Origin of the sequence: Marinobacter sp. C7 (assembly GCF_022343555.1) — a bacterium.
GTDB lineage: Bacteria > Pseudomonadota > Gammaproteobacteria > Pseudomonadales > Oleiphilaceae > Marinobacter.
Genome location: NZ_JAKQZH010000002.1, coordinates 345,186 through 402,856, shown reverse-complemented (window position 1 = coordinate 402,856; position 57,671 = coordinate 345,186). Strand labels below are relative to the sequence as shown.

Sequence of the window (57,671 nt, the reverse complement as noted above, 5' to 3'; positions counted from 1 at the left end):
GACCCAGATCTGCCGGCCATCCTTCCGGATCAGCGGGTATTCGATGGAGAACGGCTCACGGTTCCCGACCGCGGTACGGACCTCCTCCATCACCTTCTGGCCACTTTGGGGGTCGGCAATCAGTTCGGCAAAACTGATCCGGGCATTGCGGACCAGATCTCCCGGCAGATAACCGGTCAGTCGCTCGCAACCCTGGGATACGAACAGCATGGTCCAGTGCTCATCGAACCGGCATCGATAGGCCATGCCGGGCAGGTTGTCCATCAGCACCGACAGCTGGCGTTCACGCCTGCGCAGTGCCTGACGCTGGTTATACTGAAGGTCGAGTAGCTTGCGATCCTTGTGAAACTGCCGGAGTGTGGCTAAAAACAGAACGGCACCGGTGACCACCACGAACAGCAGGCCTTTCCAGGTCTGCAGCCGGGACAGCGTTCCGGGGTCGGCAAACCAGGCCTCCACCAATCGGTCCGAGAAGACGATCCAAACCAGCCCGACCGCGATATAGATCGCAGCTGCCCAAAGGGCCCGGCGGGCGGGCCCCCGGTGATCGGACAATCGCCTGTTCCGCTGCTTGTCGACACCGGATGAAGCCATGGATACCCTGTTATCAGATAATGATGCTGGATGTTTACGAAAATAGCCGTACCACACCCGGAAGTCGAGCATAATGCCAGGCCCGTGCCAAGCCGATCAGGAGAAACCATGACCCCCGGAATCAACGTGGCCAGAAAGGCCAGGGTCCCACACCGGATTCACGAATACGACCATGATCCCGCCAGTGAGAGCTACGGCACCGAGGCCGCGGAGAAGACCGGCGCTGATCCGGCCCGGGTATTCAAGACCCTGGTGGCGTCCGTGGACAACCGCGAACTGGTCGTCGGTGTCCTCCCGGTCACGGCCATGCTCAGTATGAAACTGATTGCCAGGGCTGCCGGGGGCAAGAAGGCTACCATGGCTGACAAACAGGCGGTCCAACGGGCCACCGGCTATGTCCTGGGTGGTGTCAGCCCCCTGGGCCAGAAGCGGCGGCTGACGACCTTTATTGACCAGTCCGCCCGCAACTTCGATACCATCTATGTCAGTGCCGGTCGCCGGGGCCTGGAGATTGAACTGGCACCAGAGGACCTCGCCAGGTTGACCGGAGCAGATTTCACCCCGTTGCAGCAGGAGTAACACGTGTCCCACGCAATGGACCTGCTCTTCATCGGCGGTATCATGCTGCTGGCACTGGGGGCGCATACCATCGGTCAAAGACTGCATGTGCCCCGGGTCACACTGCTTCTGATGCTGGGGGCGCTGGCGGGCCCACAGTTGCTGGACATCGTGCCTGCGCGAGCCAGCGAGAATTTCGGCCTGGTTACCGAGCTGACCCTGGCGATTGTCGGTTTTCTGCTCGGCGAACGCATGTCTTTCCGTGACCTGCGCCAGGGGCGTCAGGCCATCATTATCAGCCTGTCGGTGACGCTGGTCACCGCATTGGTGATCTTCCTCGCAACCTGGGCGGTCACCCACAACCTCCCGGCGTCCCTGCTTCTGGCCGCCATCGCCACCGCCACCGATCCGGCAGCGACACTGGACGTTATCAAGGAAACCGAAGCCCGGGGGCCACTGACCCGGGTGGTCGCCCAGGTGGTTGCTATCGACGATGCCTGGGGCGCCATCCTGTTCAGTATCCTGCTGGTATTTGCCGAGCTGTTGGCCGGTAATGGCGCCACGGTAGCAGAAACCATGGTTCACGGCGTTACCGAGGTCGCCGGTGCTCTTATCCTGGGGGTGCTACTGGGCATGCCCATGGCCTGGATGACCGGCCGTCTCAAACCCGGTGAACCCATGCTGCTGGAGTCGGCGGGCTTCGTTTTCCTGGCTGCAGGGATCGCCGGAGCGCTGGAAGTCTCCTATCTGCTGACCTGTATGGCCCTTGGCGTGACAGTTGCCAATGCCGCCCGACATCATATCCGGCCTTTCCGGTCCATCGAGGGTATTGCCGAGCCGTTTCTGGCCATGTTCTTCTTCCTCGCGGGTTTTGGTCTGGATTGGTCGGTATTACCGACACTCGGTCTGCTGGGTGCGGTCTACATCGGCGCCCGGATTGCCGGGCGGATACTGGGAGGATATACCGGGGGCCTGCTGGCCGGTTCCGAACCCGAAATCCGGTTGCGTAATGGTGCCTGCCTGCTGCCCCAGGCGGGCGTTGCGATGGGTCTGGCGCTGGTAGCAACGGATCGGATGCCGGAACTGACTTACCTGTTGCCACTGGTGATTGGAACGACTGTCCTGTTCGAAGTGCTGGGCCCACCGGTCACGATGCACAACCTGCGACGCGCAGGTGAAACCGGCAAGGGCTACCAGGAGGAACCGGACGCGGACTGACGGAAGGCAATAAAAAACCCGGAACAGCCCAAGGCTGCCCGGGTTTGATCTCAGTTGGCCGGAGCAGGGCTCCGGCCAGGTTCCAGAGGGATCACTTCACCGATGCACGGGCATCCTCGAGGATCTTGTTGAGGGTTGCGCTCGGCTGCATCACCTCGCAGACCTTCTCCATCGGCGGGTGGTAGTAACCACCGATATCCGCCGGGTGGCCCTGAACCACGGTCATCTCTTCCAGGATCTTGTCCTTGTTCTCTTCCAGCTGGCTGGAGAGCTTGGCAAAGAACTCTTTCAGTTCCTTGTCCTCATCCTGTTTGGACAGTTCTTCCGCCCAGTAGCGGGCCAGGTGGAAGTGGGAACCGCGGTTATCCAGCTCGCCAGTCACGCGGGACGGGGACTGGTTGTTCTCCAGCAGGCGCTCGGTGGCTTTGTCCAGCGTCTGACCCAGCAGACGGGCACGCTCGTTGTGCTGCTTTTCACCCAGCTCATCGAGGGACACGGCCGTTGCCAGGAACTCACCCAGGGAATCCCAGCGCAGGTGGTTTTCCTGGATCAGCTGCTGTACGTGCTTCGGCGCGGAACCGCCGGCACCGGTCTCGTACAGGCCACCGCCGTTGAGCAGCGGTACGATGGACAGCATCTTGGCACTGGTGCCCAGCTCCAGGATCGGGAACAGGTCGGTGAGGTAGTCACGCAGGACGTTACCGGTCACGGAGATGGTATCCAGACCGCGGATCAGGCGCTCCATGGTCCAGCGGATGGCGCGGACCGGAGACATGATGCGGATGTCCAGACCTTCGGTATCGTGTTCCTTCAGGTAGGTCTCAACCTTCTTGATCAGCTGGGCGTCGTGGGCACGCTCATCGTCCAGCCAGAACACCGCCGGCATGCCGGTGGCACGGGCACGGCTGACCGCCAGCTTGACCCAGTCACGGATCGGCAGGTCCTTGGTCTGGCAGGCGCGCCAGATGTCACCCTGCTCGACGTTGTGCTCGGTCAGAACGGTACCATCTTCCGCCACAACACGAACGATGCCGTCTTCCTTGATTTCGAAGGTCTTGTCGTGGGAGCCATACTCCTCGGCCTTCTGGGCCATCAGACCGACGTTGGGGACAGTACCCATGGTGGTCGGATCGAAGGCACCGTGGGTCTTACAGAAGTTGATCACTTCCTGGTAGATGGTGGCGTAGGTGGACTCCGGCATGACTGCCTTGGTGTCCTTGAGCTTGTTGTCGCGCGCCCACATCTTGCCGGAGTTGCGGATCATCGCCGGCATGGAGGCGTCAACGATCACGTCACTTGGAACGTGCAGGTTGGTGATGCCTTTCACCGAGTCCACCATGGCGATTTCCGGACGGTGCTCGTAGCACGCATGCAGGTCTTCCTGGATTTCTTCCTGCTTGGATTCCGGCAGCTGCTTGATCTTCTCGACCACGCTGGAGAGACCGTTGTTCGGGTTCACGCCGATCTCGTCGAACAGCTCACCGTACTTGTCGAACAGGTCCTTGTAGAAAACCTTCACCGCGTGACCGAACACGATCGGGTGGGAGATTTTCATCATGGTGGCTTTCACGTGCAGGGAGAACATGACGCCGGTCTTCTCGCAGTCTTCGATGGCATCCTCGAAGAACTTGACCAGGGCCTTCTTGCTCATGAACATGCCGTCGAGCACTTCGCCTTCCTGCAGCGGCAGGTCGGACTTCAGCACGGTCTGCTCGCCCTTCTTGTTCTCGAACACGATGCGGGCGTTGGTGGCCTTGTCCAGGGTCACGGACTGCTCGCTGGAGTAGAAATCACCACCGCGCATGTGCGCCACGTGAGTCCGGGAAGCAGCGCTCCACTCACCCATGGAGTGCGGATGCTTGCGGGCGAAGGCCTTGACGGCGGTCGGGGCACGACGGTCGGAGTTGCCTTCACGCAGTACCGGGTTTACCGCGCTGCCCAGCACCTTGCTGTAACGGGCGTGGATTTCCTTCTCTTCGTCGGTTTCCGGATGTTCCTTGTACTCGGGCACCTTGTAGCCCTGCTCGTTCAGCTCCTTGATCGCTGCACGCAGCTGGGGGATGGACGCCGAGATGTTCGGCAGCTTGATGATGTTGGCGTCCGGATCCTTGGTGTACTCACCCAATTCAGCCAGGGCATCCGGAACCCGCTGGTCTTCCTCGAGGTAATCCGGGAATGCCGCCAGAATACGCGCCGCAAGAGAAATATCGCTGGTCTCGAAGTCGATACCAGCCGGCTTGGCGAAGGTTTCCAGGATGGGAAGCAGTGACCGGGTTGCGAGGGCGGGGGCCTCGTCGGTCAGTGTGTAGACAATCTTGGCTTTGGATGATGTCATTTTCGTCCTCAGGCTATTGGGTGGGTTCAGGACGGTCATTGCAGGGTCAGGCGTCTTTTGGACGTCCGGCCTGTGCCATGACTGATTTCGGAACTTTTGATAGACCTACTAAGATATCATTTTTTCGTAATTTTTGGTTACGATCTTAGTATAAGAACGGACTAAAATTGCCTGATCTTCGGTTACAGGACGATGAAATGGCGGGAATTTACGAAATTTTCTAACATTATGATTTTTCTGGTTTGGGAGTATCGCGGTGGTGTGACCGCCTCCCAAAACCCGCTCAAGCCCGTCCATGGGGCGCTTGGGCTCCGCCCCTCAGCGCTAATTGCTCCTGCGTCGCGCTGAGGGTCCTGGGCAGGCCGTCCTTGGCCTGCCCGTGAAGCGCTAGCGCGCTCCACCCAAGGCTCCGCACAGTTTTGGGAGGCGGCCACACCACCGCTCTTCAGACTACTCAGTTATCACCGCAAACCAAGGCCTGACACAGCGTATTCCAGACCAATATTGTCAACAATACGTCAGGCCAGACCATTGCGGGGTCCTAACCTTCCGGCAATAGGTTTGCTTGCTGGAGCCGCTCCCGGATCTGGTCCAAGGCTTCCGGATTGCCCAGGGCGTCCCGGTTATCTGCCTTCTTCGATCCATTGATCAGTCGCGCCACCGCCAGCTCCACTTTCTTGCCGCTACGGGTGTAGGGGATGTCCGGCACCTGGACGATGTGCCTGGGCACGTGCCGGGGGCTGGCGCCTTCGCGGATGCGGGTTTTGAGCTGTTTTTTCAGGTCATCAGTGACTTCCTGGCCTTCGGCAGGGACGACCAGCAGCACGACTTCCACGTCGCCTTCGATCTGGCGACCGACCACGAGGCTGTCCTTGACCTCGGGAATGGTCTCCACCTGACGGTAGATTTCCGCGGTGCCGATGCGCACGCCTCCCGGGTTGAGGGTGGCATCGGAGCGGCCGTAGATGATGGCGCCACCGTGTTCGGTGAATTCGATGAAGTCGCCGTGGGCCCAGACGCCGGGGAAGGTGTTGAAGTAGGCATCGCGGTAGCGTTCGCCCTCGGGGTCATCCCAGAAGCACACGGGCATGGACGGCAGAGGTTGGCGGCACACCAGTTCGCCACGGCCTTCGCTCACCGGTCTGCCGTCATCGCCGTAGGCAACGGCATCGACACCGAGGAAGCGGCACTGGATTTCACCCCGGCGTACCGGGAGCAACGGGGTGGAGCCGACGAAGCAGCCGCAGATGTCGGTACCACCGGCGATGGAGCCGAGCAGCGCGTTCGGGGCGCCGTCGGTGTACATCCAGTCGTAGTCCTCCGGCAACAGCGGAGAACCGGTGGAGAACACCACGCGCAGTGCGTTCTGGTCCAGGGTTTTCGCGGGCTGGAGTTCGGCCTTGCGGCAGCCGGCGATAAAGCGGGCGCTGGTACCGAAGTGGGTGACCTTTTCTTCTGCCACGGTATCCCACAGGAAATTGAGGCTGGGGTAACCGGGGGAGCCATCCACGGTAATCACCGCAGCACCGGTCAGCAGGGCGGAGGCCTGCCAGTTCCACATCATCCAGCCGCAGGTGGTGAAGTACAGGAAGCGGTCGTCGGGGCCAACGTCGCCATGCAGCATCAGCTCCTTGGCGTGGTTCACCAACAGGCCGGCAGTGCCGTGGACGATGCACTTGGGTTTGCCGGTGGTGCCGGAGGAGTAGAGGATGTAGACCGGGTGGTCCGGGTCCATCGGGGTGAAGGACGGGGCCTGCCCCGTGCCGACAGCGAGGGCGTCGTCCCAGGTGGTGACCAGCTCGCCAGGAATGGGGGCTTCGCCCGGCAGCTGCGGGATACTGACGACGGTCTTGAGGGACGGCAGGCCGGCGATCAACTCGGCGAAATCATCCTGGCGGGCGAATACCTTGCCGCCGTAGCCGTAACCGTTCACCACAATCAGCGCCGAGGGTTCGATCTGCCCGAATCGGTCGTTGATGGCACCGATGCCGAAGTCCGGTGACGCGGAGCTCCAGATGGCACCCATGCTGGTGGCTGCGAGCATCCCTACCATGGCTTCGTAGCCATTGGTAACGACGCCCGCGACGCGATCACCCTGACCGATCCCCTTGCTGCGCAGGAAAGCCTCGAGGGCCCCGGCATCAGCTTTCAGTTCGGCGTAGGTCTTGCGCAACACCGGGCGGGTTTCGCAGTAGGCGACCACAGCCTCTCTGTCGGCGTGGTCGCCGTCCGCCAGCCGCAGCAGGTTGGCGGCAAAGTTCAGCTTCATGCCCGGGAACCACTCTGCGCCGGGCATTTCCCGGTTGCCCAGCACCTTGTCCGCGGGGGTATCACAGACCAGACCGCAGTAATCCCACACCTTCTGCCAGAAGGTATCGAGGTCACTGATAGACCATTGGTGCAGGGCATGGTAGTCGGCAAACGGGCCGAAGCCCTGCTCCTCCAGCCAGGCCTTGAATTGGCCCATGCGGGATTGAGTCAGGGTGGCTTCCGTGGGAGACCAGACTACCGGTGATTGTTCTTGATTGCTCATCCGTCTCTCCTGAGTCTTACTGCATATGCCAGCCGTGACTGACCACGATGGACTGGCCGGTCAGAGCAGCGGACGGGAAGGCAGCCAGGTGAACGGCCAGTTCTGCCACGTCTTCCAGGGTGGTGAATTCCCCGTCCACAGTGTTTTTCAACATGACTTTGCTGATCACTTCCTCTTCGGAAATGCCCAGCTCTTTGGCCTGTTCCGGAATCTGTTTGTCCACCAGGGGCGTGCGTACAAACCCGGGGCAGATGATGTTGCTTCGCACCCCGTGCTCGGCACCCTCCTTCGCCACCGCCCGGCACAGCCCCAGCATCCCGTGCTTGGCCGCCACATAGGGCGCCTTCAGAGGGGAGGCTTCCAGCGAGTGCACCGATCCCATGTACAGCATGGTGCCACCGCCGCTTTCATACATGTGCTTGAGTGCCGCTCGGGTCACCAGGAACGCGCCATCGAGATGCACATTCATGACTTTGCTCCAATCGGAATAAGCAAGCTTGTGCACCGGGTCGATGTGCTGGATGCCGGCGTTCGCAATAGCGATATCCAGACCACCCCACTGTTTAACCACATAATTGACGTTTACGTCAACTGCATCCTCGTTGGTTACATCCATCTCAAGCGCGATGGCCGTGCCTCCGGCCTGCTCAATGGCGGTTACCGTTTCCTGCGCAGTTTCCAGTGTCAGGTCTGCCACGGCGACTTTGGCACCTTCTCGACCATAAGCTTCCGCGATAGCTCGGCCGATACCCCGGCCGGCACCGGTAATCAGGGCAATCCGGTTTTCCAGACGCATTGTTGTTTTCTCCTTAGTCGTAAGCCACGCTCGGCAACCAGGTCGCAATCTCCGGGACCAGGAACACGATCGCCAGGGCTGCCAGCTGAATAATGATGAACGGCACAACGCCACGATAAATGTCGGTTACCTTGATCTCCGGCGGCGCCACCCCCTTGATGTAGAACAGGGCGAATCCGACCGGCGGCGTCAGGAACGACGTCTGCAAACACATGGCAAACAAAATGGTGAACCACACCAGATCAAAGCCAAGGCTCTGCACAACCGGGGCCACCAGGGGCAGGATGATCAGGGTGATCTCCACCCAGTCCAGGAAGAAGCCGAGCAGGAAAACTGCAAACAGGATGGTGAGAACCACACCGTAGGGTCCGAAAGGCAGCCCCAACAGGGCGTCTTCGATCACCTGGTCGCCCCCCAGACCCCGCAGTACCACCGAGAACGCGGTTGCGCCGAGGAAGATGGCAAAGATAAATGCAGCCGTTCGGGTGGTCTGCTGCATGGAGGAATTGAGCACGTTCAGGTTCAGTCGACCGGACATCAGGGCCAGCAGCAGAGCACCCAGTGCGCCAACACCGGACGCTTCCGTTGGCGTTGCGATGCCGGCGAAGATGGAGCCCAGCACACCCAGAATCAGCGCGGCCGTCGGTACAACGGCCTTCGCCACTTCCCAGACGATGCCCCAGGTCACTTTCTCGACACCTTCCGGAACGGGCGCAATCTTTGGCTGGAGCATGGGACGGATCATGGCGTAAGCCACGTACAGGGCGCCCAGCATCAACCCCGGAAAGAACGCCCCCATAAACAGGTCGCCCACCGAGGCTTCAGGGACTGCCAGCCGGTCGGCCATCAGCACCAGCATAATGGACGGGGGAATCAGAATGCCGAGGGTTCCGGTGGCACAGGCAGTACCCACGGCAAACCCCTTGTCGTACTTGTTCTCCATCATCACGGGCAGGGACAGCATGCCCAGGAGCACAACGGATGCGCCGATAATACCGGTGGTTGCGGCCAGCAGCACGCCGATGACGATCACTGTGACTGCGTAACCGCCGCGAACGGCGCCAAACAGTTTGACCATGCTGTTCATGAGGCGCTCGGCCACACCGGACTGGTCAAGCATGATGCCCATGAAGATAAACATGGGCAGGGCAACAAGGGTCTCGCTGCTTACCACCTTCCATATCCGCTCGGGTACAAGCCCCATGGAGGAGGAGTAGTCGAACCACAGGTTGGCACCAAAGTTTTCAACAGCGACTACGCCAATGACGGTCCAGATAACCGCGGTGCCACCCAACACCCACGCGACCGGATAACCGGTCATCAACAGCGCCCCGAACGTGAGGAACATGCCGATTACAAAAAGGGTTTCAAGCTCCATCAGGACACATCCTCTTTCTTGTTATCCCCGGATTCGATCCGGATTGGCTTCGGAAAGCCGAAAAGCAGGGCGGTGACTTTCAGCAGACGGGACAGGGCAGCGATAATCAGAAGCACAAAAGACAGTGCCAGGACGCCCTTGAGAATCCAGCGATACGGAAGCCCGGCGGGGGCCTGGCTGGTCTCACCCTGTTCCCAGGAACTGATGGCGTAGGGGATCATTTCGTAGACCGCCAGCACAAGAAACGGCAACAACAGGAGCACCAGGCCGAACAGTTCAATCCAGGCCTGGCCTTTCAGCGACAGGCGTTCATGGATGACATCGACCCGGACATGATCATCGGTTACCAGGGTATAGCCCAGCCCCAGCAACCAGCCTGCGCCGGCCAGATGCCACTGGACTTCTTCAAGAGTTACCGAACCTTGGCCAAAGGCGTAGCGACCCACCACTGCATAGATGATCACGCCGGTGACCACAAACCAGAGCCAGGAAGCACTCTTGCCTATCGCAGAAATCACACCGTCCAAGACCTCGCTCAGCCGGGTGGTCGGGAACTCGGTGTGATGATGAATAAATTGACCGGCGTCCGACGCCGATGGGTGTACATCGGGCGGTGAGCCTTTATCAGACACTGCCATACAACAGTTCCTCGTTCAGAAAGCCTGCCGTGAAACAAGGATGGCCCCGCAGGGCCATCCAGACTCGATCAGAGAGCACCGGAAGCACTCCCGGTGCTCAGGGTCAGCCCCGAACCTTACAGGTCCGCCGGAACATAGGCGCGGGTATCCCAGACCTTGTAGGTTTCCATGAACTCCTGCTGGCTTTCATAGACGCGCTTGAAGTCGGCATCCTTGGCTGCTTCTTCCTCAAGTACCTGCTGGGTCACGTCCTTCAGCTTGAGCAGGACGTCGCGAGGAATCTGGTCGGCCTGAACGCCCTTGTCCTGGAACTCGGCCAGAACCTTGCCGTTCTTGTACTCGCCCTCAGCCAGGCCGCGAGTAGTTGCCGCGGTGCAGGACGCCTCAACCAGAGCCTTCTGCGCTTCAGTGGCACGATCCCACTCATCCTGGTTGATCAACATGTACTGCGCCGTGAACTGCTGGTGCCAGCCCGGGAACAGGTTGTACTTGACCACCTGATTGAAGCCCAGGATCTGGTCGATGGCAGGCATGGAGAATTCAGTGGCATCAATGGTGCCTTTCTCCAGCGCCTGGTACAGCTCGCCGCCGGGCATCATGGTGACGGAAGCGCCCAGCTTCTCGAGCACCTTGCCACCCAGACCGGCAAAGCGAATCTTCAGGCCTTTATAGTCTTCCAGGGATTCGATCGGCTCGGCATACCAACCCGCTGTTTCAGGCCCGATGATGCCGCACAGCTGTGCATGAACGTTGAAGCCCTTGTTGGCATAGGTTTCCTGCAGCATTTCATGACCGCCGCCGTAGTAGTACCAGCCAATGTAGGCCCAGGGCTTCATACCGAAGGGCACAGCGGCAAACAGGGGAATCGCAGGTACTTTGCCCTGGTCGTAACCGATCCAGGTGTAACCGGCAGACACTTTGCCGTCGGAAACGGACTGAAGGATATCGAAGGGCGGAACCAGCTTGCCCGGCTCGTAGACACGAACCTGGATACTGCCATCGGAAGCGGTGGTCAGATTATCGGCGACCCAGGCAGCTGGTGACCCCAGGCCAGGAAGGTTGGTGGCGAAAGCAACGGGCATCTTCCAACGCAGATCGTCGGCGACAGCGGTTCCGGTGGTAAGCGCGATCGCACCGGCAATACCGGTGAGGGCCTTGAAAAGTTTCATCGATGAGTCTCCTAGAGCATTGTTCTTGTATAGGACCGCCGCACAATCGCGGGCGGGTACATCTGAGTGTAGGTCAGACAACGCAGAAAGCAGGAAAAACGGGGGGTTTGGGTCCAACAGGTTTACGCCAATCTTGTTTTCTGCGTTGTTCTGACGTCCTGCACGGTCAGTAGAAGCAGACATCGTGCCACTGAATTTTTTTCTAGTTATTTCAAAAGGATAATGGAGAAAAGCATGTTGGTCGGACACTGTGTTTGTCCGGGAATCAGGACACACCTAGACTCTGGTCGTACGTACTTGTACGGTGTTCGGGACACTTGTCCTGAAATCAGGACATCTTGGCGAGCTTTTCGTACAGCACGGACCGGGAAATACCCAGCAGCTTGGCCGCCCGGCTCCTGTTGCCTCGGGTTGCTACCAGCGCCTCCTCGATGGCCTGAGCCTCGGCGTTGGCAATCGTCTGCGCCAGGGGCCGCACCGATCTCGGCGCCTGAATGGCCAGCGGGCGGGACCCGTTACGCGGCAGCACCCTGAAAATGGCGTCGGCATCCAGCACACCGCCTTCCTCGCTCATGGTCAGGGCCCGCTCCAGCACGTTCCGGAGTTCACGGATGTTACCCGGCCAGTCATAGCTGCCCAGGGCTGAAACACCCGCGTCATTGATCTCGCCCCGCAATTCCAACCCCAGGCAGATTTCTTCCAGCAAGGCCTCGCACAGAACACCAAGATCAGCCATCCGTTCGCGCAGGGGAGGAATGGGGATTTCGAGGACATTCAGGCGGTAGTAGAGGTCGGACCGGAAACTACCCTCGGCAATCATCGCCTCCAGGTTACGACTGGTGGCGGCAATAACCCGAACATCCACCGGTGTGACCTTGTTGGACCCCAGCGGCTCGATCTCGCCCTCCTGGAGCGCACGCAGGAGCTTGGCCTGCAACGACAGCGGCATATCGCCGACTTCATCCAGGAACAGCGTTCCGCCGTTGGCCAGCTGGAACTTGCCCTCGCGGGTGCGCCGGTCGGCGCCGGTGTAGGCACCGGGCGCGACGCCGAAGAACTCGGCTTCGAGCAGATTATCCGGAATGGCCGCGACGTTGACACCAACAAAAGGCTTGTCGGCCCGCCCGGACACCGAGTGAATCGCCTGGGCCAGGACCTCCTTGCCGGTTCCGGTCTCGCCCAGCAGCAGCACCGGCATTTCACGTCCGGCGGCCAGGCGTGCACGGCGCTTGACCTCGAGCGCTGCCGGGCTGGCACCGACAAAGTCACCCAGGCTGTAGCGGGTACCCCGGACCTTTTTCGCCAGGGCCTTGCGGGCTGCCGCCAGATCCTGGTGCAGACGGCGGTATTTGCTGACCAGAGGCGTCAGGGGCTGAAGATCGTCATACAGCACAAAGGCGATCGCACCGACAATATCGCCGTTATCGTCGTAATAGGGAAGCCGGGTCACCACCAGCTGTTGCTGCTGATGTTCCATGATATCCAGGAGCAATGGCTTACCGGTTTCAACAACTTCCGGCATGCGGGTGTGGGGTATGACCTTCTTGACCGGATGACCGATGGCATCCGACGGATCGTTGAGACCGAGCAACTGCGAGTAACTGTGGTTGATCCAGGTGATCCGGGCATCCCGATCCACGGCAATAGCACCGGCGCTGGCCTCCTCGAACATCGGAAACAGCGCTTCAATCAGATCACGCGTCAGTCCGTTCCGATTCTTTTCGCCAAATAACTGCGTCATATAACCTGCGCCGTCGCTCCGGAGATCGTGCATGGAATCAACCCCTGTATCCGGAAATCCGGACACTGTGACGAGAGTATATGGCCCCTCTGACGAGGGGGCAAACGAGGAAGCCCCGGCACCGGGCCGGGGCAGTTACCCGATCAGTCATTCCGGTATCCACAACTGGTCGTCCGTGAACAGGATCCGGTTTTCCGGGTCCGGTTCGGGGCTGATCGGCGGCAGGTTGGAGGCACTCAGGGGCGTGGTAATGCTGCCCCGGGGCTGGGTCCTCACCACCTGATTCGGAGGCAGAGGCTGGTGGTGCACCAGGCGGTCCCAGACCAGGTCGAGTGCCTGGAAGTAATAGTGGTGCAGCGGCACATAGCGGTCCGCAATACCCGGGAAGCCATTGAGCACATCCAGGTGATGGGCATTCAGGATTTCATAGTACCGAAGATTGCTGTGCGCACCTTCGACCCGATGGTTCAGACCGAGGTAGGGCCGTGACGTATGATTGATCGGCAGAATGGCATCGGCCCGGCCAGTCACGAACACCGTCGGCTTGCGCCGCAGATCACCACTGGCCCGAACGTTCGCTATGCCTTCGGCAATGCGCGCTGACCACTCTGCCTGAGCACCCTCCAGCGGCAGGCCGGTACCGGGATCTGCGCCGGAGGCCAGACCGCGCAGACACAACAGGGCATCAAGCCCGTGATCCGGCTGGCTTGAGCTGGGCGAAGTGCTGGCCGCAAGGAGGGTAGGCTGGCCCGCCGCCCCGTCGAACACCAGGTTCACCCCTCCGGTGGGGGGAATGCCATTGCTGGTAGCGAACAGGGCCGCCTCACTGGCCGGACTCAGGGGCATGACCGCACCGGCACTGTCCGTTGCCGCCAGGCTGATATCGCACAACCGGTCCTCTACCCCGGCGCGGCCATAGGCATTGGCGTAGGTCACGGCGATACTCTGGGCCACCGACAGGCCGAAATGCACCGGTGCCAGCAGGTTCTGCTCGGGCTGGATACCGAATTCCTCATTCAGGATACGCAGGGCGTCGGTCGCCCGGTCTTCGGTGGTTGCGCCCGTGACCAGCCCCCGATTGGCGAGTGAGCTGCAGATATTCCCGCCGATCTCCGGTGGATTGAACAGCGCGTTGAGCGGGGCGGCATCGCGGATGGCCGGCGCCTGGTTGGCGCACCCCTGATAGACCGCAAGTGCCGTGGTGTAATCGAGCAGGCTGCGACTGTGCTCCCGAATCACCGGGCCACTGCCCTGGCGGATGGTAAAGCTGTGGTCCACCACCGGGTTCACGTTGGGCTCGGACACCGCCACTCCGTCGATCAGCCCCTGGTCATCCAGCTCGGCGGCCCGAACCGAGGCACCGCCACCGTTGGACACGCTGGAGGCAATCACCACGGTATTGTCGGGGCGGATGGTGGCCAGAATTTCCCCGTTACCCAGCACCCGGCCATACTGCTCGTTGAGCACATAAAAGCCGAACTCGATGGACTGCAGCACATGCCGCCCCCAGTCTGCCTCAGGGTTGACCCCGGAGTGCGCATGTTTCCAGGCAAACCGATCCGGCCAGACTGAATCAAACTGCTGACGCAGCCCATCGGCGAGATCAGCCCGGAACTGCACCGGTTCATCGGCCCCGGTCAGGGTGCCATCAATGCGTTGCGCCGTGTTGGTTGACAGATTATGGGCACCGGTGCCCGTCCCCTTATCGGTGTAGACCACTGCACATCCCTTCTTCAGGCCCCACTCGCCGGCGGTACCGATGGCGCCGTATACCCCCCGTGAGCCCGATGAAGGTGCGGTCACCAGACAGGGCCGGTGGGGATCGAAGCTATCCGGAACCTGAGCCATGACCGTCACAGGCACGTCGCTACCCGACACCGTCATGTAGGCAAGGTATTCATGGCCGGCTATCAGGCCCTCGTTGTCCTCACCGACCTGAGGCCCGAAAAAGACGCCATAACCACCCCCTGGCACGGTATCCACCAGGGCCCGGTAGTTGTTGTAGATGGCCAGTCGTCGTAGCTCGACCGGTGTGGGATTGAGAGCATCATCGAAAGCGGGAGGCGGAGGATTCTGGAGCCCGGAGGCACCCAGGCCTGCCGTAAGGAGATCGTTGGTGACCCCGTCGTACCAGGCACTTTGGACGGTTCCCTGAATGAACTCCGGGCGTTCGTTGAACGGTGGCGCAGCCACGGCCATCCCCGAAACGCCGATCAGGGCGCAGAGCGTGAGTCGTTTCATAGTCGTTCCCTGTTTGTTGTTGTTGGTGAACCAGAGGCCGGCGGTTGCGCCGCCCCTGCCGCTGCCATGCGGGTCCCGTGCCAAGAAGGCAACTTATTGAATTTAAAGGGGTTAAAGAGACACAGGAAGCTCAGCTACAGAAGGATTTCCGGATTTCCGGACAATCTTGAGCGCGCACGGGGCGGCAATGCCGATAACAGTGCCTCCCCCTGGCTTTGTCTCCGGTTCCGGACACTGTCAGGAGATCCGGACAGCCATCACGCTGCGGCAGACCGGTCTGGCGCGCATCCGTAGCCCGGAGTTTCGCGTAACATTGTGGTGACCGGTGCCAAAACAGGAGCCCTGAGGGTGAAACAACGCTGGAAAGCAAACCTTGCTGCCCTGGCCCTGGGCGGCCTTCTGTTGCCCGGGTGCGCCAGCCACAACAACGCGCACCAAGAGCCGGTGGCGCTGCCAGACACCGACTTCGAGGTACGCACCTCTGTGCGATTCTCGCCGGAGGACTGGCCTGAGGCACTGTCTGCCGACCTCTATCTGCCAGAGCTGCCGGGCCCGACACCCGCCGTCCTGCTGGTCCACGGGGGCGGCTGGGAGCGACGCTCCCGGGAGGACATGACCTGGATTGCGGAGGAGCTGGCCGGGCACGGCTTCGCGGTGATGAACATCGATTACCGCTTCGCCCCGGACTACCTGTTTCCGGCCCAGCTGCACGATCTTCAGGTGGCCATGCGCTGGCTGCGTCAGCAGGCAGTCAGCTACCGGATTGATCCGGATGCCATCAGCGCCTTCGGGTTTTCGTCCGGCGCCCACCTGGTGAGCCTGCTGGCCGTGACCAGCGATCCCGGGCACCCTTTGAGCGCGCCCCATGACGGGCCCGCAACCCGACCGATCGCGGTGGTCGCCGGCGGCCTCCCCAGCGATTTGCGCCGGTTCGATTCGGGGCGGCTGATCCGCCAGTTCCTGGGTGGCACCGAGCAGGAGAAACCGGAAACCTACCGGCTTGCCTCACCCATTGCCCATGTCAGCGCCGAAGCTCCCCCGTTCTTCCTGTTCCACGGCAACCTCGACATGCTGGTGCCGGCCGAACAGGCCGAGGACTTCCATAAAGCCTTGCTGGAATACGGAGTACACTCCGAGCTCTACATGATGCATCTGCGGGGCCATATCACCAGCTTCCTGACCGCCGGCAATGCCGTCGAGCAGGCAATCGACTTTCTGGCCCGCTTTGGCCGCGGACAGCAACGTTGAGCTAGCCGAGGCGAGCGAACGGGGCGAGCGTGAATGCCAGAATCACCAGGATGGCGACACAGGCCGCAATGATCGTTACCGGTTTCCGACGGAAACTGTGCCAGAAGCCAACCTCACCCCGGGCCTGGCGCGCCTGGAATTCTTCGCGCTGCCGGTCCTGGCGCTGCCGCTGATACTCCTCCAGCAACACCCGGGCCCGTTCTGCTTCGTCATCATCATGGACCCAGAAGCCCCCCATGCTGATACCCCAGCGACTCGGCGGCGTCTCGTAGTAACGAACCCCATGTTCCTCGAACAGGGCCCGTATCTCGTCGGCCTCGTCGTCGGGTACATAGCGAAGATTCATCAGGTGGTGGGGCATGGTCGTCCATTGGCTGGTATCAGGATCGGGATTGCCTATATGCTAACACCAATGCACCAATGACCGAATTCACGACCAGGACACTGCATGAGCCAGAACCCCCTTCGTCTGCTGCTGGATTTCGATGACCGTATCCAGCGGGACAGGGACCAGCCTTCCGCCTTTCTGCACCGCCGTGACCGCCGCTTTGCACTGGACTGTGAACAGCAGGGTATCCGCCCGGATGCTGCCCGCTGGCTGGCACACATGGATCGGCTCTCCGGCCCGGGCGCCACAGCAACAGCCGGCGGCCTCGAGCTGCGCTTCTGGCGAAGGGTAATGAGCGGTTTTGTCGCCGTCGGCACTCTGACCGGTGCCCTCAGCATGCTGGGGCTGCTGTTCTACGAGGGCGGCCAGCGAATCAACATCACCGTCATCCTGGCGTTTGTCCTGTTACAGCTGATTCTGGCCCTGGCGACCACGGCGCAATCAATGATCGGCTGGCAGCCCTGGCGCTGGTTATTGCGGCGGCTTCACAGGGACCATGCCAGTCCGACCCGGGCCCGGCTCCAACCCCTGTTCATGGCGCGCGCCGCCCATGCCGGGGGCACCGCCTTCGCCCTCGCCGGACTGGCCACCCTGCTGGTGATGGTGGTGGTCCAGGATCTCGCCTTCGGCTGGAGCACCACCCTGAACACCGCATCCGCCGGCTATCACAGCCTGGTCACCACCGTGGCGATGCCCTGGGCCTGGTTCTGGCCGGGGGCGGTGCCATCCCTGGAGCTGGTGGAAGCGACCCGTTTCTTTCGGGCGGCGCCGGGCACGTCGGGTGCCGATCCTGCCCGCTGGGGCCAGTGGTGGCCCTTTGTCGTAATGCTCTGGATCACCTGGACGCTGCTGCCACGGGTTTTCCTGCTGGCGCTCAGCCAGGTGCTGCTGCGCCATCGGGCAGGCAGGCTCCTGGCCCGACACCCCGGCATGCAGGCACTGCTCTATCGCATGGAAACCGCCACCCTGGATACCGGCAGCGGGCATAACGATGCCGGCGATCTGCCCGACACCCGGACCTGGGTTCGCCCGGACACGCTACCCGATACAGCCCTCATGATCTGCTGGGCGGGGGCCGGGGAACCGGAACTACCCCAGCGCCTGCAGGGACCGGATACCCGAACCTTCCGGGCCGGTGGCCGCGCATCCCTGGCCCGGGACGACGAGGTCATTGCCCAGGTGGCCGGCGAACTGGCCGGCTACAAGAACCCTGCGGTCATTGTTGTCACCCGCAGCTGGGAACCTCCCACCGGCGAGCTTCATGACTTTCTGGAATCGGCCCGTGAATGCTGGCCCTCGGGTACCCGGGTGGCCCTGCTGCCACTGGCCCACGACCCGAACCGATTACCCCAACCACACCTCGTCCAACCCTGGCTGCGTTTCACCGAACGCCTGCCGGATGGCTTCGCCTCGGTGGCCTTGCCACCCACCGACCAGCCGGGTCCGTACCTCGCAGGGAGCGTCCAGCAATGACCACACCACCGGTGTTCGCCGTCGTCGGCCACCCGAACAAGGGCAAATCCAGTGTCGTGGCCACCCTGTCCCAGAACGACGCCATCGCCATTGCGCTGGAACCAGGCACCACCCGGGCCCGGCAGGATTATCCACTGACTGTCGACGGCCAGGTTCTCTACACCCTGGTGGACACCCCCGGCTTCCAGCGGCCCCGGAGGGTGCTGCAGTGGCTGGAGGCGCACAGTATTTCCGCATCGGACCACCCGGAAACGGTCAGGGCCTTCGTGCTCCAGCACCGGGACGACAAACGATTTGTCGACGAATGCGAATTGCTGGCGCCAATCGTGGAGGGGGCGGGAATTATTTATGTGGTGGACGGCTCGGTGCCTTACAGTGCCGAACACGAGGCGGAAATGACCATCCTGCGCTGGACCGGTCGCCCCAGCCTGGCCCTGATCAACAGCATCGGCGAGGACGACCACAGTGATACCTGGCAGTCAGCACTTGGCCAGTTTTTCCAGGTAGTGCGGAAATTCGACGCCGTTCGGGCCCCGTTTGAACAACATCTCAGCCTGTTACGGGCATTCGGTCAGCTGGAGCCGGACTGGGAAGAACCGCTGGAAAAGGCCACCCGGTTCCTGTCCGAACAGCGCAGCCAGCGACGGCAGCAGGCCGCCGGCCTGATTGCCCGCGCCCTGGAGGATCTGATGTCCTGGCAGGAAAAACGCACCCTGACCCTCAACCAGGTGGCGGAGATCAGCGATGCCAGCCTGGCCGATACCCTGAGGGAGCGATGGTACCGGCATCAGCGCCAGCGCGAACAGACCCTGCGAATGGAGATTGAGCACCTGTACCAGCACCAGCGCATCCAGCGCCAGGAAGCCGAACTGCAATGGCACAGCCAGCACGATCTGTTCTCTGAGGATACCCGAAAACACTGGGCGGTCAGCAAACGTTACCTGGCGACCGCCGGCTTTGGCGCCGGTGCCGTGGGCGGCGCCGGCATTGATGCCATAACCCTGGGTTCGTCGCTGGGGACCGGGGCGTTGGTCGGCGGTCTGATCGGTGCCGCCGGCAGTTATTTCTACGGCGACCGGCTGATTCTTCCGGCACTGAACATCGGGCCTCTGAAAGACGGCCTGAAAACCGCCAGCTTCGGCCCTGTACAGGACAGCCAGTTCGGCTATGTTGTACTGGGACGTGCCGTGGATCACTGGTGGCACATCAGCCACCGGAACCATGCCGGCCGCGATCTGCTGGAACTGGAACCGGCTGATCACCACTGGCTGGAAGAGCTGGACAAGACCAGCCGGCGGGAGATCCAGCGGGCCTTGGACCGCTGCCGGAAACAGCGCCCGCTGAACGACCAGCAGCGCCAAAAACTCGCTGCCGCCGTCGAACAGGCCATGGCGGTTTATGACGACTGGCGGTTGAACCGGGCCTGAAGCGCGTGTTTATACTGTATGGCTATTCCATCACAAAATGAGGAATGCGAATGAAAATTGTACGAGTGCAAGACATCATCGGTACCGAGCGCGAAGTCACCGGCCCGGGCTGGACCAGCCGCCGCATGCTCCTGAAAAAGGACGGCATGGGCTTCTCGTTCCACGAGACCATCATTCCGGCAGGCGCCGAACTGAACCTCTGGTACAAGCACCACCTCGAAGCCGTTTATTGTGTAGGCGGTAACGGCAAAATTTTGGACAAGGCCACCGGTGAGGTGCATGAAATCACCGACGGCACCCTCTATGCACTCGACAAGCACGACCAGCATACCCTGTACGGCGGCACTGAAGACATGCGCCTGATCTGCGCCTTCAACCCGCCGGTTACCGGCCGCGAAGTGCATGACGAAGACGGCGCTTACCTGCCGGACACCAGCGAAGACTGATCCGGCATACCGTGGCTGAACACCAGGCCGCGACCACACCGCCACCGCCAGCCCGACTGCTGCCGGTGGCGGTGTTGCTTTGGCTATCCGGCGTTTACCTGCGGATCCCCGTCCTTGTGGCGCCGCCCCTGGCGCCCTTTATCGGCGAAGAGCTCGCCCTCTCCAAGGCACTGACCGGCGCCCTGACCACCCTGCCCATCCTGATGCTCGCCATCGGCGCCATGCCCGGCTCCCTGGCCATCTCCCGCATCGGACCAAGGAACACCCTGGCGCTGGCCATGGTCATCATGGTGATCGGCTCCGCCAGCCGTGGCCTCGCACCGGAAACCATGACGCTGATGCTTGCCAGTGCCGTCATGGGCCTCGGCGTTGCCATGATGCAACCGGCCCTGCCCGCCCTGTTGCCACGTTGGCTGCAACCACACCATCTGGCCCTGGGCTCCGCGATCTACATGAACGGCATGCTCATGGGCGAGTTCATCGGCGCCGGCATTACCTTGCCGGTGCTGATGCCCCTGCTGGACAACAGCTGGCGCGCCACCCTGATGGCCTGGTCGCTACCGGCCCTACTGGTCGCCGCAGCCCTGTTCCTGCCCGGACGGGACCTGGCCCGCCCCGTCCGCAAAGCCGCCTGGCTGCCGGACTGGAGCAACCCGCTGACCCTGAAAATCGGCCTGCTGCTGGGCCTGTCAGGATCCATGTTCTTTGGCCTTAACGCCTACATGGGCAACCTGCTCGAGCAGCAGGGCCAGTTCGACAAGCTCTCCGAGGCCCTGTTCTGGTACAACATCGCCCAGGTCTTCGCCTCCCTGGCCATGCTCAAATTCGCCCGTGCCTGGGTCGGTCGGCGGATGCTGATCGTGGCCATGGCTACCCTGAGCATCCTTGGCACCGCCGGCGCCATTGTCCTGGACGGCTGGTGGTCCATTGCCAGCGCCACCCTGATGAGTTTCGTCGCCGGTATCCTCCTGATCCTGCTGGTTGCCCTGCCGCCACTGCTGGTCAGCTCCGAAGAAACCGGCCGCCTGTCCGCCGGCACCTTCCTGGTGGGCTACACCCTGGCATTCTCGGTACCCATGCTGGGTGGTTTGCTGGCCGACTGGACCGGTGACGTACGTCATGCGGTGATGGTGATGATCGGATACAGCGTGGCGGTGCTGCCGCTGGCGTTTACGCTGGACCTCAGGCGCAGGGAGGGGCGTGAAGATGGGGTCAGAAGAACGCCTTCTTCTGACCCCGGAGCATGACGAAGAGACCGGGGAAGGGTCATGAAATTGGGGTCAGAAGAACGCCTTCTTCTGACCCCGGGAGTGTTTGTGCCCGAAGAACAAGCACCCCTTGCCTCGGCCACCCCCCAGGTCACCCCGCCACTCAGATGTAGTAGTCCTTGAGCGGAGGAAACCCATTAAACTCGACGGCACTGTAGGTCGTCGTATAGGCCCCGGTTGAAAGCCAATACATCCGATCCCCGATCGCCAGATTCAGCGGCAAAGGATACTTGTGATGCTCATACATGATATCGGCGCTGTCACAGGTCGGCCCCGCGATCACACAGTCCTCGCCCTCACCAGCCTTCTCCGTCCAGATCGGAAACTTGATGGCTTCATCAAGTGTCTCGATCAGCCCCGAGAACTTGCCCACATCGGTGAACACCCAACGGTGCAGGGCGGTGCGGGACTTCCGGGAAATCAGCACCACCTCACTGACCAGCACACCGGCGTTGGAAATCAGTGAGCGTCCCGGTTCGATGATGATCTCCGGCAGCGCGTCGCCAAAATCCTCACGCAGGAATCGGGTAATTTCTTCGGCATACACCCCCAGCTCATTGGTGCGGGTAATGTAGTTCGCGGGGAAGCCACCGCCCATGTTGATCATCTTCAGCTCGATGCCGTCCTCTTCCTTCAGGCGCTCGAAGATCACCTTCACCTTGTTCAGGGCCGCATCCCATGCACCGATTTCCCGCTGCTGGGAACCGACGTGGAAAGACACGCCATAAGGCACGAGACCGAGATCACGGGCGAGGATCAGCAGGTCCATGGCCATGTCGGTCTGACAGCCGAACTTTCGGGACAGCGGCCAGTCCGCCGTCAGGGTGCCCTCGGTCAGGATGCGTACGTACACCCTCGACCCCGGCGCGGCCCTGGCAATGTTGCGCAGGTCGGCCTCGGAATCGGTGGCGAACAGGCGAACACCCTGCTCGTAGAACGTGCGGATGTCCTTCGCCTTCTTGATGGTGTTGCCATAGCTGATGCGGTCGCCGGTCACACCCAGGGCCAGCACTTTCTCCAGCTCATAGACCGAGGCGATGTCGAAGTTGGCACCCTTGTCCCGCAGCATGGTCAGGATCTGCGGGGCCGGGTTCGCCTTCACCGCGTAGTAAACCTTGGCATAGGGAAAGCCTTCCACCAGCTCGTTGTACTGGCGGTCAATGGTTTTGGTATCGATCACCACAAACGGCGTTTCTCGGGTGTCGGCAAAATCCTTGATGCGCTTGAAGGTCTCGGTGTCGTAGTAATCGGCGATGTTGGCGTTAACGGCTTCGGTCATGGGTGGTGTTTCCCTCCACAGGGCAAACAGGCATAAAAAAAGGCGCTACAGCAACGCTGCAGCACCCGTAAGATGGCGCGATCATCGGGCTTTTCCCCGATCACCGCAAATGCGCATATCTACCCATAGGTAAAACAAACAGGGTGGGAGGGTTATGGCATGGAAATTGTCACCAGAGCACAGGCTCAGACCGCCACCGGCCACCGCGGCGGTCCGGTAGGACCGTCCGGATCCCGGGGTTCGCTCTGTTGTTTCAGATACCCGAGAATGGCCTGCTGCAGGTCGGTGCCCTTGTCCAGGCCCTTGTTGCCAAACAGCCGGTTGAACTCCAGCACGTAGGGGTAACCTTCCACCAGCGCGATATCGAACCCGGCATGATCTACCCCGAGCTCCCGGGCAAGCCTCAGCGCCAGGTCGATCGCCGCCTGCGGCACCGGGCTGTTGTCGATCCGGCCACCCCGGGCCACGTTGTTGTAGAAGCCCTGGTCCGCCTGGGTGCGCCAGTAGGCCGTCAGTACCTCATCCCCGATCACCACCACCCGGACATCACGATCGATGGGCAGGTATTCCTGGGCGTAGAGTACCTCGGTGCGTTCGCAGTAGCGGCGCCAGTCCTCCCGGGTCTCGATCAGCCATACACCGTCGCCCATGCTGGCCTTAGGAAGCTTGGCCACGAAGGGCAGGCCCATGGCGTCCCAGACCATCTCGCGCTCCCGGGGGCCGTTGGCCTCGATCATGGTCCACGGCGTGTGTTCCGGTGCCACGGTCTGAAACGCGCGGGTCATCTCGACCTTGTCATGGCCGATCCGGTAGCTGGCAACACTGGGGAACACCCGGCACTTGAGGCCGTGGACCAGGGCGTTCAGTTGCCAGTATTCCGGGAACAGCACCCAGTCTGCCTCCCTCAGCAGCGCCTTGTGCTGCAGGTAGTGCTCGGGCTTGAGCACGGTGGTGTCGGGAAAACCGAGGGTACGGAACGCATTGAAGGAAACAAGGTGCATGGTGACTGCCGCACTGATGGGAAACTGCACGCATTTTATTCAGCTTCGGGCATCTGGCAAGCGGTATTATCCGTCGACCCCGACAAAATCGAGCTGAGAGAAACCCTGCTACGCTCTGATAGACCGGACATCCAAAGAAAACCGGAGAAATCACCATGGATACAAAGGCTCGCGCCATCCTCGAAACCACCCGAGAGGATCAACAGTCCGGAGCAACACAGCTGGCACGAAAAACGATTCAGGGGATTCACCAGTGGCTGCTCTCGGAAACCGTGCCCGCCACTGCCCTGGATGAACTCTTCGAGAGCCTGAGCGCAGCCCGACCGAGCATGGTCCCCCTGGCCAACGCCATAGCTCGCTGCCGGGAGCTGTTTGGCGCCTGGCGAGACCACAGCAATGTGTCCGAGCAGGCCGCCCCGGTGGTCAGTTCGGTACTGGAACAGCTGACCCGGGCCAACGAGCGGGTTGCCCTCAGCGCCGCCGAGCTGGTGCCCGAACAGGCGACCATCCTTACCCACAGCCGCAGCTCCCAGGTGGTGGCCCTGTTACGGTTGCTGGCTGAACGCCAGCACCCCTTTTCTGTCATCTGCACCCAGAGCAGTCCCGGCAACGAGGGGTTTACCCTGGCCCGGGAGCTGGATGAGCTGGGGATCCCGGTAACCCTGATCACCGATGCCCAGCTGGGACTGTTCGTCCCCGCAGCGGATATTGCGTTCAGTGGCTGCGACACCTGGCTTTCAGACCAGCACTTCGTGAACAAGAGTGGCAGCTATCTGCTCGCCCTTGCTGCCCGGGACCGGGGCAAACCTCTCTGGGTGCTGGCAGACAGCTTCAAGGACAGTTCCGCTACGACCGGGTCGGTGCATCTTGAGGAAATGGCGCCGGAAGAACTCTGTGGCCCCACCGGCGCCCATATCCGGACCCGCAATATCTACTTCGAAACCGTGCCGGTGCGGCTGGTCACCGGACGGGTCAGCGATCAGGGCGTTTTTTCGTTCCCTGCTGGGCCTCGGCGGTAAACGGATCCTCCGGCCAGGGGTGCTTGGGGTAGCGACCACGCATGTCCTTACGCACGTCCGGATAGGCATTGCGCCAGAAACTGCTCAGGTCGGCGGTGACCGCCAGAGGCCTCTGCGCCGGGGACAACAGGTGGATGACCACCGGGACCTCGCCGCCGGCCACTCTGGGGGTTTCAGTCCAGCCAAAGAGGGCCTGAAGCTTGGCTGCAAGCACCGGACCGTTGTCCGGGGTGTAATCAAGCGTGACTGTCTGCCCGGCGGGAATGGTCAGGGTTCGGGGCGCCAGGGTTTCCAGCTGTTGCTGCTGTTGGTAATCCAGCAGCGAGCCCAGGGCCTGGTGAAGATCAAGCCTGGCGAGATCGGACCAGCGCTGCAGACCGGCAAGGAACGGGCCCAGCCAGGTGTCCAGGCTTGCCAGCAGGGCATCATCCCCGGTATCCGGCCAGTCCCCCGGAAATGTTTCCGCCAGCAATCGGACCCGGGCACACCACTGCCGCGCTTCGGGCGTCCAGGGCAGACTGTCCAGCCCTTTCCTGCGCACCGCATCCAGCAGACCCTGCTGAAGCAGCGCGGGATCCACCTGGGGCAATGCCTGCTCGGCCAGCACCAGCTCCCCGAGCTTCCGCACCTTGCGGGCAACCACGGTGCCCCGCCGGTCATCCCACAGGGCCTCGTCCTGCTCCGTGATGTGGTCGGCCAGATCCTGTTCCAGGTCCGGTAGATCCACCGGTGCAGCCAGGTAAATGGCCGCCTCCCGGGCCTTGCCATCCAGATCGGCAGCCACCAGCCAGTCGTGGCGGGCGAGGGGATCCTCCTCTCGCAACACCGCCCCCTTGCCATTGCTCAGTTGATAGCGCGGTGCCGATCCGCTGCGCCGGCGAGCGATCCGGTCAGGATAGGCCTGGGCCAGCAATCGGCCCACAAGGGCCTCACCCGGTTCCGGGCCCTGGAGGGCACCGGTATCCAGACGTTTTGCCGCCTGCCGCACGGCTTTCAGCCGGGCCGGATCGACGCGCCGACCGCCCAACTCGCCGCGCAGCTGGCGGACCCTTTGGTGCAGGTCCGCCCCTTCACCCGGCCCCAGCAGATCCCTCTCCCCGAGCAGAGCGGCCAACTCCGCTGCCAGCCCGCCGAATCCCAGCTTCCGTCCGCGAAGGACCATATGAGCCAGACGGGGGTGAATACCGAGGTCCCGCGCCGCCTTGCCATGGTCGGTGATGGCTCCCTGGTCATCAAGCAGGTCAAGCCATTGCAGCAGGGCCACCGCCTGTTGCCAGTGGGGCCGGGGAGGAGGGTCAATCCAGGCCACCTGGTCTGGCGAGCGAGCGCCCCATTGGGCCAGCTCCAGCACCAGTGGCGCCAGATCCGCCTCCCGAATTTCCGGGGGCGTGAACTCCGCCAGACCAAACTGCTCCGATTCACTCCAGAGCCGGTAACAGACACCCGGTTCCACCCGGCCAGCCCGGCCCTTTCGTTGTTCCGCCGACGCCTTCGATACCCGGCCGGTTACCAATCGGGTCATGCCACTGTTGGCATCGAACACCGCCCGACGCTGCTGACCGGCGTCGATGACCACCCGCACACCCTCGATTGTCAGACTGGTCTCGGCTATGGCGGTCGCCAGCACCACCTTTCGGGTACCATCCGGGGCAGGCGCAATGGCCCGGTCCTGAGCTTCGCCACTGAGGTTGCCATACAGGGGCGCCAGAACGACGTGATCCGGCACCTGGCCCTGCAGCTGCTGCGCCACCCGGCGGATCTCGCCAGCACCGGGCAGGAAGACCAACAGGGAACCGGTCTGGTCACGAAGGGCTTCCTGCACCACCGCCACCACCTGATCCACAAGCCGTGCGTTCCGGGGCGCTGGCCGGTAAGCCACTTCCACCGGATACGCCCGCCCTTCGCTACTGATCACCGGCACATCACCAAGAAACCGGGCGATGGACGCTGTTTCCAGCGTGGCCGACATCACCAGCAAACGCAGGTCTTCCCGCAGTGCTTGCTGGGACTCACGCACCAGGGCCAGTCCCAGGTCTGCCTGCAGGGAACGCTCGTGGAATTCGTCGAATAGAACGGCGGCGTAGTCTTCCAGCATGGGGTCGTTCTGGATCAGGCGCGTCAGGATGCCCTCTGTGACGACCTCAATCCGGGTGGTACCGGAAACCCGGGTATCCAGCCGGGTTCGGTAACCCACTGTCTGGCCCGGCGACTCACCCAGCTGTCTGGCCATGAATCGCGCAGCCGAGCGCGCCGCCAGCCGCCTCGGCTCCAGCATCAGAATCTTGCGATCCTCCCGCCAGGGGGCATCCAGCAGAACCAGAGGTACACGGGTGGTCTTCCCCGCGCCCGGAGGAGCCTGTAACAGGACGGTCGTATTGGTCACCAGAGTCGTTTTCAGCTCCGGCAGGATTCGGTCTATGGGCAGCATAGTGTTGCCGTCGTTGTCAGGGTTCACGCGCATGCCAGATTTCCGGCCGGGGCACGAAGAACGCGAACACCAGCCCGAACGCCAGTGCCCCCACCCCAATACCGAACGCCGACACCAGCGTGCCGCCGCCATCGAGCCACTGCTTGGTCAGCCAGGGCCCCACCATTTGGGTGAACCCATAGAGCGCCACCATGGCCGCTGACAGCCGCGGGCCCTGATGCGGATGCAGGGCGCGACCGATACGCTGGGTCAACAGGACGGTACCGAGGAAGGTGCTACCGACCAGAGCCGCGCACAGGATCAGTCCAAGCCCCTCAGGCAGGATGACGGCAGCCAGGACGCCCAGTAGCTGAATCAGAAAGTTCAGCTTGAGAGCCGGGAGATCGCCGATTTTGCCGCCCAGCTTGTTCCAGAGCCAGGGCGCGGGAATGGTAAACAGAGCCACGATGACCCAGGTGCCGTCCAGCAGCCAGTGGCCCGGGGACAGCTCCAGCTTCGCTAGCAGGGGCAGGAAGGTCATCGGCAGAATGTAGCCGAGACCGGCACCGGCGTAGGACAGGAACAGGGGAATACTGGCCCGGTCCAGCAATGGAGTGGTGACCGGCTTGCCGGTATGGTTCAGCTCGCCGACGGGCACCTCGAGCCGCATCAGCCTGGCCGCGCCCCACCACGCCAATGGAATGGACAGCAGCGCCGCCGGCCACCAGCGCTCACCGCCCTCTAGCCAGTTGGCACTGCCGGTTACCAGGCCACTGGACACCAGTAACCCGAGGCCGACACCGATGTAGACGAGCCCGCTTCTGGAGGCCCGGTTACGCAAGACCAGCCACTCGAGAATCAGCGCCGGCGCATGGACAAACACCATGCCGTTGGCCACACCGTTCAGCCAGCGACTGGCCGAAATGAAGGTCAGGTTATCGGTCTGGGTGATCACCAGGGTCGTGATCACATGGACGGCGAGGGATACCGGCAGCAGCGTGCGAATCTGGTCAATCCGGTGCCAGCGGATCGCCAGCATGGCGCCCATCAGGTAGCCCAGGTAGTTCCAGGTGGCCACCGCCGCGCCGTTAGCCGCACTGAACTGACCATCGTCGACCAGGTAGGGCAGCAGAGGGGTGTAAATGAACCGGCCAAGACCGTGAACCACCAGCAACACCAGCGCACCGGCGGCAAGGACGGAAAACAGCTCTTTGGGTGGGGTGGAACTCTGGGTTGGCATCGGCGAACAATCCGGCGGTCGGTTAATCAGCCCAACAGTCTAAGCCACCCCTGACCGGATGTCTTTTGGACCATGGCCAAAAATACCCGTCGATCAGGAGCTTGTCCGTTCCCGATTGGCCTTGGCCCACTGATAGATCCGCTCAAAGGCCTGGGCCAGTTCCTCCGGCCGGTGCGGTGGCTGAATCAGCGCCTGCAGCTGTCCGTCCGGGTTCAGCAACGCAAAATGACCGCTGTGATCCACCAGCAACTCCCCGTCCACCTCCCGGTGGACGAACACCGCGCTCAGGCTCTTCGCCAGGGCCCGGGTGGTTTCGAGATCCCCGGTCAGGCCGTGGAAGTGCTCCCCGAAGAAGGCAGTGTAATCCTTCAGCTTCTGCGGCGTGTCGTGTTCCGGATCGGCACTGATTAGCAGGTAGTCCGGCTGCGGCAACTCCGCCGGCAGGCGCTGGTCCAGCTGGCGCAGATTCGCCATCGCCGCCGGACAGATATCCGGGCAGTTGGTGTAGCCGACAAAGGCGAAGGTCCAGCGCCCCTTCAGATCTTCCCGGGTCACTGTCTCGCCGTTCTCGTTGGTCAGTGTGAACGGCACCAAGGGCTTGGCCTGGTCATACACATAGGTATTGAATTCGGCGAGATCCGGCGCCGGCTGCGGATCTCCGCCCACCAGATAAACCTGGCGGGCAACCACAAGACCAAAAATCAGCAGAACAATTAACAGCAGCGCAACCAGCGTTATCCGCACGGACCGATTCATCAGTACTCCAATACCAAACTCCGGGACTAGGAGCGGGCGGGGGTACCTTTTCTTCTGGGAACAAACAACTCGCTACGCTCAGACAATTGTTCCCGCCAGAAAAGGTACCCCCACCCACTCCTCCAGACTGTGTGCCTCGGGTTAGAAGAAAACGAAATGATCCACAAGGAGTACCACAAACAGCGCCATGAGATAAGTGATGGAATACTTGAAGGTATTCAGGGCGACGCGGCGATCATCACCCTTCAGCAGCCGGATGGCGTACTGCAGGAAGCGCAGGCCAAGGGCCAGGGCACCGATGAGATAGATACCGCCGGACATGCCTGTGACAAACGGTAGCAGGCTGACCGCCAGCAACATCAGGGTGTACAGCAGGATATGCAGCTCGGTGTACTTGTTGCCGTGGGTAACCGGCAACATCGGGATTCCTGCCTTGGCGTACTCCTCCTTGCGGTGGATGGCCAGAGCCCAGAAGTGCGGCGGTGTCCACGCGAAGATGATCAGGACCAACAGCAGGGCGTGACCTTCCACCTGCCCAGTGACCGCGGTCCAGCCCAGCAAGGGTGGCATCGCACCGGCGAGGCCGCCGATGGTGATGTTCTGGGGTGTCGCCCGTTTCAGGAACAGGGTATAGACGCCCGCGTAACCCACCAGAGAGGCCAGGGTCAGCCAGGCCGTCAGGTGATTGACCATCAGCATCAGGATGGCCATGCCAAGGCAGGCCAGCAGGGTGGCAAACACGATGGCATCGGTCGGGGCAATCTTGCCCGTGGCGACCGGGCGCTTGCGGGTGCGGGCCATAACGGTGTCGATCTTCTGATCCACGACGTGGTTCACGACCGCAGCAGCACCCGCCAGCAGGGCGATGCCCAGGTTACCAAACAGCAGTACGCTCCAGCCGGGCACCCCCGGAGCCGCCAGCAGCATGCCGATCACGGAGGTCAGGATCATCAACGCAACCACCCGGGGCTTGGTCAGCTCCAGGTAATCCCGCCAGGAAATGGTCTTTCCGGAAACACTCGCGTTATTCCGGGCCGGCAGCGCCTTCACTTGCTCGCTCATGCCGTTACCTCCCGATTTATGGTTGTCGTTTGGGTTGCGTTTGTAGTCTGGGTCCCGGGTAGCAGATGGTGGCGCCAGACGAGATGAATCACGGCCAGCAGCAGTCCCGCACCCATCGCGTTATGAGCCACCGCGATTGAAAGAGGAATGTGAAGAAGCACGTTGGCCAGTCCCAGCGCAATCTGCGCGGCCAGTACCGCCGCCACCAGGATAATGGACCGGTCCAGACCGCTGGCACCGCGCCGCTGCCACATCAGGGCCAACAGGACCGTAAACCAGGCCAACACGACCATCGCGCCAAGGCGATGGGTGACATGAATGGCGACCCGACCATCCGCCGTCAGCTGCCCGCCCAGGTAGTTCGGACCCACGTGCTGGGCGACGTCAAAGCCATGGCGAAAATCCATGCCTTCCGGCCACCACTGGCCCTGGCAGGTGGGCAGATCGGTACACGCCACCGCCGCATAGTTCGCCGCAGTCCAGGCGCCCAGGGCGATCTGCAGCACGACCAGCAGTAATCCGCCGTAGAGCCAGGGCCGGAACCGGGCCAGGCCGGGCGCCGTCACGGGTCTGGGTAGGGCTCTTGCCTTCCTCCACAGGCGCAGGCTCAACAAGGTAAGCAGGCTCAGGGTGGTGAAGCCGCCCAGCAGGTGCAGGGCGACTACCTGGGGCCAGAGTTTCAGGGTGACCGTCCACATGCCGAACGCGCCCTGGAGAACGATGAACCCGGCGATGAACAGAGGTAGCCTGACCGGTACGCCGGTCTTGCGATGCCGCACGGCGAGCGCCGCGAGGCCGAAAACCACCAGCCCAAGCGTCCCGGCGGCATAACGGTGGATCATTTCCGGCCAGCCCTTCTCCACATCCACCGGGGTTTCCGGGAAGCGGGCGTTGGCGATAGCAATACTGGACTCACTCTGGGGCACGGTCAGGAAGCCGTAGCAGCCCGGCCAGTCCGGGCAGCCCAGGCCGGCATGCACCAGCCGGGTCCAGGCGCCCAGCATGATGACCACCACCGCCAGGCAGGCTGCGAAGGTCGCCCAACGGGCCATGGTTCGGTGGATTCCGGAATTCGAGCAATCGGAACGGGCAGACTGATTCACTGCAACAACCTCCGGCCTCAGCCAATCTGGGACAGCTTGAGAAGATGCTTGAGGTCCTCGAGCATGTCCTTGCCACTGTGTTCCGATCCGTAGTGCATCATCACATTGCCGAACGGATCCACCAGCAGGATCCTGGGTTCAGTGTCGGGATCGACGCCGGTCGGCCAGGCCGGCGTGGCGCCCTCGGCGGGCACCAGACGTTCCATCAGGCTGTATTCCCGCGACCATTTGGAGGAAAGACCCGGCGGGACCGCCCCCAATGCCGCCGCCCGGGAGACCCGGTTGGCGTTCTTGCCCAGGGCAATGTTGACCTGTCGGGCAAGGTACAGCAGTTCCTGGCAGTCGCTGCCACAAGTACCTGCGACCACCATAAGCAGCCACTGGGGGTCGACCTTGTCGGGCCCGAACCTTGCCTCAACCGGTTCACCGGATGTGGTCTGGAGGTGGAGCGCCTGAACCGGAACCACCGGCTGAACCAGTGTACCGTTGTTGGTATGCCCGGCCGGATTGAGCCAGCCGGTGTAGAACATGACCGTGGCAATAATCATCGGGCCAAAGCCTAGGGCAAACAGCAGGAAGGCGGTGCGACGCCCCCGGCGGACCTGGTCGGGTGTCGGTTGGTCAGACTCTTGATGCTGGGTACCCTTGTCAGCCATTGTCATTGTCATTATTGGCTCCTGTCTTTCGATAACTCGCCGCTACAGTCAATATAGTCAGTGCCACGGCAAGCGCAAACCACTGAGCTGCATAGCCATAATGGGTTCCAGGCCCCATCAGGTCCGGCGTCCAGTCTGCCCGGAAAGCCCCGGGCTGTTGGCCACTGTCCAGGCGGATAATCACTGCCGGCAAACCTTCCACCGCATGGCCGGCGGCGGCTCTGGGAAGACGCTGAACCCGGCGCGGCCACTCCTGCTCTGCCTGATCCGACTCGGCGAGCACCGGTGGTACCGGATAGTCGGCAAGCCGGCCGGCAAGTTCAAGCAGGCCCTCCGGTGTGTCGATCTGCGGCAATCGTTCCCGGTTGCGGGGTGCCTGGATCCAGCCTCGATTCACCAGTACCGGTGGGCCCTCCAGCGGATGGAAGTCCGTGATGACTTCATAACCCGGAACACCGTCGCGGGTGCGATTATCCAGCAGCCAGGTATGATCGCCGTACAGGCCGGTGACCCGGACCGGTTTGCCGGAACGCACCTCGCCCTCGATCAGTTGCGGCCAGGGAAGGGTTTGCGCCTGCTGTTGCCAGCCATCGAGCATCGCCTGTTTTTGGCCGGCCCGGTCCAGTTGCCAGAAGCCGAGGCCAATCAGCAACGGCAGAAAGAAGCCGCTGAATAGCATCAATCGCCAGTCAAAACGCCATTTTCTCTTTGATGCCTGCGGATCAGCCATGCTTTGCTATAGTGACTCCACCGGCACCGGAAATTTCCGGTTTCGGGCAACCCCCAAACCTATAACAACAGGGATTCCCATGCTTAAGGCCGTCATCGTTGTCCTGATGCTCGCCGTTATTGCCAGCCTGTTCAGCGGATTGTTCTTCCTGATCCGGGACGGTGGCAAAACCAATCGGGTGGTCAATTCGCTCGCTGTCCGGGTCGCGCTCAGCATATTGCTCCTGGCGATTATCCTGATTGCCTTGTGGCAGGGCAGCCTGACACTGAATCCGACGCCCTGACCGCTTTTCCCGTCAGATGATGTAAACAAACACGAACAGGCCAAGCCAGACCACATCCACGAAGTGCCAGTACCAGGCCGCCGCCTCGAAACCGAAATGATTTTCTGCCGTGAAGTGGCCCTTGAAGATTCGCAACAACATAACGGTCAGCATGATCGATCCCAGCAGCACGTGTGCGCCGTGGAATCCGGTCAACATGAAGAAAGTGGTGCCATAAATGCCGGATTGCAGAGTCAGGTTCAGATCCTGGTAGGCGTGAATATACTCGTATCCCTGAACAAACATGAACACGACCGCCAGCGCGATGGTGGCGCCCAGCCATAACTTGGTCTTGGCCCGGTGGCCGGCCTTGAGTGCATGGTGGGCGATCGTGATCGTAAAGGACGAGGTGACCAGCAAAATGGTGTTCATCAAAGGCAGTCCCCAGGGACCGATGACCTCGCTGGGCCCCGGGTAGGCTTCGGGATTCGGGTTCTGGACCAGCGGCCAGGCGGCATTGAAGCCCTCCCACAGCATGGCTGAGGACCCCCTGTCCCCCTCACCGCCCAGCCAGGGCACCGCAAACACCCGCACATAGAACAGTGCACCGAAGAAAGCCGCAAAAAACATGACTTCCGAGAAGATGAACCAACTCATTCCCCAACGGAATGAGCGGTCCATCTGGTCACTGTACAGGCCGGCGCGGCCCTCCCTGATCACACTCCCGAACCAGCCGAACAGCATGTAGGCCATGATCAGGGCACCAATGAAGAACATCACCCAGGACGCAGTGGTGCTTTCCCCCTGGTTGCTGTTCACCATGATCGAGGCGACACCGTACAGCGTGACACCCAGGCCGACCGTTGCAACGATTGGCCATTTGCTCTGTTCCGGAACGTAGTAGGTCTGGTTTTCCGCCATGACAGTCTCCGATGGCTTAGCCGTTTGCGTTTGTTTTTGTTCTCACCTTCACCGGTCTTGCCGGGGCCTCACTTTACCTCCGGCGGCGTGGCAAAGGTGTGATAAGGCGCCGGCGAAGGTACGGTCCATTCCAGACCCTCTGCACCATCCCACGGTTTTGCCGCAGCTTCTTTACCGCCCCTGACACACTTGATCACGATCAGCAGGAACAGCAGCTGGGTGACGCCAAACATGAACGCACCGATGCTGGAAATCATGTTGAAGTCGGCAAACTGCAGGGCGTAATCGGGTATCCGGCGCGGCATGCCGGCCAGCCCGAGGAAGTGCATGGGGAAGAAGGCCAGATTCATGCCGACAAAAGACAACCAGAAATGGGTCTTGGCCAGGGTCTCGTCATACATATGACCGGTCCACTTGGGCAGCCAGAAATAAGCGGACGCGAAGATGCCGAAGATGGCACCGGGGACCAGCACATAGTGGAAGTGAGCCACCACGAAGTAGGTGTCGTGATACTGGAAATCCGCCGGGGCAATGGCGAGCATCAGTCCCGAGAAACCACCGATGGTGAACAGAATCACGAAGGCAACGGCAAACAGCATGGGCGCCTCGAAGGTCAGGGAGCCCCGGAACATGGTGGCCACCCAGTTGAAAACCTTCACCCCGGTCGGCACCGCGATCAGCATGGTGGCGTACATGAAGAACAGCTGCCCGGCGATGGGGATGCCCACGGTGAACATGTGGTGAGCCCAGACCACGAACGAGAGCAACGCGATGGCACCCACCGCATACACCATCGAGGCATACCCGAACAGCGGCTTGCGCGAGAACGCCGGAATGATGTGGGACACGGCACCAAAGGCCGGCAGGATCATGATGTAGACCTCGGGGTGCCCGAAGAACCAGAACACATGCTGGAACAGAACCGGGTCACCGCCACCGGAGGCGTCAAAGAAGCTGGTGCCGAAGTTGATGTCCATCAGCATCATGGTGACCACGCCGGCCAGAACCGGCATGACCGCGATCAGCAGGAAGGCGGTGATCAGCCAGGTCCACACGAACAGGGGCATCTTCATCAGGGTCATGCCCGGCGCACGCAGGTTCAGGATGGTGGCGATCACATTGATCGCGCCCATGATGGAGGAGATCCCCATGATGTGGACCGCGAAAATGAAGAAGGTGGTACTCGGCGGGCCGTAGGTCGTCGACAGCGGCGCGTAGAACGTCCAGCCGAAGTTGGGCGCACCGCCCTCCATGAACAGCGTGGATACCAGAATCAGGAACGCGCACGGCAGCAGCCAGAAACTCCAGTTGTTCATCCGTGGCAGCGCCATGTCCGGCGCACCGATCATCAGCGGCAGCATCCAGTTCGCCAGCCCCACGAAGGCGGGCATGACTGCACCGAACACCATGATCAGACCGTGCATGGTGGTCATCTGGTTGAAGAATTCCGGCTGCACGATCTGCAGGCCGGGCTGGAAAAGTTCCGCCCGAATCACCATGGCCATGGTTCCCCCAAGGAGGAACATGGCGAAACTGAACACCAGGTACATGGTCCCGATGTCCTTGTGGTTGGTGGTCAGCAGCCATCGGCTTATGCCTTTGGCCGGGCCGTGATGATGTTCCTGGGCGTGGGTATCTGCAACCGCACTCATGAAAACCCCCGTTACCGCCGTTAATTGTGGCTGGTGATCGTTATTATCTGGCGTCGATTACTGCTGATTCTTGTAATCCAGAATTTCCTTGGGCGTGACCATGTCACCGGTGTTGTTACCCCAGGCGTTCCGCTCGTAGGTAATCACCGCTGCCAGGTCCACCTCACTCAACTGGTTACCGAAGGCCTGCATCGCTGTACCGGCTTTGCCGTTGACCACGATGTCGATGTGCGCGGTCACGTCTCCGGTGGCAATCGGACTGCCCTTGAGTGCCGGGAACGCCGGCGGTGCACCGCTGCCGTCAGGCTGGTGACACGCTGCACAGGCGGTCTGGTAAGCTTTCTCGCCACGGGCCATGAGCTCGTCCATGGTCCAGTCCTTCTGCGTCAGCTCACGCTCCTTCTGGGCGGCTGCTTTCTGTTCCGCCAGCCAGACATTGAATTCCTCTTCGGGGACGGCCTCCACCACCACGGGCATGAAACCGTGATCCTTGCCACACAGCTCGGTGCACTGGCCACGATAGACACCAGGCTCGTCGACCCGGACCCAGGTCTCATTGATAAAACCGGGAATCGCGTCCTTCTTGACGCCGAACGCCGGCACCCACCAGGAGTGGATCACATCGTTGGCGGTCAACAGGAACCGGACCTTCTTGCCGACGGGGATGATCAGCGGGTTGTCCACTTCCAGCAGGTAGTTTTCACCCTTGTCCTGCCGGTTCTCGATCTGATCCCTGGGTGTGGCGAGGTTGGAGAAATAGCCGAAGTCCTGATCGACGTACTCGTATTGCCACTTCCACTGGTAGCCGGTGATTTTGACGTCCACCTCTGCCTCAGTGGTGTCGTACATATCGACCAGCGTCGCCGTGGCGGGGATCGCCATAACCACCAGGATGACGAACGGTATGATGGTCCAGAGGATTTCCACCAGGGTGTTTTCGTGGAAATTCGCCGGTTTGTGACCCTGGGATTTGCGGTGGGCGAAGATGGACCAGAACATGACCCCGAAGACCACCACGCCAATGACGACGCAGATCCACAGAATGGTCATGTGAAGGCTGAAAATATCATTACTGGTGCCGGTCACCCCGGGGCTCATGTTCATCGTCCAGTCCGCCATGGACCAGGTCGGGAACACAAGACCACCCAACAGGGCACCTGCCCGCTTAGCGTGCACGCGCATACTGTGTCTCCACAGAGTGTTATTCTTGTCGGATTTTGCGTTATCCCTCTGTTTTGACGGCGCTCGCAGAAACACCGGCAAATCCAGAGTGAAAGCCTGCTTACGGATACTCCAAATTCGAGTATAGACACAGATCAAAAAAAGACTAAAAAATCGGATAAACCCAAAGATGATAAACTGGGATTTTTAAGAATCAGAAAGAATATGACTTTTCACCTGCCCACCCTGGACCGGCGCCTCTGGGCGCTGGCCTGGCCATTGATGCTGACCAACCTGACCGTCCCCCTGCTGGGCCTGGTGGATACGGCGGTGCTTGGCCACCTTGAAAGCCCGGAATACCTGGGCGCGGTGGCGGTCGGAGCCAACCTGTTCAGCATCCTGTACTGGACCTTCGGCTTCATGCGCATGGGGACCACCGGACTCGCCGCTCAGGCATGGGGCAAGCGGGACAGTTTTGGCCAGGTCGCGTTGCTGTTACGGTCAGTCCTGCTCGCGGTGGCCATCGGCCTGCTGCTGATCCTGTTTCACCAGCCGCTGATCCGTATCGGTCTGGTGTTGATGAATCCGAGCCCGGATGTGACCGGACTGGCGGCGGAATACGCAGCGATCCGGATCTGGAGCGCGCCGGCGGTGCTGTGCCAGTACACTCTGGTGGGCTGGCTCATCGGCATGCAGTTTCCCCGGGGGCCGATGATCATGCTGATTGTCGCCAACGGCCTGAATATCGTACTGGATGTGCTGTTTGTCACCGGGCTGGGCTGGAACAGCCGGGGGGTGGCCATTGCCACGGTGATCGCCGAATATGGCGCCGCCGCAATCGGCTTCGCCATCGTGCTGACCCGTGTGCCAGACGGTCAGCGCCTGACCCGGGAACTCCTCGGGCGGCTGCCGGACTACCTGAGGATATTGCGGGTGAACCGCTACATCATGGTGCGGACCATCGCCCTGTTGCTGGTACTGGCGTTCTTTACCGCCCAGGGGGCCCGGCAGGGCGATACCATTCTGGCCGCCAACGCCGTGCTCATAACCTTCCTGCTGGTGATCTCCAACGCCCTGGACGGCTTTGCCAACGCCGCCGAGGCTCTGATCGGCGAGGCCATCGGCAAGGGCAGCCGGCGCCGCTTCCGCCTGGTGTTCCGCAGCGCACTGAGATGGTCCCTGTGGGGCGCACTGCTGCTGACCATCCTCTTTGTCTTCGGGGGGCGTCAGCTGGTCGCGTTGCTGACCGGTATCGAAGCGGTCCGTGTCACCGCGTGGGAATACCTGCCATGGCTGTGGCTGCTGCCATTCGCCTCGGTGTGGGGCTTCCTGCTGGACGGGGTCTTCATCGGAGCCACCCGCACCCGGGACATGCAGAACACCATGCTATTCTCCGCCCTGATCGTATTCCTGCCGGTGTGGTGGCTGACCACCGGGTGGGGCAACCACGGCCTCTGGTTTTCCCTGATCTGTCTGATGCTTGCCCGGGCACTGAGCATGGGCTGGCTGTGCTGGTCCCACACCCGGGCCGGGCGCTGGTTCGAGTCGTCGTGACACAACCTGTCCGGGCGGTAATCCTCTGACCAGGCAATTTGCGGTCGAAGCACCGGCAAGCAGACAAATGTCGACTACACTAGTCAGAAACAGCAGGCCGGTTGGCCGAGTGCACCGCTTCCTGCTGCACTCGTTGACTCGTTGCAAACAACGGGAGGCGCCTTGCGACCTCAACTAGCACAGACACTGGCATCTCCTCACATGACACCACAGGTAGTGCTCGAAATCATTGACGACGCCCGGCGCAAGGAAGCCCGATCCGGGACCTTCCTCCGCCAGCTTCGCGAGACGGCAGAGCGGTTACCATCGTCCGTGGTCATCGAGGGCTACCAGCCGGCCACCGCATTGTTCCAGTTCGCCATCGAATACATCGAAATGGCGCCACGGCTGATTGAATGCGTGGAGGCCTGCGCCCGCGAGGCGGGCAAAGCCGAGCTGTTCCGGCCCTTCGTGGACGCGGCCATACGTTACTTTACCCAGCCCTCGGTTCTGCTGGTGCGCTACGATGGGCTCGACGGCCTGCTCATCCGCGCCTACCTGTGTCATCGCCTGATGGAAGAAATGCACGAAAACAACCGGTCCATCCGGCAAAGCGAACTGGTGGATATCGAGGCCACTCGCGCCAATCTTCTGGTACACCAACTGATCGGCGAGCCTTTTGCCAACGAGCTGGATGATTCGGTCACGGTCACCGTACTGCAGATCGCCGGCACGCCCGATTACTACAACCTCAACCTGGATCCGTTCGTCGAGCAGGTAAACAACGAAGCCTGGAACTGGATGCGCCGCTACTGGGAAAACCTGCTGGTCCGTAACCATATCCGGTTTTCACTGGGCGGAGGTCTGGTTTAGGCGGTATCCTTGGCGGTTTTCCACTACTTCAACCAGCCACAGGAGGCTTCATGCTGGAAAACGCCGATCTGGGAAAACTGATTCTGCGCCTGACCCTGGGTGGCCTGATGCTGTTTCATGGCATTGCCAAGCTGCTCCATGGGGTCGGCTTCATCGAGGGGGAGTTGGCCAGCCACGGGCTGCCCGCATTTCTGGCCTACGGCGTGTTTATCGGCGAGCTGATCGCTCCACTGATGATCATCCTCGGCTACCAGACCCGGATCGGCGCCCTGCTGATTGCGTTCAACATGATCGTGGCCATCATCCTGGTTCATGCCCATGAGTTGCTGGCACTGGGCCGTAACGGCGGGCTGGCCCTGGAACTCCAGCTGTTCTTCCTGTTCACCGCCGTCGCCCTGGTCTTCCTCGGACCTGGCAGGTACAAGCTCAAGAACTGAAGGGCTAACCATGACCGAAAAGAAACCGACCATAAGCCCCGGACGTTACCGGCACTACAAGGGCCAGGATTACGAAGTGATCGGCGTCGCCCGCCACAGCGAAACCGAAGAGCCCCTGGTGGTCTACCGCTGCCTGTACGGTGACTACAGCCTCTGGGTACGCCCCCTCGCCATGTTCCGGGAAACCGTGGAAGTCGCCGGAGAACTGGTTCCCCGCTTTGCCCGCCTGGACGACTGAGTTCGGTAATCCCGTTTTGACTCGGGCGTTCATTTCCTGCACATTACCGCGCTTTTCATGACGCCGGCCCCCACAAGGGGCCGGAAAACCCTTGATTCCTACCCGGAGTTTGCCATGAATGCCGTTGTTGCCGCGGTACTGATCATGCTCGTACTGAGCCTGTGCCGCATTCACGTTGTCGTTGCCCTGATCGTCGGCGCCATTTCCGGCGGCCTGATCGCGGGCATGTCCCTGGACGCCACCATCCAAGCCTTCAACAACGGGCTGGGCGGCGGTGCCACCGTTGCACTGTCCTACGCCACCCTGGGTGCCTTTGCCGTAGCCATCGGCAAATCCGGCCTCGCCCACGCTCTGGCCGACCGCGCCCTGGCTCTGGTCGGCCGCCAGGAAGACGGCAGCGCCGCCACCGGCATCCGCTTCCTTATCGTCGGGTTGTTGCTGGCCATCGCCATCTCGTCACAGAACATCCTGCCGATCCACATCGCCTTCATCCCGCTGGTGGTTCCGCCGCTGCTATACGTGATGGCGAAACTCAACATGGACCGCCGGCTCGTGGCCTGCGTGCTGACCTTCGGCCTGATCACTCCGTACATGTTCCTGCCGGTAGGTTTCGGCGGCATCTACCTGAATGAGATCCTGCTGGCCAACGTGGCCGACAACGGCGTTGACGCCTCCGGCCTGAACGTCATGTCCGCCATGGCGCTGCCGGCCCTGGGTATGCTGGTGGGCCTGCTGATTGCTGTGTTCTTCAGCTATCGGGGCGACCGCAAATACAACATGGAAGCCATTGCGAAGACCGAGCGCGTCAACGTCAGCTACAGCCCCCGCACCCTGGTCATGGCCCTGGCGGCGATTGTGGTCGCCTTCGTGGTTCAGCTCTGGCTCGGCTCCATGATCCTGGGCGCACTGGCCGGCTTCGTATTGTTCAACCTGTCCGGCGTGGTGAAGTGGAAAGAGGCCGATGACCTGTTCACCGAGGGCATGAAAATGCTGGCTATGATCGGCTTCATCATGATCGCTGCCAACGGCTTTGCGGAAGTGATGCGGGAAACCGGCGACATCGCCACCCTGGTGGAAGGCTCCGTCGCCGCCATCGGCGAGAACAAGCCCCTGGCGGCCTTCCTGATGCTGGCGGTAGGCCTGCTGATCACCATGGGTATTGGCTCATCCTTCTCCACCATCCCCATTATCGCGGCCCTGTACGTCCCGCTGGCCCTGCAGATGGGCTTCAGCCCCCTGGCCATCGTGGCCCTGGTCGGCACCGCCGGCGCCCTGGGCGACGCGGGCTCCCCGGCCTCCGACTCCACTCTCGGCCCCACCGCCGGCCTGAACGTCGACGGCCAGCACAACCACATCTGGGATACCGTGGTGCCGACGTTCCTGCACTACAACTTGCCGTTGCTGGGCTTTGGGTGGTTGGCGGCGATGGTGCTCTGACTTTGGAGTACGCCGTTCTTTTGTAGCCTGCTGGTTGGGAGGCTTTGAGGGGGCGGGGTACCTTTTCTTCTGGGGACAAAGAACTCGCTTCGCTCAGACAATTGTCCCCGGCAGAAAAGGTACCCCGCCCCCTCGTTCACTTAACTAACAGGTATATCGAAGAAATACTGCCGGGATTTTTGGGTGTTTGCGTCTCCCCGCTTCAAGTTGCGGAAATTCCCCGAGAATCAGGGCTACTCGGTAATAAACCAAAAAAACTTCGAGGCATTGTCATGGACATATCGGAGTGGTCCGTGAGAGAGGGAGTGGGGGTGCTTTCCTGCAGGGCACAATTGTCTGAGCGAAGCGAGTTCTTTGTGCCCGAAAGGAAAGCACCCCCACTCCCTCAAAGCCCCCACAACAACCAGGCTAGGACCGAAGTCAGTCCTCTGAACCTGCCTTAAAGAACACCACCTGCTTAACGGTATGATCATCCTCGTTCTTGCGCTTGTTCACCCGGGTTTCCAGTTCCAGCACCTGGGTATCCGGCTCCTCGGACAACCCATCGGTGAACCCGCAGGCCACGCATTCGCGTACCTGCTTGTCGTTGTCATCCGTGAACATCATGATCTTGTCCATCTCCGCACAGCGGGGGCAAACCGCGCCGGCGATGAAACGTTTCGGACTTGCCATAGGTTTCTCCGGTTTTGCAGATCGGTAGCCGGGCTTCGCATCGCTCCACCCGGCCCATTACCGAAATTGTATCAGGCGGCGTCGTCCGTGATGCCGGATTGTCTCAACAGGGCGTCCACCCGGGGCTCGCGGCCGCGGAAGGCCTTGAACAGTTCCATGGGCTCCTGCGAGCCGCCTTTCTCCAGGATGTTCTTCAGGAAGGCCTTGCCGGTTTCCGGATCAAAGATGCCTTTCTCTTCGAACAGGGAGAAGGCATCCGCCGCCAGCACTTCCGCCCATTTGTAGCTGTAGTAGCCCGCTGCGTAACCGCCGGCGAAGATGTGGGAGAAGGCGTTGGGGAAGCGGTTGAACTCCGGCGCTTCCACCACCGCGATTTCTTCCCGCACCTTGCGGTGCATCTCCAGCGGGTTGGTGGGAGCCTCGTCGACGAATTCCGCATGCAGGCGGAAGTCGAACAGCGAGAACTCCAGCTGGCGCACCATGCCCATGCCGGACTGGAAATTCTTGGCCGCCAGCAGCTTCTGCAGCAAATCCTCGGGCAACGGTTCGCCAGTCTCGTGGTGGCTGGCAATCAGCGCCAGGGATTCGGGGTTCCAGCACCAGTTCTCCAGGAACTGGCTGGGCAGCTCCACCGCATCCCAGGCCACGCCATTGATGCCGGATACATCCAGCACATCCACCTGGGTCAGCATGTGGTGCAGGCCGTGCCCAAACTCGTGGAACAGGGTAGTCACTTCGTCGTGGGTCAGGAGTGATGGCTTGCCATTCACCGGCGGCGTGAAGTTACAGGTCAGGAACGCCACCGGGAGCTGCAAACGACCGCGCTGGTCACGCCAGCGGACCCGGCAGTCGGCCATCCAGGCACCGCCACGCTTGCCCTGACGGGCAAACAGATCCAGGTAGAACCACGCCACCGGCTCACCATGACGGCTGATGCAGTAGGCGGTGGCGTCTTCGTGCCAGGTCTCGACCTCAGGCCGTTCCTCGATCTGGACATCGAATAGTTTCTCGGCCACCCGGAACAGGCCCGGCACCACCTTGTTGACCGGGAACCAGGGGCGCAGGGTCTCCGGGGAGATATCGTACTGCTTCTGGCGCAGCTTCTCGCTGTAGTAACCGATGTCCCAGGCCTGCAAATCCTCCACGCCGTGTTCATCTTTGGCGAAGGCCTTCAGTTCGGCAAATTCCTTCTCCGCCACCGGCTTGGACTTCGCTGCCAGCTGGTTCAGGAACTCCAGCACTTCGTCGACACTGCGGGCCATCTTGGTGGCGAGGGAACGTTCGGCGTAGTTGTTGAAGCCCAGCAGCTGGGACAGGGCATGGCGGCGCTTCAGGATTTCCGCCATCACCGGGGTGTTGTCCCAGGTACCGGCATCCGGCCCCTGATCGGAAGCGCGGGTGACAAACGCTTCGTACACTTCCCGGCGCAGGTTGCGGTTATCACAGTAGGTCATGACCGGGTAGAAACTGGGAAAGTCCAGGGTGATGACATAACCCTCCAGCTCTTTTTGGCGGGCCGCCTGCTTCGCACCCTCGATGGCGGTTTCCGGCAGGCCGGAGAGTTCGTCCACGTCGGTGATGTGCTTGTACCAGTGCTGCGTGGCATCCAGTACGTTGTCGCTGAACTTGTTGGACAGCTCCGCCAGCTCCCGGGACAGGTCCGCGTAACGCTTTTTCTTGTCCGCTGGCAGGTCGACACCGCCCAGGTGAAAATCGCGCAGGGTGTTCTCGATGGACTTGCGCTGCGGCTCGCTCAGGTCCTTGAAGTCGTCCCGCGCCGCCAGTTTCTTGTAGGCGTTGCACAGGGCTTCGTTCTGGCTGATCTCGGTGCTGTATTCGGTCAGCTTTTCCAGGCAGTTTTTGTAGACCTTGCGCAGCTCATCATTGTTCATCACCCCGTTCAGGTGGGAGATCACCGACCAGGCGTTGGAGAGCTTGTCTTCCAGCGCCTGCATGGGCTGAGCCAGGGTGTCCCAGGTGGGATCGTCCTGCTCGGCCAGCTGGCTGATCTTCATGCGGTTCTCGCTGAGAATCTGGTCAATTGCCGTTTCCATGTGCTCGGTGCGGACATGGTCAAACTTAGGCAACAGATCGTCGGTCAGTAACGGATTATTCATAGGTCCTCTTCTCAGCAGTACGTGGATACGATAGTTTCAGGCGACTGCGATGTTCGGGGAGTCTCCGGGGGAAGGCTTTCCAAAACTGTGCGGAGCCATGGATGGCGGAGCCCAAGCGTCACATGGACGTGCCCCCAGGAGCGTGTTTTGGAAAGCCTTCCCCCGGAGACTCCTGCCTCCAAACCCAGAAACACCTGAAAGGTATATGTAATGACGAATGTACGCTCTCACAAGGGTATTACGCCACATTTTGGGGAACGGTGCTGGGTCGATCCCAGTGCCGTGGTGATCGGGGATGTCCAGACCGGTGAGGATGTGTCGATCTGGCCGATGACCGTGGTGCGGGGCGACATGCACCAGATTCGCATCGGGGACCGGTGCAGCATTCAGGACGGGTCCGTGCTCCACATTACCCATGCCAGTGACTACAACCCCGGCGGCTATCCGCTGACGCTGGGCGATGACGTCACGGTCGGCCACAAGGCCCTGTTGCATGGCTGCACCATCGGCAGCCGGGTCCTGGTGGGCATGGGCTGCATCATCATGGATGGCGCCGTGGTGGAAGACGAGGTGATCGTGGCCGCCGGCTGCCTGGTGCCGCCCGGCAAGACGCTGGAATCCGGTTACCTGTACGTGGGATCGCCAGCCAAACAGGCCCGACCGCTGACCGAAAAAGAACGCACCTTTTTCAAATACACCGCAGCCAACTACGTCAGGCTCAAGGACGAATACCTGGCAGAAGCACCCCGCTGACGCAGGTCAAAAATCACTCAATGGGTGCTTGAAAAATGCCGGGGTGCTCCTACATTCGAAAATAGCAGATGTTCACGGATAACCAGCCGGCAAGGCGCCACCGGCATGGAGTTGTTCCGCGAGCGAAGCTGATGAACCACATTCAGATTCGTTTTCGTCACAAGGAGGATTTTCCTATGAGCAACCTGACACGCTGGAATCCGATCAATGAGTTCGAAGACCTGATGAACCGCTACAACCGGATGTTCGGACTGACCCGGGCCGGTGAACGGGAAGGCAAGGACCTGTTCAGCCGTAGCGACTGGGCTCCGGCCGTGGATATCAAGGAGACCGACCAGGCCTTTACCGTCGAGGCGGAATTGCCCGGCATGTCCAAGGACGATGTCAAGGTGACCGTGCATGACGGTGTTCTCACCATCAAGGGTGAACGCAAGCAGGAAGAGGAAACCGAGGACAAGAAGGTGCACCGCATCGAGCGGTTCTACGGCAGTTTCATGCGCCGCTTCACCCTGCCGGACAATGTTGACGAGAACAGCGTCAAGGCCAGTTTCAAGGATGGTCTGCTGACCCTGACCATCAACAAGGCGGAACCGAAGGAGCCCAAGGCGATCGAAGTAAACGTGGAATAAACGCGCTTCGGTTCACACCGGAATCTCCCGATGGCAGGCGCCGGGATTACGCCCCGGCCACTGCCTTTTTCTTTGCTCCGGCGTTTTCCAGCACACGGGCGTAATCCCCGCTGCGGCGATGGCGGGAGACATGATCCAGCATGGTCTCGCCGAGATCGTTGGTGGCGTTAAGGTCGCGGCCCGCTTCGACGAAGAATCGGACAAAGCGTTCGAAATCCCCCGCGCGCATGGCCTGGTATGCGCGCAACAGAGCGTGGTAGTCGGCGTTGATGCTTGTGTCGTAAGGCTCAAGGGCGAGAAAACTCTTGACCCGCTCGTCACTCCATTCCTCACCGATTACCTTGGGTTTGTCCGGTCCGCTCATGCTGACTCTTCCCCCTGCTTAACAGAATTGATGTTCGGGCGCACAGTATAAGGCCCTGAAAGCAGGGGAGTTATATGAATTGCGCATGAGAATCTGCGCACCGAGCATAAGCCTCAGTCAGTACGCAGCTCCCGGATGACCCCCTGGGTCTCGGGTTGGACGCCACGCCAGACCCTGAACGACTCGGCAGCCTGCTCCACCAGCATCCCGAGGCCGTCGAACACCCGGGTGGTGCCGTGGTCCAGCGCCCACTGGTTGAAGGTGGTGGTCCTCAGCGAGTACATCATGTCATACACCACCGTCTGTGCCCCGATCACCGTTGGCGACAGGGCCGGCAGGTCACCCTGCAGGCTGGCGCTGGTGCCGTTGATGATCAGGTCGAACGGCTGATCGGGTTCCCCGAAACCGCAGGCGGTGAGGCGGGTATCGCCGGCGTCATCCGTAAACAGGTCCACCAGGGCCTCGGCTTTGGCCGGGGTCCGGTTGGCGATGACCAGTTCAGCCGGCTGCTCCGCAAGCAGCGGGCCAATGACACCGCGCACGGCACCGCCGGCACCGAGCAGCAGGATCCGGGCCGCGTTCAGGGTGACGCCGTGATTGCTCACCAGATCCCGGACAATGCCGCAGCCATCGGTATTATCCGCCACCAGCTGACCGGCGTCGTAATACAGGGTGTTGGCGGCGCCGGCCTTCTCGGCCCGGTTGGTCCGGCGGTCCGCGAGCTGCCAGGCCTGTTCCTTGAACGGCACCGTGACATTGAGGCCCTTGCCTCCCCGCTCGAAAAACTGTCGCACCGTACCGGCGAAGTCTTCAAGCGGTGCCTGGATCGCGGTGTACTCCACCGGCTCACCGGTCTGCTGTGCAAACAGGCTGTGGATTCTGGGGGATTTGCTGTGACTGATCGGGTGGCCGATCACCGCGTACAGATCATTGGTCATTGGTTTCTCCCAGCCAGTCCCGACCTGTGAGGAAATGCTCCGTCAGCCGGGCTTCCTCGGAGCCGGGCTCCGGCACCCGGTTGTAGTCCCAGCGCACCAGCGGCGGCAGGGACATGAGGATCGACTCGGTGCGGCCACCGGATTGCAGGCCGAACAGGGTGCCCCGGTCGTACACCAGGTTGAACTCCACATAGCGGCCACGGCGGTAGAGCTGGAAGTTGCGCTCCCGCTCACCGTAATCCATCCCCATCCGCTTCCGGACGATCGGTTCATAGGCTTCAATATAGCTGTCGCCCACCGCTTGCATCAGGGCAAAGTCCCTGGCGAAATCGCCGGTGTTGTGGTCATCGAAGAACAGACCGCCAACCCCCCGGGGCTCGTTCCGGTGCCTGAGGTAGAAATAATCGTCGCACCAGTCCTTGAAGCGCCGGTAGGTATCCTTGCCAAAGGGCTCGCAGGCAGCCCTGGCGGTCTGGTGCCAGTGCACACAGTCCTCGTCAAAACCATAGTAGGGGGTCAGGTCGTAACCCCCACCAAACCAGTACACCGGCTCACTGTCTTTCGGCGTGGCAACGAAAAAGCGGACGTTGGCGTGGGACGTGGGCACGTAGGGGTTGTTGGGGTGAATCACCAGGGAAACCCCCATGGCCTGCCAGGGCGCACCCGCCAGGTGGGGCCGGTGGGCCGTCGCGGAGGCGGGCATGGTGTCGCCCATGACGTGGGAAAAATTCACGCCGCCTTTCTCGAACACCCGGCCGTCACTGATGACCCGGCTGATGCCACCGCCGCCTTCCGGACGCTCCCAGGAATCACGAATGAACGAAGCCTCGCCATCCACCGCCTCCAGGCGGCGGCAGATGCCTTCCTGCAGGCCGAGCAGGTATTCCTTCACGGCCTGGCTGTCGGGTTGTCGGGACATGGATTCTCCTATCGAAGCTGCTGGCCGGTGACAATATCAATAATGCGGCTGGGTTTGCGATTGCCTCCAAGTGCACCGGGCACAATCAGGTCCAGCTGGTCGCCGAAATAACGGCGCACCTGCCAGGCATGGCGGGCCGGCTGTCGTCCGGCGGGATTACAGGATGTGGAGACCAGCGGCATGTTGGCCGCCTCGCACAGTGACCGGACCACCGGATGGTCGCTGACCCGGACCGCAATCGAACGATGGCGCCCCCGGACCCACTCCGGAACCTGCTCATTCACATCCGGCAACAGGCAGGTCACGGGGCCCGGCCAGTAACCCAAGGCGGTTTCCTGAAGCTCAGCCGGCAGAGGGTCGAGCAGGAAGCGCACCTGATCCACCGACGCGGCGACCAGGATCATGCCCTTCTCCATGGGACGTTGTTTCAGTTCGAGAATGCGCTCTACCGCCAGGACGTCCCAGGGATCGCACCCCAGACCCCAGACCGCTTCGGTCGGGTAGGCGATGACGCCGCCCCGGAACAGGGTACGGCGAGCACAATGGCGTTGCCAGTCGTTGAGTGGCTTTGATACGGACATCGAGAATCATCTGTTCAGAACGGGATGGAACAGGACACCGGGCTCAGGCGATTCGCAGGTAGCCGCCAGGCGCCGAGCTGGCCAGCCCTTCCAGCTCAAGGAGCAACAGGGACTGCATCAGCTGGTCCGCGGCCAAACCGGTCGCCGAACCCAGTGCATCGGTTGATACCGGATCATACCCTAATGCCTCAAATACTGCGATTTCCCGTTGCCCCAGGCGGGACAGATCGGGCACTCCCGGCACCGTCGCAGTGGTTACTCCGTCGGCCTCCGACGACCACCAGGCACACAGCTCCTCCAGCACATCGTCCACCGTTTCCACCAGTCGGGCCCCCTGTTTGATCAGGTGATGACACCCCCGGGCCACCGGACTGTGGACGGACCCGGGGATGGCGAACACTTCCCGGCCCTGCTCCAGTGCCAGTCTCGCCGTAATCAGAGAACCGCTCTTGAGACCGGCCTCCACCACCAGCACGCCCCGGGACAAGCCGCTGATGATCCGGTTACGCTGGGGAAAATGGGCGGCACGGGCCGGGGTTCCCGGGGGATATTCCGATACCAGTAGCCCATGCTCAATCACCCGCTGGCCCAGCTTCCGGTGTTGGCGGGGATAGATCTGATCCAGCCCGCAGCCGATCACCGCGATGGTGGGAAAACCGGCATCCAGCGCACCCGCGTGGGCGGCACCGTCGACACCCAGAGCCAGGCCACTGGTGACCACCAGTGCCCGGCGACCGAGTTCCGCCGCGAACCGACGGGCGTGGTCCAGGCCGGGGCGGGTGGCGTGCCGACTGCCGACAATGCCGATCTGGTCCCGACCGAGCAGGGCACGATTACCCAGGGTATAAAGCACCAGCGGTGCGTCATGGATATGTCGCAGGGCCTCGGGATAGTCGGCATCGGCCCAGGTTACGACGTGAATGCCATGTTGTCGGCATGCCCTGAGGATGTCTGCCACGCCCATCAGGACCGGATGATCGGGGTCCCGGTCTTGCCAGGCCCGGACAACGGCGATGGTTTCGGGATGCAGACCAACAGCTTTCAGGGTAGCGGCGTTCATAGCCAGCAGGTCGGTCAGTTGCGCCGTCGCCGCTGTTGCGGCTTCGCGCCGCCGGGTACCGAACTGTGGCAGCGTGGCCAGCAGGAGCCAGGGCGCGGCAGGGTGTTCAAGGGCCTGGCAAAAACGATCGCGGGAACCCGCGCCGGAAAGGGGGTCGTTCATGGTTGTTCATCCTTGAAACAACAAAGGCCGGGCAATCCCGCCCGGCCATTCATATTACCGTCAGGCTGACCCTCAGGGTCAGGGGTTGGTTACCTTGTCGCCCACCGAGAGCGGGCGGGTAGCCTGCAGGACCAGTCCGTAACTCATTTTTTCGTAGGCCTGGAAGACCATGAGCAGGCCGGCACGCTCGGAGGGCAGCTCGATGGTTTCACCGGTCACCGGATCGCGGACCAGGTTGCCACTCTTGAGCACCGCCATGACATTGCCTGCCTCCAGGCCATCCCGCTCGCCGCGGTTGATCGCGACCACGTCGTACTGGCCGATCTGGCTGACACCGCCATCAACCGCGATCATCTCGCCTTCAACGGTCTCTTCAGGAGCGCTGGGGACGAAGCTGGTGGCAATCGGGCGATCGACGCTGGTCAACAGCCGATCACCGATACGGATTTCCTGGTTGGACTTGGTCAGCCGCAGGGTCAGCACATCGCCGTTCTCGGCGGTGATATTGCCGGCACCGATGCTCCGGGCTTCCAGACCCAGGAACTCACCGGTATCCGGATCACGGAATTCCTTGGTTCTGCGGAAAATGCCCACCTTGTCTGCCGGTTTGTCGCCACGGGCGTAGACGCGGTCGCCAGCGCCGGTGAGGATGCGGCCATCCTCACCCTCGAGCACGTAGGGGGCACCCTCGAGTTCTTCGGGAGACACGATCCGGGTGTCGGTGAGGAAGCTGCTGATGGCGTCGAGGGGTATGGCCGGGATCGGGGTGTCGATCCGCTCGGAACGGACCTGCGGCGAGAGCTTGACCACACCGTTGGACGCCACCTTGGTAACCCGCGGCTTGCCATCGATGTAAACCAGCGCGAGGCGATCACCCGGGTAGATGAGGTGCGGGTTGGCCACCTGGGGATTCACGTGCCAGATTTCCGGCCAGTACCAGGGATTGTTCAGGAAGCGCGCCGAAATGTCCCAGAGAGTGTCCCCCTTCACGACAGTGTAACGCTCGGGATGGTCGGACCGCAGCTCCGGTTGAGCCTGGGCCCAGGAAGTGAACAGCAGCGCTGTGGCTGCCAGAGCGTACAGCAGTTTCCTCATTGTGTAAGTCCTTGATCGCGTGCCTTGAGTCTTTGCATTCTGTTGGGATGCAGCCGGAATACTGCAGCTTATTACGTTGTTATTCCTGATACTATAGAAGAAGTCTCGGAAATTGTGATGTTATCTTTTGTTCTTCCAGTGAATTCTATTCCGCCCTTGAAAGATTTTAACTATTAACTGATCAGTTTGTACTCAATCGACGAATTGGGGGATAATATCGAGACATCCCTCACAGGATTACAAAATTCAAACGGTAGCCGGGCTGAATGCCTGAACTGCCGGACAAACGGACCAGACACGCGAGCGTTATGATTCTAGAAATCCTCGAATACCCGGATCCCCGTCTGCGCACCATCGCCAAGCCGGTGGACGAAGTCACAGACGACATCCGCAAGCTGATCGACGACATGTTCGAGACCATGTACGATGCGCCCGGAATCGGTCTGGCGGCGACTCAGGTCAATGTTCACAAACAGATCATCGTCATGGACCTGTCCGAGGACAAGAGTGAACCGCGGGTATTCATCAACCCGGAAGTGGAGGTCCTCGATGGCGACTACGAAGCGATGCAGGAAGGCTGCCTTTCCGTGCCGGGATTCTACGAAGATGTGGAACGCATTGAACACTGCATGATCCGGGCGCTGGACCGTAACGGTGAGCCATTCGAACTCGAGGCGCAAGGTCTGCTGGCGGTCTGCATTCAACACGAGATGGACCACCTGAACGGCAAATTGTTCGTGGACTATCTCAGTGCCCTGAAGCGAAACCGCATCAAAAAGAAACTGGAAAAGCTTCACCGCAAGAGTGCCTGAACCGTTTCAGGCCCCAGAACAGACAGGCAGTGACGGACCGGGCGATGGCCCGGTCTTTTCGTATTCAACGGAACAGAGACGACACCACAGTGCGAATCGTATTTGCCGGCACACCCGACTTTGCCGCTACCGCCCTGAAAGCCCTTCTGGCAACCCACCATGACATCGTCGGCGTCTACTCCCAGCCGGACCGGCCCGCCGGCCGCGGCCGCAAGCTGATGCCCAGCCCGGTCAAACAGGTGGCGCTGGAAGCTGACCTGCCGGTGTTCCAGCCCCAGAACTTCCGCAGTCCCGAAGCCCAGCAGGAACTGGCGATGCTCAATCCGGACGTGATGATTGTTGCCGCCTACGGCCTGATCCTGCCCAGGACCGTGCTTGAAATTCCGGCGCATGGCTGCCTGAACATCCACGCCTCCCTGCTGCCACGCTGGCGCGGTGCCGCTCCGATCCATCGGGCCATTGCCGCCGGCGACCGGGAAACCGGCATCACCATCATGCAGATGGACGAAGGCCTGGATACCGGCGCCATGCTGCTGAAAACCATCACGCCGATCCACCACGACGACACCGGCGGAAGTCTCCACGACCGCCTCGCCACCATGGGCGGGGAGGCCATCGTCAAGGCGATGGCCTTGCTGGAAAAGGGTGAGTTGTCCGGGGAGGCACAGAACGACGACCAGGCCTGCTACGCCCACAAGTTGTCGAAAGAGGAAGGTCACATCGACTGGCACCAGGATGCCGCCGCCATCGAGCGGCTGGTGCGCGCCTTCAATCCCTGGCCCGGCACCTACACCGACCTGGGCAAGCAGCGCATCCGGGTTCACGAAGCCCGCGCCCTTGCCGGTTCATCCAACGAGCCCGCCGGTACGGTGATCCGCCGGGAACGGGAGGGCATCGACGTGGCCTGCGGTGACGGCACCCTGCGTATCACCCGCCTGCAGCTGCCCGGTGCGCGGGCACAGAGCGTCAATGACCTGATCAATGGCGGCAAGCAGCTCTTGCTGCCCGGCCAGGAGCTGCACTGATGGGCTCCGGCCAGCAACCCCTGCGGGCCACCGCTGCCAGCGTCCTGCTGGCGGTCGAGCAGGGCCAGTCCCTGTCCCAATGCCTGCCGCCGGCCCTGAACCGGGTCGGGGAGGGCGAACGCTCGGAACTCCAGGCGCTGTGTTACGGCACCTGTCGCTGGTTCTACCGGCTCGATGGCGAGCTGCAGGGCAGGCTGAAAAAACCGCTGCGCAAACCGGACCGCATTGTCCATCACCTGATGCTCGTCGCGCTGTTCCAGCTCCGGTTCAGCGAGCAGGCCACCTACGCCGTGCTCAATGAATCGGTGGAAGCCTGCCGGGCTCTGGGCAAGCCGCACCTGACCGGAATGGTCAACGGCGTGCTGCGTGCCGCCGAGCGGGACGGGGCACCCGAACCGGAAGACGACGCGGCCCGCTTCAGCCATCCCCTTTGGATGGTCGACAAGCTCCGTCACAACTGGCCGCAGGACTGGCAGCAGATTCTCGATGCCAACAACACCCAGGCCCCGATGACTCTGCGGGTCAATGCCCTGCGTTTCAGCCGCGAGCACTACCTGGGCCTGCTGAACGAGGCGGGCATCGAGGCCACGGCGACCCGGTTCGCGCCTCACGCCGTCCAGCTTGCCCGGCCGGTACCGGTGGACCGTCTGCCCTGGTTCGCCGACGGCGCCGCCAGCGTCCAGGACGAGGCCGCCCAGCTGTGTACCACCCTGCTGGATCTCGCCCCCGGCCAGCGGGTGCTGGATGCCTGCGCGGCGCCGGGCGGCAAGACCTGCGCGATCCTGGAAGCCTGTGGCGAACTGGCCGAAGTCGTTGCCATTGACGAATCCGCCGAGCGCCTGCCCCGGGTACAGGAAAACCTGGACCGTCTGGACCTGAGCGCCACCCTGACACAGGCGGATGCAGCCGATATCGACAGCTGGTGGGACGGCACCGAATTCGACCGCATCCTGCTCGATGTACCCTGCAGTGCTACCGGAGTAATTCGCCGGCATCCGGACATCAAGCTGCTGCGGCGGGAATCGGACATTGCACCCCTGGCCGGTACCCAGTTGGGGCTGCTCGAGGCCATGTGGTCTATCCTCAAACCCGGTGGCCGCCTGGTGTATGCGACCTGCTCCGTGTTCCCACAGGAAAACCACCGTATAATTCAGAGGTTCATGAAACAGCAGCCCGATGCCGGCCTGATCGCGCCGGACGTGGCCTGGGGCCGGGACACCGGCGCCGGCCGGCAATTGCTGCCGGACCCTGACAGCCACGATGGCTTCTTCTACGCGGTACTGGAGAAACCCGAACCATGAAGATCCTGATCCTCGGCGCCGGCCAGGTGGGCGGTACCCTGGCGGAGAACCTCGCCAACGAAGCCAACGACATCACCGTGGTCGACAGCGACAGTGTGCGGCTGCGGGAACTGCAGGATCGCCTGGACATCCGGACGGTTCAGGGCAAGGCGTCCTATCCGACGGTACTCCGGCAGGCCGGCGCTGAAGACGGCGACATGGTGATTGCCGTCACCAACAGCGACGAAACCAACATGGTCGCCTGCCAGGTCGCCAAGCTGCTGTACAAGACGCCGACCACCATCTGCCGGGTCCGGGCCAACGCCTACCTGGCCAAGCCGGAGCTGTTCTACCAGCGTGACAAGGCCAAGGACCTGGACAGCCTGCGCGGTTTTCCCATCGATGTCCTGATCAGCCCCGAGCATCTGGTTACCAAACATATTACCCGGCTGATCGAATACCCCGGGGCGCTGCAGGTACTCGAGTTTTCCAAGGGCCTGGCACGGCTGGTGGCAATCCAGGCCACCAAGGGCGGTCCACTGGTGGGGCACGAGCTGTCCTACCTGCGCACCCACATGCCCAAGATCGACACCCGGGTGGCCGCCATCTTCCGCAAGGACCGGGCGATCATGCCCCAGGGGGACACCGTGATCGAGGACGGCGACGAGGTGTTCTTCATCGCCGGCGCCGACCATATCCGCTCGGTCATGAGCGAGCTTCAGCCCCTGGAAAAGCCGTACAAGAAGATCTTCATCTGCGGCGGCGGCAACATCGGCCAACGCCTGGCCAGCACCCTGGAAGGCCGCTACCAGGTCAAGCTGCTGGACCGGAATCATGAGCGCTGCGTGATGCTGTCCGAGAACCTGCGCAAGACCGTGGTGCTGGAAGGCAACGCCGCCAACAAGGACATCCTGCTGGAAGAGAACATCGAGAACACCGATGTCTTCTGCGCGGTCACCAACGATGACGAGGCCAACATCATGGCCTCCCTGCTGGCCAAGCGCCTCGGCGCGCGTAAGGTACTGACCCTGATCAACAACCCCGACTATGTGGACCTGATCCAGGGTGGCGACATCGATGTGGCGATCTCGCCCCAGCAGACCACCATTGGCAGCTTGCTCACCCACGTTCGCCGAGGCGATGTAGTAAACGTTCACTCACTGCGTCGCGGCGCCGCGGAGGCTATCGAGGCGATCGCCCACGGCGATCACCGGTCGTCCAAGGTGGTGGGCAAACGACTGGATGAGATCTCCCTGCCGGAAGGCACCACCATCGGCGCCATCGTCCGCCACAACGAGGTCCTGATCGCCCACGATCACCTGCGGGTACAGCCGGACGATCATCTGATCCTGTTCCTGGTGGACAAGTCCCGGGTCCGGGATGTCGAGAAACTTTTTCAGGTCGGGCTGACCTTCTTCTAGTTCAAAATCAACGCAGTGAAGACCACTTAGAAATACCGCATTGGCAAGCGTATAATGCGCCTTTTTTCGGAGTGCCCCGGAGGATGATCGGGGCGCCACACACAGACTGAATCAGCAGGCATACGTCGTGACAGACAAGGCAACGCACAACTCCGCGCCGGATATCAAGACCTTCCAGGGTCTGATCCTGGCTCTGCAGAATTTCTGGGCGCAGCACGGCTGCGTGGTTCTCCAGCCCCTGGATATGGAAGTGGGAGCCGGTACCTTCCACCCGGCCACCTTCCTGCGGGCAATCGGTCCGGAGACCTGGAATGCGGCCTACGTTCAGCCCAGCCGTCGTCCCACCGACGGCCGTTACGGGGAAAACCCCAACCGTCTGCAACACTACTACCAGTTCCAGGTGGTCCTGAAGCCCTCCCCGGACAACATCCAGGAACTGTACCTGGATTCCCTGCGGGCCCTGGGCCTGGACCCGCTGGTCCACGACATCCGTTTCGTCGAGGACAACTGGGAATCGCCCACCCTCGGCGCCTGGGGCCTGGGCTGGGAAATCTGGCTCAACGGCATGGAGGTGACCCAGTTCACCTACTTCCAGCAGGTGGGCGGCCTGGAGTGCTATCCGGTCACCGGCGAGCTGACCTACGGTCTGGAGCGTATCGCCATGTACCTGCAGGGCGTGGACAGCGTCTATGACCTGGTCTGGACCGAGGGTCCGGACGGCGTCGTTACATACGGCGACGTGTTCCACCAGCAGGAAGTGGAAATGTCTACCTACAACTTCGAGCAGGCCGATACCGAGTTCCTGTTCCACAGCTTCGACGTGCATGAGCGCGAGAGCGCCCGGCTGATCGAGGTGGGTCTGCCACTGCCGGCCTATGAGCAGGTGCTCAAGGCCTCTCATACCTTCAACCTGCTGGATGCCCGTCACGCCATCTCCGTGACCGAGCGTCAGCGTTTCATTCTCCGCGTTCGCACCCTGGCCCGCGCCGTGGCCCAGGCCTACTTCGACAGCCGCCGCAAGCTCGGCTTCCCGCTGGCCCCGGAGGCCCTGAAGGCGGAAGTTCTGGCCGCGACAGAGGCCGCTGAAGCCAAGGCCAACGGCAAGAAGAAGGGCAAGAAAGCGAAGAAGGCACAGCAGGAACAGGGGAACGCATAACCATGGCTACACAGGATTTTCTGGTCGAACTGGGCACCGAAGAGCTGCCTCCCAAGGCTCTCAAGCCACTGTCCGACGCTTTCACCCGAGGCATTGCCAAGGGCCTGGAAGATGCCGGCATTGAATTCGGCAAGGTGGAAGCCTTTGCCGCACCGCGTCGACTGGCCGTTCGGGTCCGTGACCTGGCGGACGCCCAGCCGGACAAGCCGGTGGAGAAGCGTGGCCCGGCCGTCAAGGCCGCCTTCGACGATTCCGGCAACCCGACCCGGGCGCTAACCGGCTTCGCCACCTCCCTGGGCATTACCCCGGATCAGCTCGATACCATGGAAACCGACAAAGGCGCCTGGGTGGTCTACCGCACCGTGGAGAAGGGTCGCCCGACCGTGGAACTGATGCCGGAACTGGTTGAGCAGTCCCTGGCCGCCCTGCCGATTCCCAAGCGCATGCGCTGGGGCGCCTACCGCACCGAATTCGTTCGCCCGGTGCACTGGCTGATCCTGCTGTTCGGCAACAAGGTGATCGACGCCCCCATCATGGGCCTGAAGCCGGGCAATACCACCCGCGGCCACCGGTTCCACTGCCCGAAGCCGCTGATTGTCCCCACCCCGAATGACTACGAGGTGGTCCTCAAGCAGGAAGGCTACGTGCTGGCGGACTTCGCCGAACGCCGCGAACATATCCGCGCCGGGGTTGCCGCCCTGGCCGAGAAGGAAGCTGGCGGCAAGGCGGTTATCGACGAGGACCTGCTGGACGAGGTCACCGCCCTGAACGAGTGGCCGGTGCCACTGATGGGCCGGTTCGAGGAGCGCTTCCTAGAGGTTCCCGCGGAAGCGCTCATCTCGTCCATGAAGGAGCACCAGAAGTATTTCCACGTGGTGGACAAGGACGGCAAGATGCTGCCGCTGTTCATTACCGTGGCCAACCTGGAAAGCAAGGACCCGAGCCAGGTCGTCTCCGGTAACGAGAAGGTGATCCGCCCGCGCCTGGCCGACGCCGCATTCTTCTACGACACCGACCGCAAGAGCCGGCTGGAAGACCGCATCGAGGCCCTCAAACCGATCGTGTTCCAGGAGAAGCTGGGCAGCATCTACGACAAGTCGGTGCGGGTCGCCGCACTGGCAAAGAAGATCGCCGAGGCGATCAACAGCGACCCGGTCCTGGCCGAACGCGCTGCGATGCTGGCCAAGACCGACCTGGTCACCGAAATGGTCCTGGAGTTCACCGACCTGCAGGGCATCATGGGCCAGTACTACGCCGCCAACGATGGCGAGCACGAGGATGTGGCCAAGGCGCTGAACGAGCAGTACATGCCGCGCTTCGCCGGTGACGACCTGCCCGGCACCCTGACGGGCTGCGCCGTCGCCATCGCCGACCGGATCGATTCCCTGGTGGGCCTGTTCGGCATCAATCAGCCGCCCTCCGGCACCCGCGATCCGTTCGGCCTGCGCCGGGCCTCCCTGGGCGTGCTG

At 61.8% G+C, this 57,671-nt stretch carries 52 protein-coding genes (2 of these 52 cut by a window edge); 22 read left to right on the top strand and 30 right to left on the bottom strand.

The genetic code is table 11. The annotated features are described in order from the left end of the window. On the bottom strand, positions 1–594 hold the beginning of the coding sequence (locus MD273_RS11715; protein WP_239037975.1) for a sensor domain-containing diguanylate cyclase. It extends 645 nt beyond the left edge of the window; 594 of the gene's 1,239 nt are visible here — the first part of the coding sequence; it begins with the start codon at positions 592–594; its stop codon lies beyond the left edge, outside the window. Between the two features lie 108 nt (positions 595–702). Here MD273_RS11715 and ybaK point away from each other — a divergent pair, with 108 nt between their 5' ends. Both ybaK and MD273_RS11705 read left to right on the top strand, forming a co-directional pair. Further along, positions 703–1,173 carry a Cys-tRNA(Pro) deacylase gene (gene ybaK, locus MD273_RS11710; RefSeq protein WP_239037974.1) on the top strand — a complete coding sequence of 157 codons (471 nt, stop codon included), beginning with the start codon at positions 703–705 and terminating at the stop codon, positions 1,171–1,173. Positions 1,174–1,176: 3 nt separating this feature from the next. Beyond that, positions 1,177–2,370 (top strand): cation:proton antiporter, encoded by a 1,194-nt coding sequence (locus MD273_RS11705; RefSeq protein ID WP_239037973.1) that lies wholly within the window; start codon positions 1,177–1,179, stop codon positions 2,368–2,370. 91 nt (positions 2,371–2,461) lie between these two features. Here MD273_RS11705 and MD273_RS11700 read toward each other — a convergent pair whose 3' ends face one another. From MD273_RS11700 to MD273_RS11665, 8 genes are all read right to left on the bottom strand, one after another. After that, the gene (locus MD273_RS11700) at positions 2,462–4,705 is read right to left on the bottom strand and encodes an NADP-dependent isocitrate dehydrogenase (protein WP_239037972.1); all 2,244 of its coding nucleotides are present in this window, start codon (positions 4,703–4,705) and stop codon (positions 2,462–2,464) included. 541 nt (positions 4,706–5,246) lie between these two features. Then, on the bottom strand, positions 5,247–7,238 hold the full coding sequence (locus tag MD273_RS11695; protein ID WP_239037971.1) for an acetoacetate--CoA ligase: 1,992 nt from the start codon (positions 7,236–7,238) through the stop codon (positions 5,247–5,249). A 16-nt stretch (positions 7,239–7,254) separates the two neighbouring features. Next, a complete protein-coding gene (locus tag MD273_RS11690) occupies positions 7,255–8,034 on the bottom strand; it encodes a 3-hydroxybutyrate dehydrogenase (RefSeq protein WP_239037970.1) in 780 nt (259 codons plus the stop codon). 13 nt (positions 8,035–8,047) lie between these two features. Then, entirely contained in the window at positions 8,048–9,412 is a 1,365-nt protein-coding gene (locus MD273_RS11685) for a TRAP transporter large permease (RefSeq protein ID WP_239037969.1), read from the bottom strand. Next, positions 9,412–10,050, bottom strand: coding sequence for a TRAP transporter small permease subunit (locus MD273_RS11680; RefSeq protein ID WP_239037968.1), 639 nt, complete (start codon positions 10,048–10,050; stop codon positions 9,412–9,414). Before MD273_RS11680 ends, MD273_RS11685 begins: the two co-directional genes overlap by 1 nt. Positions 10,051–10,166: 116 nt before the next feature. After that, positions 10,167–11,219 (bottom strand): TRAP transporter substrate-binding protein, encoded by a 1,053-nt coding sequence (locus tag MD273_RS11675; RefSeq protein ID WP_239037967.1) that lies wholly within the window; start codon positions 11,217–11,219, stop codon positions 10,167–10,169. A gap of 328 nt (positions 11,220–11,547) precedes the next feature. Continuing rightward, positions 11,548–12,960, bottom strand: a complete 1,413-nt coding sequence (locus MD273_RS11670) for a sigma 54-interacting transcriptional regulator (RefSeq protein WP_239038477.1) — start codon at positions 12,958–12,960, stop codon at positions 11,548–11,550. A 147-nt stretch (positions 12,961–13,107) separates the two neighbouring features. Then, positions 13,108–15,201, bottom strand: a complete 2,094-nt coding sequence (locus MD273_RS11665) for a 3-hydroxybutyrate oligomer hydrolase family protein (protein ID WP_239037966.1) — start codon at positions 15,199–15,201, stop codon at positions 13,108–13,110. Positions 15,202–15,549: 348 nt separating this feature from the next. Between MD273_RS11665 and MD273_RS11660 the strand changes: the two genes are divergently transcribed. Beyond that, positions 15,550–16,449, top strand: a complete 900-nt coding sequence (locus MD273_RS11660; RefSeq protein ID WP_239037965.1) for an alpha/beta hydrolase fold domain-containing protein — start codon at positions 15,550–15,552, stop codon at positions 16,447–16,449. 1 nt (position 16,450) lies between these two features. Here MD273_RS11660 and MD273_RS11655 read toward each other — a convergent pair whose 3' ends face one another. Further along, positions 16,451–16,810 (bottom strand): DUF6164 family protein, encoded by a 360-nt coding sequence (locus tag MD273_RS11655; RefSeq protein WP_239037964.1) that lies wholly within the window; start codon positions 16,808–16,810, stop codon positions 16,451–16,453. An 87-nt stretch (positions 16,811–16,897) separates the two neighbouring features. On the opposite strand from MD273_RS11655, the gene MD273_RS11650 reads away from it, so the two are divergent. Genes MD273_RS11650 through MD273_RS11635 form a run of 4 tightly spaced genes read left to right on the top strand, consistent with a single transcriptional unit; the run spans position 16,898 to position 21,430 of the window. Then, a complete protein-coding gene (locus MD273_RS11650) occupies positions 16,898–18,310 on the top strand; it encodes a DUF2868 domain-containing protein (RefSeq protein ID WP_239037963.1) in 1,413 nt (470 codons plus the stop codon). After that, positions 18,307–19,737, top strand: a complete 1,431-nt coding sequence (locus MD273_RS11645) for a GTPase/DUF3482 domain-containing protein (RefSeq protein ID WP_239037962.1) — start codon at positions 18,307–18,309, stop codon at positions 19,735–19,737. Before MD273_RS11650 ends, MD273_RS11645 begins: the two co-directional genes overlap by 4 nt. Positions 19,738–19,787: 50 nt before the next feature. Next, positions 19,788–20,183, top strand: a complete 396-nt coding sequence (locus MD273_RS11640; protein ID WP_239037961.1) for an ectoine synthase — start codon at positions 19,788–19,790, stop codon at positions 20,181–20,183. An 11-nt stretch (positions 20,184–20,194) separates the two neighbouring features. Beyond that, complete coding sequence (locus MD273_RS11635; protein ID WP_239037960.1) at positions 20,195–21,430, top strand: MFS transporter; 1,236 nt, start codon at positions 20,195–20,197, stop codon at positions 21,428–21,430. A 124-nt stretch (positions 21,431–21,554) separates the two neighbouring features. On the opposite strand, the gene MD273_RS11630 is transcribed toward MD273_RS11635, so the two are convergent. Then, the gene (locus MD273_RS11630) at positions 21,555–22,730 is read right to left on the bottom strand and encodes a type III PLP-dependent enzyme (RefSeq protein WP_239037959.1); all 1,176 of its coding nucleotides are present in this window, start codon (positions 22,728–22,730) and stop codon (positions 21,555–21,557) included. A 185-nt stretch (positions 22,731–22,915) separates the two neighbouring features. After that, entirely contained in the window at positions 22,916–23,731 is an 816-nt protein-coding gene (locus MD273_RS11625) for an ATP-grasp domain-containing protein (protein ID WP_239038476.1), read from the bottom strand. 155 nt (positions 23,732–23,886) lie between these two features. On the opposite strand from MD273_RS11625, the gene MD273_RS11620 reads away from it, so the two are divergent. Continuing rightward, positions 23,887–24,750: an eIF2B alpha/beta/delta subunit family protein gene (locus tag MD273_RS11620; RefSeq protein ID WP_239037958.1), complete on the top strand. Its 864-nt coding sequence runs from the start codon at positions 23,887–23,889 to the stop codon at positions 24,748–24,750. On the opposite strand, the gene hrpB is transcribed toward MD273_RS11620, so the two are convergent. The 7 genes from hrpB to MD273_RS11585 all read right to left on the bottom strand — a co-directional run bounded on the left by hrpB (position 24,704) and on the right by MD273_RS11585 (position 32,704). After that, a complete protein-coding gene (hrpB, locus tag MD273_RS11615) occupies positions 24,704–27,178 on the bottom strand; it encodes an ATP-dependent helicase HrpB (protein ID WP_239038475.1) in 2,475 nt (824 codons plus the stop codon). The genes MD273_RS11620 and hrpB overlap by 47 nt on opposite strands. 16 nt (positions 27,179–27,194) lie before the next feature. Beyond that, a complete protein-coding gene (locus tag MD273_RS11610) occupies positions 27,195–28,397 on the bottom strand; it encodes a YbfB/YjiJ family MFS transporter (RefSeq protein ID WP_239037957.1) in 1,203 nt (400 codons plus the stop codon). A gap of 93 nt (positions 28,398–28,490) precedes the next feature. Further along, positions 28,491–29,153 carry an SCO family protein gene (locus MD273_RS11605; protein WP_239037956.1) on the bottom strand — a complete coding sequence of 221 codons (663 nt, stop codon included), beginning with the start codon at positions 29,151–29,153 and terminating at the stop codon, positions 28,491–28,493. A gap of 141 nt (positions 29,154–29,294) precedes the next feature. Further along, positions 29,295–30,215, bottom strand: coding sequence for a heme o synthase (gene cyoE / locus MD273_RS11600; RefSeq protein ID WP_239037955.1), 921 nt, complete (start codon positions 30,213–30,215; stop codon positions 29,295–29,297). Beyond that, on the bottom strand, positions 30,212–31,267 hold the full coding sequence (locus MD273_RS11595) for a COX15/CtaA family protein (RefSeq protein WP_239038474.1): 1,056 nt from the start codon (positions 31,265–31,267) through the stop codon (positions 30,212–30,214). The genes cyoE and MD273_RS11595 overlap by 4 nt, the downstream gene beginning before the upstream one ends. A gap of 68 nt (positions 31,268–31,335) precedes the next feature. After that, positions 31,336–31,986 (bottom strand): redox-active disulfide-containing membrane protein, encoded by a 651-nt coding sequence (locus tag MD273_RS11590; RefSeq protein ID WP_239037954.1) that lies wholly within the window; start codon positions 31,984–31,986, stop codon positions 31,336–31,338. Next, complete coding sequence (locus tag MD273_RS11585; RefSeq protein WP_239037953.1) at positions 31,967–32,704, bottom strand: SURF1 family protein; 738 nt, start codon at positions 32,702–32,704, stop codon at positions 31,967–31,969. Before MD273_RS11585 ends, MD273_RS11590 begins: the two co-directional genes overlap by 20 nt. A gap of 79 nt (positions 32,705–32,783) precedes the next feature. On the opposite strand from MD273_RS11585, the gene MD273_RS11580 reads away from it, so the two are divergent. Beyond that, positions 32,784–32,987 carry a twin transmembrane helix small protein gene (locus MD273_RS11580; RefSeq protein ID WP_239037952.1) on the top strand — a complete coding sequence of 68 codons (204 nt, stop codon included), beginning with the start codon at positions 32,784–32,786 and terminating at the stop codon, positions 32,985–32,987. Positions 32,988–32,999: 12 nt separating this feature from the next. On the opposite strand, the gene MD273_RS11575 is transcribed toward MD273_RS11580, so the two are convergent. From MD273_RS11575 to coxB, 3 genes are all read right to left on the bottom strand, one after another. After that, positions 33,000–33,887: a cytochrome c oxidase subunit 3 gene (locus MD273_RS11575; RefSeq protein WP_239037951.1), complete on the bottom strand. Its 888-nt coding sequence runs from the start codon at positions 33,885–33,887 to the stop codon at positions 33,000–33,002. A 68-nt stretch (positions 33,888–33,955) separates the two neighbouring features. Beyond that, positions 33,956–35,539 (bottom strand): cytochrome c oxidase subunit I, encoded by a 1,584-nt coding sequence (ctaD, locus tag MD273_RS11570; protein ID WP_239037950.1) that lies wholly within the window; start codon positions 35,537–35,539, stop codon positions 33,956–33,958. 57 nt (positions 35,540–35,596) lie between these two features. Next, entirely contained in the window at positions 35,597–36,721 is a 1,125-nt protein-coding gene (gene coxB / locus MD273_RS11565; protein ID WP_239037949.1) for a cytochrome c oxidase subunit II, read from the bottom strand. A gap of 204 nt (positions 36,722–36,925) precedes the next feature. Here coxB and MD273_RS11560 point away from each other — a divergent pair, with 204 nt between their 5' ends. The 5 genes from MD273_RS11560 (at position 36,926) to MD273_RS11540 (ending at position 41,218) form a co-directional block, all read left to right on the top strand. After that, the gene (locus tag MD273_RS11560; protein WP_239037948.1) at positions 36,926–38,254 is read left to right on the top strand and encodes an MATE family efflux transporter; all 1,329 of its coding nucleotides are present in this window, start codon (positions 36,926–36,928) and stop codon (positions 38,252–38,254) included. A gap of 201 nt (positions 38,255–38,455) precedes the next feature. Next, entirely contained in the window at positions 38,456–39,106 is a 651-nt protein-coding gene (locus tag MD273_RS11555; RefSeq protein WP_239037947.1) for a hypothetical protein, read from the top strand. A 50-nt stretch (positions 39,107–39,156) separates the two neighbouring features. After that, the gene (locus MD273_RS11550; RefSeq protein ID WP_239037946.1) at positions 39,157–39,543 is read left to right on the top strand and encodes a DoxX family protein; all 387 of its coding nucleotides are present in this window, start codon (positions 39,157–39,159) and stop codon (positions 39,541–39,543) included. A 10-nt stretch (positions 39,544–39,553) separates the two neighbouring features. Then, entirely contained in the window at positions 39,554–39,781 is a 228-nt protein-coding gene (locus tag MD273_RS11545; RefSeq protein ID WP_239037945.1) for a DUF1653 domain-containing protein, read from the top strand. 114 nt (positions 39,782–39,895) lie between these two features. Further along, on the top strand, positions 39,896–41,218 hold the full coding sequence (locus MD273_RS11540) for a Na+/H+ antiporter family protein (protein ID WP_239037944.1): 1,323 nt from the start codon (positions 39,896–39,898) through the stop codon (positions 41,216–41,218). 420 nt (positions 41,219–41,638) lie between these two features. On the opposite strand, the gene MD273_RS11535 is transcribed toward MD273_RS11540, so the two are convergent. Both MD273_RS11535 and prlC read right to left on the bottom strand, forming a co-directional pair. Next, positions 41,639–41,890, bottom strand: coding sequence for a YheV family putative zinc ribbon protein (locus MD273_RS11535; protein ID WP_239037943.1), 252 nt, complete (start codon positions 41,888–41,890; stop codon positions 41,639–41,641). A gap of 71 nt (positions 41,891–41,961) precedes the next feature. After that, positions 41,962–44,007: an oligopeptidase A gene (gene prlC / locus MD273_RS11530; RefSeq protein WP_239037942.1), complete on the bottom strand. Its 2,046-nt coding sequence runs from the start codon at positions 44,005–44,007 to the stop codon at positions 41,962–41,964. A 210-nt stretch (positions 44,008–44,217) separates the two neighbouring features. Between prlC and MD273_RS11525 the strand changes: the two genes are divergently transcribed. Further along, complete coding sequence (locus tag MD273_RS11525) at positions 44,218–44,760, top strand: gamma carbonic anhydrase family protein (RefSeq protein ID WP_239037941.1); 543 nt, start codon at positions 44,218–44,220, stop codon at positions 44,758–44,760. Positions 44,761–44,936: 176 nt separating this feature from the next. Further along, positions 44,937–45,389 carry an Hsp20/alpha crystallin family protein gene (locus tag MD273_RS11520; protein WP_239037940.1) on the top strand — a complete coding sequence of 151 codons (453 nt, stop codon included), beginning with the start codon at positions 44,937–44,939 and terminating at the stop codon, positions 45,387–45,389. A 46-nt stretch (positions 45,390–45,435) separates the two neighbouring features. Here the strand turns inward: MD273_RS11520 and MD273_RS11515 are convergent, their stop codons facing one another. The 6 genes from MD273_RS11515 to MD273_RS11490 form a co-directional block, all read right to left on the bottom strand. After that, positions 45,436–45,753: a PA4642 family protein gene (locus MD273_RS11515; protein ID WP_239037939.1), complete on the bottom strand. Its 318-nt coding sequence runs from the start codon at positions 45,751–45,753 to the stop codon at positions 45,436–45,438. A gap of 113 nt (positions 45,754–45,866) precedes the next feature. Continuing rightward, positions 45,867–46,691: a shikimate dehydrogenase gene (gene aroE, locus MD273_RS11510; RefSeq protein ID WP_239037938.1), complete on the bottom strand. Its 825-nt coding sequence runs from the start codon at positions 46,689–46,691 to the stop codon at positions 45,867–45,869. Continuing rightward, positions 46,681–47,610: an oxygen-dependent coproporphyrinogen oxidase gene (gene hemF / locus MD273_RS11505; protein ID WP_239037937.1), complete on the bottom strand. Its 930-nt coding sequence runs from the start codon at positions 47,608–47,610 to the stop codon at positions 46,681–46,683. The genes aroE and hemF overlap by 11 nt, the downstream gene beginning before the upstream one ends. 8 nt (positions 47,611–47,618) lie before the next feature. After that, positions 47,619–48,191, bottom strand: a complete 573-nt coding sequence (tsaC, locus tag MD273_RS11500) for an L-threonylcarbamoyladenylate synthase type 1 TsaC (RefSeq protein WP_239037936.1) — start codon at positions 48,189–48,191, stop codon at positions 47,619–47,621. Between the two features lie 43 nt (positions 48,192–48,234). After that, positions 48,235–49,413, bottom strand: a complete 1,179-nt coding sequence (gene dprA / locus MD273_RS11495; RefSeq protein WP_239037935.1) for a DNA-processing protein DprA — start codon at positions 49,411–49,413, stop codon at positions 48,235–48,237. 78 nt (positions 49,414–49,491) lie between these two features. Further along, on the bottom strand, positions 49,492–50,508 hold the full coding sequence (locus MD273_RS11490) for a LysM peptidoglycan-binding domain-containing protein (protein WP_239037934.1): 1,017 nt from the start codon (positions 50,506–50,508) through the stop codon (positions 49,492–49,494). A gap of 308 nt (positions 50,509–50,816) precedes the next feature. On the opposite strand from MD273_RS11490, the gene def reads away from it, so the two are divergent. From def to glyS, 6 genes are all read left to right on the top strand, one after another. Further along, positions 50,817–51,320: a peptide deformylase gene (gene def, locus MD273_RS11485; RefSeq protein ID WP_239037933.1), complete on the top strand. Its 504-nt coding sequence runs from the start codon at positions 50,817–50,819 to the stop codon at positions 51,318–51,320. 89 nt (positions 51,321–51,409) lie between these two features. Beyond that, positions 51,410–52,345 (top strand): methionyl-tRNA formyltransferase, encoded by a 936-nt coding sequence (gene fmt, locus MD273_RS11480; protein ID WP_239037932.1) that lies wholly within the window; start codon positions 51,410–51,412, stop codon positions 52,343–52,345. Beyond that, positions 52,345–53,646, top strand: a complete 1,302-nt coding sequence (gene rsmB / locus MD273_RS11475) for a 16S rRNA (cytosine(967)-C(5))-methyltransferase RsmB (protein WP_239037931.1) — start codon at positions 52,345–52,347, stop codon at positions 53,644–53,646. The genes fmt and rsmB overlap by 1 nt, the downstream gene beginning before the upstream one ends. Next, positions 53,643–55,046 (top strand): Trk system potassium transporter TrkA, encoded by a 1,404-nt coding sequence (gene trkA, locus MD273_RS11470; protein WP_239037930.1) that lies wholly within the window; start codon positions 53,643–53,645, stop codon positions 55,044–55,046. Before rsmB ends, trkA begins: the two co-directional genes overlap by 4 nt. 127 nt (positions 55,047–55,173) lie before the next feature. Continuing rightward, on the top strand, positions 55,174–56,202 hold the full coding sequence (gene glyQ, locus MD273_RS11465; RefSeq protein ID WP_502846055.1) for a glycine--tRNA ligase subunit alpha: 1,029 nt from the start codon (positions 55,174–55,176) through the stop codon (positions 56,200–56,202). A 2-nt stretch (positions 56,203–56,204) separates the two neighbouring features. Then, positions 56,205–57,671, top strand: the 5' portion of a protein-coding gene (gene glyS, locus MD273_RS11460) for a glycine--tRNA ligase subunit beta (protein WP_239037929.1). The gene runs 615 nt beyond the window's last position; 1,467 of the gene's 2,082 nt are visible here — the first part of the coding sequence; it begins with the start codon at positions 56,205–56,207; its stop codon lies beyond the right edge, outside the window.

Excerpts from the sequence above, each read along its gene's own strand:
- ybaK (WP_239037974.1), top strand. The coding sequence starts at position 703 with ATGACCCCCGGAATCAACGTGGCCAGAAAGGCCAGGGTCCCACACCGG.
- MD273_RS11700 (WP_239037972.1), bottom strand. The coding sequence starts at position 4,705 with ATGACATCATCCAAAGCCAAGATTGTCTACACACTGACCGACGAGGCC.
- MD273_RS11695 (WP_239037971.1), bottom strand. The coding sequence starts at position 7,238 with ATGAGCAATCAAGAACAATCACCGGTAGTCTGGTCTCCCACGGAAGCC.
- MD273_RS11690 (WP_239037970.1), bottom strand. The coding sequence starts at position 8,034 with ATGCGTCTGGAAAACCGGATTGCCCTGATTACCGGTGCCGGCCGGGGT.
- MD273_RS11685 (WP_239037969.1), bottom strand. The coding sequence starts at position 9,412 with ATGGAGCTTGAAACCCTTTTTGTAATCGGCATGTTCCTCACGTTCGGG.
- MD273_RS11680 (WP_239037968.1), bottom strand. The coding sequence starts at position 10,050 with ATGGCAGTGTCTGATAAAGGCTCACCGCCCGATGTACACCCATCGGCG.
- MD273_RS11675 (WP_239037967.1), bottom strand. The coding sequence starts at position 11,219 with ATGAAACTTTTCAAGGCCCTCACCGGTATTGCCGGTGCGATCGCGCTT.
- MD273_RS11670 (WP_239038477.1), bottom strand. The coding sequence starts at position 12,960 with ATGACGCAGTTATTTGGCGAAAAGAATCGGAACGGACTGACGCGTGAT.
- MD273_RS11665 (WP_239037966.1), bottom strand. The coding sequence starts at position 15,201 with ATGAAACGACTCACGCTCTGCGCCCTGATCGGCGTTTCGGGGATGGCC.
- MD273_RS11655 (WP_239037964.1), bottom strand. The coding sequence starts at position 16,810 with ATGCCCCACCACCTGATGAATCTTCGCTATGTACCCGACGACGAGGCC.
- MD273_RS11650 (WP_239037963.1), top strand. The coding sequence starts at position 16,898 with ATGAGCCAGAACCCCCTTCGTCTGCTGCTGGATTTCGATGACCGTATC.
- MD273_RS11645 (WP_239037962.1), top strand. The coding sequence starts at position 18,307 with ATGACCACACCACCGGTGTTCGCCGTCGTCGGCCACCCGAACAAGGGC.
- MD273_RS11640 (WP_239037961.1), top strand. The coding sequence starts at position 19,788 with ATGAAAATTGTACGAGTGCAAGACATCATCGGTACCGAGCGCGAAGTC.
- MD273_RS11630 (WP_239037959.1), bottom strand. The coding sequence starts at position 22,730 with ATGACCGAAGCCGTTAACGCCAACATCGCCGATTACTACGACACCGAG.
- MD273_RS11625 (WP_239038476.1), bottom strand. The coding sequence starts at position 23,731 with ATGCACCTTGTTTCCTTCAATGCGTTCCGTACCCTCGGTTTTCCCGAC.
- MD273_RS11620 (WP_239037958.1), top strand. The coding sequence starts at position 23,887 with ATGGATACAAAGGCTCGCGCCATCCTCGAAACCACCCGAGAGGATCAA.
- hrpB (WP_239038475.1), bottom strand. The coding sequence starts at position 27,178 with ATGCTGCCCATAGACCGAATCCTGCCGGAGCTGAAAACGACTCTGGTG.
- MD273_RS11610 (WP_239037957.1), bottom strand. The coding sequence starts at position 28,397 with ATGCCAACCCAGAGTTCCACCCCACCCAAAGAGCTGTTTTCCGTCCTT.
- MD273_RS11605 (WP_239037956.1), bottom strand. The coding sequence starts at position 29,153 with ATGAATCGGTCCGTGCGGATAACGCTGGTTGCGCTGCTGTTAATTGTT.
- cyoE (WP_239037955.1), bottom strand. The coding sequence starts at position 30,215 with ATGAGCGAGCAAGTGAAGGCGCTGCCGGCCCGGAATAACGCGAGTGTT.
- MD273_RS11595 (WP_239038474.1), bottom strand. The coding sequence starts at position 31,267 with ATGGCCCGTTGGGCGACCTTCGCAGCCTGCCTGGCGGTGGTGGTCATC.
- MD273_RS11590 (WP_239037954.1), bottom strand. The coding sequence starts at position 31,986 with ATGACAATGACAATGGCTGACAAGGGTACCCAGCATCAAGAGTCTGAC.
- MD273_RS11585 (WP_239037953.1), bottom strand. The coding sequence starts at position 32,704 with ATGGCTGATCCGCAGGCATCAAAGAGAAAATGGCGTTTTGACTGGCGA.
- MD273_RS11580 (WP_239037952.1), top strand. The coding sequence starts at position 32,784 with ATGCTTAAGGCCGTCATCGTTGTCCTGATGCTCGCCGTTATTGCCAGC.
- MD273_RS11575 (WP_239037951.1), bottom strand. The coding sequence starts at position 33,887 with ATGGCGGAAAACCAGACCTACTACGTTCCGGAACAGAGCAAATGGCCA.
- ctaD (WP_239037950.1), bottom strand. The coding sequence starts at position 35,539 with ATGAGTGCGGTTGCAGATACCCACGCCCAGGAACATCATCACGGCCCG.
- coxB (WP_239037949.1), bottom strand. The coding sequence starts at position 36,721 with ATGCGCGTGCACGCTAAGCGGGCAGGTGCCCTGTTGGGTGGTCTTGTG.
- MD273_RS11560 (WP_239037948.1), top strand. The coding sequence starts at position 36,926 with ATGACTTTTCACCTGCCCACCCTGGACCGGCGCCTCTGGGCGCTGGCC.
- MD273_RS11555 (WP_239037947.1), top strand. The coding sequence starts at position 38,456 with ATGACACCACAGGTAGTGCTCGAAATCATTGACGACGCCCGGCGCAAG.
- MD273_RS11550 (WP_239037946.1), top strand. The coding sequence starts at position 39,157 with ATGCTGGAAAACGCCGATCTGGGAAAACTGATTCTGCGCCTGACCCTG.
- MD273_RS11545 (WP_239037945.1), top strand. The coding sequence starts at position 39,554 with ATGACCGAAAAGAAACCGACCATAAGCCCCGGACGTTACCGGCACTAC.
- MD273_RS11540 (WP_239037944.1), top strand. The coding sequence starts at position 39,896 with ATGAATGCCGTTGTTGCCGCGGTACTGATCATGCTCGTACTGAGCCTG.
- MD273_RS11535 (WP_239037943.1), bottom strand. The coding sequence starts at position 41,890 with ATGGCAAGTCCGAAACGTTTCATCGCCGGCGCGGTTTGCCCCCGCTGT.
- prlC (WP_239037942.1), bottom strand. The coding sequence starts at position 44,007 with ATGAATAATCCGTTACTGACCGACGATCTGTTGCCTAAGTTTGACCAT.
- MD273_RS11525 (WP_239037941.1), top strand. The coding sequence starts at position 44,218 with ATGACGAATGTACGCTCTCACAAGGGTATTACGCCACATTTTGGGGAA.
- MD273_RS11520 (WP_239037940.1), top strand. The coding sequence starts at position 44,937 with ATGAGCAACCTGACACGCTGGAATCCGATCAATGAGTTCGAAGACCTG.
- MD273_RS11515 (WP_239037939.1), bottom strand. The coding sequence starts at position 45,753 with ATGAGCGGACCGGACAAACCCAAGGTAATCGGTGAGGAATGGAGTGAC.
- aroE (WP_239037938.1), bottom strand. The coding sequence starts at position 46,691 with ATGACCAATGATCTGTACGCGGTGATCGGCCACCCGATCAGTCACAGC.
- hemF (WP_239037937.1), bottom strand. The coding sequence starts at position 47,610 with ATGTCCCGACAACCCGACAGCCAGGCCGTGAAGGAATACCTGCTCGGC.
- tsaC (WP_239037936.1), bottom strand. The coding sequence starts at position 48,191 with ATGTCCGTATCAAAGCCACTCAACGACTGGCAACGCCATTGTGCTCGC.
- dprA (WP_239037935.1), bottom strand. The coding sequence starts at position 49,413 with ATGAACGACCCCCTTTCCGGCGCGGGTTCCCGCGATCGTTTTTGCCAG.
- MD273_RS11490 (WP_239037934.1), bottom strand. The coding sequence starts at position 50,508 with ATGAGGAAACTGCTGTACGCTCTGGCAGCCACAGCGCTGCTGTTCACT.
- def (WP_239037933.1), top strand. The coding sequence starts at position 50,817 with ATGATTCTAGAAATCCTCGAATACCCGGATCCCCGTCTGCGCACCATC.
- rsmB (WP_239037931.1), top strand. The coding sequence starts at position 52,345 with ATGGGCTCCGGCCAGCAACCCCTGCGGGCCACCGCTGCCAGCGTCCTG.
- trkA (WP_239037930.1), top strand. The coding sequence starts at position 53,643 with ATGAAGATCCTGATCCTCGGCGCCGGCCAGGTGGGCGGTACCCTGGCG.